Raw genomic sequence first — 55,097 nt, 5'->3', positions numbered from 1 at the left:
GACGAGCCTGTGCAGCCAGCTGCAGGGCGCGGGCGGCCAGTGCTTCGTGGCCAAGAACTGAGACGCCGCAGCTCCGCGGCGCGCCTCCAGCGAACCTGAAACCGGTCCGCAACACCCGCCGACGGCTTGAGCGCCGCCGGCCGGCTCCTCCCGGTTTTGCCTTGCCGGCCCCCCAGATCCCGCCCGACGCTCACCCCGTTGATTCGTCAAGCAGCCTGCGCGAGCCTCCTCACGATGTCGTCCCGTGCCCTCATCCTCGGCTGCGCCGGTCCCGCCCTGTCGGCGGAGGAAGCCGCCTTCTTCCGCGACGTGCGGCCCTGGGGCTTCATCCTGTTCAAGCGCAACATCGGCACGCCGGACGCCGTGCGGGCCCTGACGAGCGACCTCAGGGACGCGCTCGGGCGCGACGACGCGCCGATCCTAATCGACCAGGAAGGCGGCCGGGTCCAGCGCATGGGCCCGCCCCACTGGCCGGCCTATCCGGCGGGCGGCCGGCTCGGCCGCCTCAACGGCTCCGGGGCCGCGATGGCGCGGCTCGGCGCCCGCCTGATCGCACATGATCTCGCGAGCGTCGGCATCAACGTCGACTGCGCCCCGGTCCTCGACGTGCCGGTGGAGGGCTCGCACGGCATCATCGGCGACCGCGCCTACGGCACGCATCCCGACACGGTGGCGGAGATCGGCCGCGCCGTGGCCGAGGGGCTGATGGCGGGCGGCGTCCTGCCGGTGATGAAGCACATCCCCGGCCACGGCCGCGCCGCGGTCGACAGCCATCACGGGCTGCCGGCGGTCGATGCGGGCCGCGAGGTGCTGGCGGCGCAGGATTTCCGGCCCTTCCGGGCGCTGTCCGACCTGCCCATGGCGATGAGTGCCCACGTGGTCTTCACGCAGATCGACCCGGACCGCCCGGCGACCCAGTCGGCGACCGTGATCCGCGACGTGATCCGCGGCGCTATCGGCTTCGACGGCCTCCTGATGACCGACGACCTCTCGATGCACGCGCTCACCGGCCCGTTCCGGGCGCGGGCGGAGGCTTGCTTCGCGGCCGGGATCGATATCGGCCTGCACTGCAACGGCGACATGGGGGAGATGCGCGCCGTGGTCGAGGGCGCGCCCGAGCTCGCCGGCCGCGCGCTGGCGCGGGCGCAGTCCGCGCTCGCCCGCCTGAATCCCCAGCGCGAGGTCTTCGACGTGCGCGAGGCTCGCGCCGCCTTCGAGGCCGGCCTGTCGGCGGCCGCCTGAGACCGCGCGACGCTGCGGGTAAAGCCGCCGCACGCCTTGTGTTCGCGGGGTGCGATCCTTAGGTTCGCGCCAACCCGATCACGTGAGACGGCGCCGCGCATGCATCGACCGTGGCGCAGGAGGTTGCCATGGGCAGCATGAGTATCTGGCACTGGATCATCGTCGCCGGCATCGTGATGCTGCTGTTCGGCCGCGGCAAGATTTCGGACCTGATGGGCGACGTCGCCAAGGGCATCAAGGCCTTCAAGAAGGGCATGGCGGACGACGAGGCGCCGGCCCAGACCAATCAGGCCCCGCCGGTCACCGCCACCGAGCCGGTGCGCACGATCCCGCACGCGAGCGAGCCGAGCCCCGGCACCGCGATCCCCGCGAGCCACCTGCCGGCCGGCGACCGCAAGGCCGTCTGACCCCGCATGGCGGGAGCGCCTGCCAAGGCGCGCGCGTTGGTGTAAGGGCTTGTTGGTGTAAGGCTCTTTCGCGAGCCGCCCGGGCCGCCCGCTCGCCCGCGCGCTCGATGAGGCCGCAGGACCGTCGACGACATGCTGGACATGAGCTGGGGCGAGGTGATGCTGATCGGCGGCGTCGCCCTCATCGTCATCGGGCCGAAGGACCTGCCGAAGGCGCTGCGCACCGTCGGGCAGATCACGGGGAAGCTGCGCCGCATGGCCGGCGAGTTCCAGATGCAGTTCAACGAGGCGATCCGCGAGGCGGAGCTCGACGAGGTGCGCCGCGAGGTCGACGGCATCAAGCGCACCGTGAGCGGTACGGCGGGGTTCAACCCGGTCCAGACCATCCGGGACGAGCTGAAGGGCGCCGTCGAGGCCCGCAATCCGGGAAAGGCGGGCACGCAGTCGCTGGCGGAAGCCACCGCGCAGCTCAGAACCGAGCAGGACATGGCCGCGCAGGAATTGTCCGGGCAGGAGGCCGGCCGCGCGGCCGGCAGCTACGACGTGCCGCGGCCCGCCGCCGATCCGCTCCCAACCGATCAACCCGCCACGCCTTCGGCGCAGCCGGCACCGGGCCCGTAAGCCATGATCAACGAGGCGGATGAGGCCGAGATCGAGGCCTCGCGGGCACCGCTCATCGAGCACCTGATCGAGCTCAGGGCGCGGCTGATCAAGTCGCTCATCGCCTTCGTGGTGATGTTCTTCGGGTGCTTCTTCTTCTCGCGCAACATCTACAACGTGCTCGTGCATCCCTACGTCTCCGTCGTGGGTGCCGAGAACGCCAAGCTGATCGCGACGCACTTCCTCGAACAGGTCTTCACCAATATCAAGCTCTCGGTCTTCGGGGCGGCATTCCTCGCCTTCCCGGTGATCGCGACGCAGATCTACGCCTTCGTGGCGCCGGGCCTCTACCGCAACGAGCGCAAGGCCTTCCTGCCCTATCTCGTCGCCACGCCGATCTTCTTCCTCCTCGGCGCCCTGGTGGTGTTCTTCCTGGCGATGCCGCTCCTGATCCAGTTCTCGGTGTCGCTGCAGCAGATCGGGGTCGCGGGCGAGCCCACCATCGCGCTCCTGCCGAAGGTGGACGAGTACCTGTCGCTCATCATGACGCTGATCTTCGCCTTCGGCATCGCCTTCCAGATGCCGGTGATCCTGACGCTGCTCGGGCAGATCGGGGTGATCGACTCGGCCTTCCTCAAGGAGAAGCGCCGCTACGCCATCGTGCTCGTCTTCGTGGCGGCCGCCATCCTCACGCCCCCGGACGTGATCTCGCAGCTCTCGCTCGCGATCCCGATGCTCCTCCTCTACGAGGCCTCGGTCTTCTCGGTGCGGCGCGTGGAGAAGATCCGGGCCGCGCGCCGGGTCGCCGAGGGGCTGGAGCCTTAGGCCGCCCCCGTCCCGCCGGCGCCCTTGTCCGGCCGGGCCCGATGCTGCAAAGCGTGCGCACCTGATTGCAGAGCCGCACCATGCACGACATCCGCGCCATCCGCGAGAACCCGGCCGCCTTCGACCGCGACCTCGAGCGGCGCGGGCTCGCGCCCCTCTCGGCCGAGCTGCTCGCCCTCGACGACGCGCGCAAGAACGCGGTCTCGGCGGCGCAGGCCAACCAGGAGCGGCGCAACGGCCTCGCCAGGGAGATCGGCGCCGCCAAGAAGGCGAGGGACGAGGCGCGGGCGCAGGCGCTGATGGAGGAGGTCGCACGGCTGAAGGCCGAGGCGCCGGCCCTCGACGCGGCGCAGGCGGAAGCCGCCCAGGCTCTCGACGCCCGGCTCGCCGCGATCCCGAACCGCCCGAATCCGGACGTGCCGGAGGGCGCCGACGAGCACGGCAACGTCGAGTACCGGCGCTTCGAGCCGACCCATCCCTGGCTCGAGAAGGGACGCCAGCATTTCGAGCTCGGCGAGGCCGTGGGCCTGATGGATTTCGAGGCCGCCGCGCGGCTCTCGGGCGCCCGCTTCGTGGTGCTGAAAGGTCAGCTCGCGCGGCTCGAGCGGGCGCTCGGCCAGTTCATGCTCGACCTGCACACGACCGAGCACGGCTACACCGAGGTGGCGCCCCCGGTCCTCGTGCGCGACGAGGCCATGTTCGGCACCGCGCAGCTGCCGAAGTTCCGCGACGACCAGTTCGCGGCGGGCGACGGATACTGGCTCATCCCGACGGCGGAAGTGCCCCTCACCAACCTCGTGCGCGAGTCGATCCTCGCGGAGGACGAACTGCCGCTCCGCTTCACCGCGCTCACCCCCTGCTTCCGGGCGGAAGCGGGGGCCGCGGGGCGCGACACCCGCGGCATGCTGCGCCAGCACCAGTTCAACAAGGTCGAGCTCGTCTCGATCACGGCGCCGGAGCGGTCGGCCGAGGAGCACGAGCGCATGCTCGCCTGCGCGGAGGCCGTGCTGAAGGCGCTGGAGCTGCCCTTCCGCGTCATGACCCTGTGCACGGGCGACATGGGGTTCGCGAGCCGCAAGACCTACGACATCGAGGTCTGGATGCCCGGCCAGGAGACCTACCGGGAGATCTCGTCCTGCTCGGTCTGCGGCGAGTTCCAGGCGCGGCGCATGAACGCGCGCTACCGCCCGAAGGACGGCAAGGGCGTTCAGTTCGTGCACACCCTGAACGGCTCGGGCGTCGCGGTCGGCCGCGCGCTCATCGCCGTGATGGAGAATTACCAGAACCCGGACGGGAGCGTCACGATCCCGTCCGCGCTGCAGCCCTATATGGGCGGCCTGACCCGGATCGAGGGACCGAAGAGCTGATGCGGATTCTCGTCACCAACGACGACGGCATCCACGCGCCGGGGCTGGAGACGCTGGAGGGCATCGCCCGCCACCTCTCGGACGACGTCTGGGTGGTGGCGCCCGAGACCGACCAGTCCGGCGTCTCGCACTCGCTGTCGCTCAACGATCCCCTGCGCCTGCGCCAGGTCTCGGAGAAGCGCTTCGCCGTGAAGGGCACGCCGTCGGATTGCGTGATCATGGGCGTGCGCCACATCCTGAAGGATCACGGGCCGGACCTCGTCCTGTCCGGCGTCAACCGGGGCCAGAACGTCGCCGAGGACGTCACATACTCGGGCACCATCGCGGGGGCGATGGAGGGCACGATCCTCAACGTGAAGTCGATCGCCATGAGCCAGGCCTACGGCCCGGGCGGGCGCGGCGCGATCCGGTGGCACTGCGCCGCCCATCACGGGCCGCGGGTGATCGCCAAGATCCTGGAGACCGGCATCGAGCCGGGTATCCTGGTCAACGTGAACTTCCCCGATTGCGAGCCCGAGGAGGTCGCGGGCATCTCGGTGGCGGCGCAGGGGCAACGCAACCAGGCGTTGCTCGCCATCGACGCCCGCCAGGACGGGCGCGGCAACCCGTATTTCTGGCTCGCCTTCGCCAAGGCCCGCTTCGAGCCCGGCCACGGCTCGGACCTCAAGGCGATCGCCGAGAACCGCATCTCGGTGACGCCGCTGCGCCTCGACCTCACGGACGAGCCGACGCTGACGCGGTTCGCACAGGCCTTCGCCGAGTAGACGCTTCCGCGAGCGCCTCCCCGCGCGAAGGTCCTGGCCTCGCCGGAGGCTTCCGTGCAAGCGTGGCGCGTGCCGACGATCGACCCCATGCCCGACAGCGACGATTCTCCGGAGGCCGTCGAGAACGCCGCCTTCGTGCTGGCGCTGCGCGCGCGGGGCGTGCGCGACACCGGCATCCTGCGCGCCATGGAGCGGGTGCCGCGGGAGCGCTTCGCGCCCGCCGCCCACCGCGACCTCGCCCGGCGCGACCTCGCCCTGCCGCTGCCCTGCGGCGCCACCATGACGGCGCCGTCCGGGGTCGCCGCCATGCTGACCGCGCTCCGGGTGGCGCCGGGCCTGCGCATCCTCGAGGTCGGCACGGGCTCCGGCTACGTCACCGCGCTGCTCTCCGAGCTCGGCGGCGCCGTCACGAGCCTGGAGCGCTACGCGACCCTGGCCGAGGCCGCCCGCGACCGCCTGCCGGAGGGGGCGGCGCGGGTGATCCAGGGCGACGGGCTCGATGGCCCCCTGGAGGGCAGCTTCGACCGCATTCTCGTCAACGGCGCGGTGCCGGCCCTGCCGCCGCACTGGCTCGACGCGCTGGCGCCGGGCGGACGCCTCGTCACCGTGCTCGCGGGGGACGGGCGCCTCGTCGCGGTGGCGCGGGGGGAGGGGGGCGTCGCCGAGACGCCGGGGCCGCCGCTGAGGCTCGCCCCGCTCCTGCCCGGCCTCGCCCGGACGACGTGAGCCCGCGAGCGGGCAGGCCGGGTGCGCGATTCGGACCGTTGCGCGGACGCATCGCAAGGATTCGGGAAAGTTCCACCAAGACGGGAAACGTGGTGAACGGGAACACTTGCTTAACCTGAATCCGATTTGAATGACGCCATCAAGTTGCGTCAGGCAAACGGGTGCATCGATGCGGGTTCGCGGGGCTGGTCGGGGGATGCGGACGCTGTCGCGCTTCGCCCTCATCGGAGTGATCGGTGGCGGCGCGGCCGCCTGTTCTTCGGACGCCTCGCGCCTCGGCAGTCCGTTCACCAACCCGTTCGCCTCGAACCTGTCGAGCGAGCCGGCCGCCACGGGCAGCCTGCCGGCATCGGGCGAGATGGCGCCGGCCCCGGCGATCCGGACCGGCCGCATCCAGTCCGAGGCGCTGAGCGCGCCGTCCGGCCCGGCGATCTCGCCGCGTCCCGGCCCGACGGCCGCCCGCCCGATCCAGCCGCCCGCCCAGAGCACGCGCGTCGCCGCCACCGGCGCCGCCGGCTGGAGCGCGCAGGGTGGCACAGCGATCACGGTGGCGCAGGGCGACAGCCTGAACCAGATGTCGACCCGCTTCGGCGTCCCGGCCTCCGCGATCCTGTCGGCCAACGGCCTGACCAGCGCCGCGCAGGTGACGCCGGGCCGCCAGCTCGTGATTCCGGTCTACAACGCCTCCGGGATGAACCCGGGCGGCATGACGCAGCGGACGGTCCCGGCCGCGCCGCAGGAGCGGCTGCAATTCTCCAAGGGCCCGAAGCCGGCCGAGAAGCCCGTCGACAAGGCTGCCGAGAAGGCCGCCGAGGCGAAGCGCCAGGCGGAGGCCCGCAAGGAGGCCGAGGCCCGCAGGCTCGCCGAGAAGCAGGCCGACGAGAAGGCCGAGAAGGCCCGCAAGGAGGCGGAGCTGCAGAAGCGCCATGTCCGCCCCGGCCAGACGGCCAAGGTCGAGGCCAAGGTCGAGGCCAAGGTCGAGACCAGGCACGACAGGGCCGATGCCCTGAAGGCCAAGGCCGAGGCCGCCCGCAAGGCGGAGGCCGAGGCCAAGCTCGCTCAGGCCAAGCTCGCCCAGGCCGAGGCCGCCAAGACCGCCGCCAAGGAAACGGCCAAGAAGGACGCCGCGCGCAAGCTCGCCGAGGCGAAGGCCGCCAAGGAGGGCGCCGAGAAGGCGGCCAAGGCGGAGGCCAAGGCGGAGCCCAAGACGGACGCGAAGCCCGAGAAGGTCGCCTCCGCCAAGGTCGAGCCCGTCAGCACCGGATCGGTCGCGGCACCCGCTCCGGCCGCCCCGGCAGCGAGCGAGGCCTTCCGCTGGCCCGCCAAGGGCCGTGTGATCTCGGGCTACGGCTCCTCCGGCAACGAGGGCATCAACATCGCGGTGCCGGAGGGCACGGCCGTCAAGGCGGCCGAGGACGGCACGGTGGCCTACGCGGGCTCCGACGTGAAGGGCTACGGCAAGCTCGTGCTCGTGCGGCACACGAACGGCTACGTCTCCGCCTACGCCCATAACGGCGAGATCGACGTGAAGCCCGGCGAGAAGGTGAAGCGCGGCCAGACCATCGCCAAATCCGGCGCCTCGGGCAACGTCACCTCGCCGCAGCTCCACTTCGAGATCCGCAAGGGCGGCGCCCCGATCGATCCGATGTCGCAGCTCGCCAGCAACTGAACGGTCCCGGCTGCGGTCGGCGATGAGACGGCGGCCCGAAAGGGCCGTCGTCTCGCGTTCAGGCGAGCCTCTGCCCGAGCCGCCCGGCGAGATCCTGGATGAACTGGAAGGCGGTGCGGCCCGAGCGCGAGCCGCGGGTCGCCGCCCATTCCAGCGCCTCGGCCCGCACCCGCTCGGGCTCGGCCTCGAGGCCGTAGCGCTCGACATAGGCGCGGATCATCGCGAGATACTCGTCTTGGCTGCATTTGTGGAAGCCGAGCCAGAGGCCGAACCGGTCGGAGAGCGAGACCTTCTCCTCCACCGCCTCGCCGGGATTGATCGCGGTCGAGCGCTCGTTCTCCACCATGTCGCGGGCCAAGAGATGCCGGCGGTTGGAGGTCGCGTAGAACAGCACGTTCTCGGGCCGTCCCTCGATGCCGCCGTCGAGCGCCGTCTTCAGGGACTTGTAGGAGGTGTCGTCGGCGTCGAACGAGAGGTCGTCGCAGAACACGATCCAGCGATGCGGGTCGCCCCGCAGCGTCGCCATCAGGTCGGGCAGGGCCTCGATGTCCTCGCGGTGGATCTCGACGAGCTTCATGGGCCGCGCGCCGTCCGGCCGGCCGGCATTCACCTCCGCCTGCACCGCCTTGACGAGGGAGGACTTGCCCATCCCGCGCGCGCCCCACAGGAGCGCGTTGTTGGCCGGCAGGCCCTTGGCGAAGCGCTCGGTGTTCTCGGCGAGCGTGTCGCGGGCCCGGTCGATGCCGGTCAGGAGCCCCATCTCGACCCGATTGACCCGGGGCACCGGGATCAGGCGCCGCTCCGGCCCCCAGAGGAAGGCGTCGGCCGCCGTGAGGTCGACCGGCGGCCGCGCCGGCGGAGCCGCGCGCTCGAGCGCCGTGGCGATGCGCTCGAGGAGCGGCAGGAGGGTTTCCGGGGTGGCGGGAGCGCTCATGAATTGTTCCGCATCGACGGGACGGGGCGAGGGGCGCCTTTTAGGGGGCCGGCGCCCGGAAATCACGACCCGAACGCGCATTCGGCAGAAGAATCAGCCCGGCGACCCCATTCGCCTCACCCCGCCGGCGTTGCTTTCACTTAGGCCGTGGCTATAGTCCGCGCGCTTTTCGGCGAGGCCCGGCAAGTTCCTTCCCGGCGGCCGGGAAGCCCGTTTTAAGGAGTCACGCGCTTGATCACCCCCGCCTTCGCGCAAGGGGCCGGCACCGCTGCTGGCGGAGCGGACATCGCCTTGCAGGTGGTTCCGTTCGTCCTCATCTTCGTGATCATGTACTTCCTGATCCTTCGCCCCCAGCAGAAGCGGGTCAAGGATCACCAGAGCATGGTCAAGAACGTGCGCCGCGACGACACCATCGTGACGAACGGGGGTCTCGTCGGCCGCGTCGTCAAGGTGACGGACGAGGGCTCCGAGATCGAGGTCGAGATCGCTCCCAACGTCCGCGTCAAGGTCGTGCGCTCCATGATCTCCGAGGTCCGCGTCAAGGGCGGCCCCGTCAAGGCGGCTTGATAGATCGCCAGAAGATGCCGGCCTAAACGCCTGGCATCCTTACGAAAAAGCAGGACCGGCGGATGTTGCGCTTTTCCCGAACCAAGATCATCGCGACGCTCGCCGCTATCCTGATCGGCCTGAGCCTGGCCGTGCCGAGCTTCTTCCCGGCCGAGAGCCGCAAGGCCTTCATGGCCTCGCTGCCGGGCTGGTTCCCGGCCTGGGTCATCCCGCAGCGGGCGATCGTGCTGGGCCTCGACCTGCAGGGCGGCTCGCAGCTCCTCCTAGAGGTCGACCAGAACGAACTCCTGGCCTCGCAGGCCAAGGCCCTGCGCGACGACGTGCGCCGCATCCTGCAGCAGGAGGGGGTGCGCGCCGAGGGCGGCATCCAGCTGCTCCAGCGCGGCGTGCAGGTGCGCGTGGCGGATGCCGCCGCCCGCGCCAAGGTGATGCCGAAGCTGCAGGAACTGGCACATCCGATCTCCAGCCCCCTCGTCGGACAGACGGGTGGGCGCACCCTCGACATCTCGGCGCAGCCCGACGGGCTGATCCGCCTGGCGCTGACCGATGCCGGCATCAACGAGCGCACGCGCCGCGCCGTGACCCAGGGCATCGAGGTCATCCGCCGCCGCCTCGACTCGACGGGCACCACCGAGCCCTCGATCCAGCAGCAAGGGGCCGAGCGAATCCTGATCCAGGTGCCGGGCGAGCAGAACCCGGAACGGCTGGAGAAGCTGCTCGGCTCGACCGCCAAGCTCGAGTTCCGGATGCTGGCCGACAGCCCCTCGGGCGACGTCGACCTGCTGCCGTCGAAGGACGAGAAGGGCGCCAAGGTCCCGGTGGAGCGCCGCGTCATGGCCGATGGCGGCGACCTCACCGACGCCCAGCCCGCCTTCGATCAGCAGACCCACGAGCCGATGGTGAGCTTCAAGTTCAACCTGAAGGGCGCCCAGCGCTTCGGGCAGGCGACCGCCGAGAACGTGGGCCGGCGCATGGCGATCGTGCTCGACAACGAGGTCGTCTCGGCGCCCGTGATCCGCACCGCCATCACGGGCGGCTCGGGCCAGATTACCGGCAACTTCACGGTGCAGCAGGCCAACGACCTCGCGGTGCTGCTGCGGGCGGGTGCGCTGCCGGCGAAGTTCACGGTGGTCGAGCGCCGCGTCGTCGGCCCCGGCCTCGGGCGCGACTCGATCGAGGCCGGCAAGCTCGCGACGCTCGTCGCCGCGGGCCTCGTCGTGGCCTTCATGTTCATGACCTACGGCACCTTCGGATTCATCGCCAACATCGCGCTGATCGTCCATGTCGGACTGATCCTCGGCCTGATGTCGGTGCTGGAGGCGACGATGACGCTGCCGGGCATCGCCGGCATCGTGCTCACCATCGGCACGGCCGTGGATTCCAACGTGCTGATCTACGAGCGCATGCGCGAGGAATCCCGGGCCGGGCGCTCGCTGATCTCGGCGCTGCAGGCCGGATTCGACCGGGCGTTCGCCACCATCATCGATTCGAACTCGACCATGGCGATCGCGGCGCTGATCCTGTTCTTCCTCGGCTCCGGCCCCGTGAAGGGGTTCGCGGTGGTCTTCATCCTCGGCATCCTGACGACCGTGATCACGGCCGTGACTCTGACCCGGATGATGATCGCGGTATGGTACAACACCTTCCGGCCCAAGGCCCTGCCGTTCTGACGGCGCCGCGCCGGGCCGCCGGCCCGGCCACAGATTGATGCGGGGAGGGCCCTCGAGGCCGCGCTCCCGGAGAATTCGAGACCGACCATGCGTCTGCTCCGCCTCTGGCCCGACGAGTCGCACTTCGACTTCATGCGCTACCGGCGCTTCAGCTTCCCGCTCTCGGCGCTGATGTCGGTGGTCACGGTCGTGCTGTTCCTCACGATCGGGCTGAACTTCGGCATCGACTTCAAGGGCGGCACCCTCGTCGAGCTTCAGGCGAAATCGGGCACGGCCGACGTCGCGGCGGTGCGCCACACCGCGAACGGCTTCGGCTTCGGCGAATCCGAGGTGCAGGAGCTCGGCGGCCAGGGCAACATCCTGGTGCGCTTCCCCCTGCAGGCGGGCGAGCAGGGCCAGACCGCGGTGATGCAGAAGGCGCACGCGGCCTTCGACGCGGATTACGAGTTCCGCCGCACCGAGACTGTGGGTCCCCGCGTCTCGGGCGAGCTCGTGCAGTCGGGCACCCTCGGCGTCGTGCTCTCGGTCGTGGCGGTGCTGCTCTACCTGTGGTTCCGCTTCGAGCGCGAGCTGGCGCTCGGCGCGATCGTCGGAACGCTGCACGACATCGTGCTGACGGTCGGCATCTTCATCCTGTCGCGGATCGAGTTCAACATGACCTCGATCGCGGCGATCCTGACCATCGTGGGCTACTCGCTGAACGAGACCGTCGTGGTGTTCGACCGCACCCGCGAGCTGATGCGCCGCTACAAGACCATTCCGACGGTGGAACTCCTCAATCTCTCGATCAATTCCACCATGTCGCGCACCGTGATGACCTCGATCGCGACCGCTCTGTCGCTGCTGGCGCTGGTGCTGTTCGGAGGCGAGGCCATCAAGGGCTTCGCGGTGGTGATGCTCTGCGGCGTCGTGATCTGCACCTACTCGGCGATCTTCATCTCGACGCCGGTCCTGATCTATCTCGGCCTGATGCTGTCGGGCGCGAAGAGCGCGGCGCGCGACCGCGCCGGCCTCGCCCAGGCGGCGGAGTAGGAGACGGCGCCGGATGAACGAACCCCGCCGCCTGCACGACGGCTTCGTCCCCGGCCGACACCTCATCGATGCCTACGGCGACGGCGGCTTCCGCTTCGCCGAGATGTCGCATCGCGGCTCGATCCTGGTCCTGCCCTCCGGCATCCGCGCCTGGGACGTGGCGGAGGCCGGCGCCATCGATCGGAGCGCCCTGCGGCCGGTCCAGGCGGAGGCGGGGGCGGTCGAGCTCCTCCTCGTCGGAACCGGCCTCGATATCGTCCCGCTGCCGCCGGACTTGCGCGCCTGGCTCAGGCAGAACGGCATCGGCCTCGACGTGATGCAGACGGGGGCCGCGGCCCGCACCTACAACATCCTGATGGCGGAGAACCGCAAGGTCGCCGCCGCCCTGATCGCCGTCGCGTGACCGAGGCCGAGACCAGCCCCAGCACCGGCAACGGGCTCCCCTTCGCGTTCCAGCACTGCGAGGCCCTGGTGCGCGCGGGCGATCCGGACCGCTACTTCGCGACCCTGTTCGCCCCTGCCGCCGCGCGCCCGCACCTCTTCGGGCTCTACGCCTTCAGCCTCACGACGGCGCGGGTGCGCGAGGCCGCCGCGAACCCGATGGCCGGTGAGATCCGGCTGCAATGGTGGCGCGACGCGCTCCAGGGCGAGGCGCGCGGCGATGTCCGGGCCAACCCGGTCGCGGCGGCCCTGGAGGACGCCATCGTCGGGCACCGGCTCGGGCGCCAGCCCTTCGTCGACCTGATCGATGCCCGCGTCTTCGACCTCTACGACGATCCGATGCCGCGGGTGAACGACCTGGAGGGCTATTGCGGCGAGACGGCCTCGTCCCTATTCCGGCTGGCGAGCCTCATCCTGTGCGACGGCGCCGAGCCCGGGGGGGCCGCGGCCGCGGGGCACGCGGGCGTCGCCTACGGCATCACGGGCCTCCTGCGCGCGCTGCCGTGGCATGCCCGCTCGGGCCAGGTCTACCTGCCGGTCGAGACCCTGCGCGAGCACGGCGTGACCCGGGAGGACGTCGTCACGGGCCGGGGCGGCCCCGGCCTGCATGGCGCCGTCCGGGATCTGCGGGCGCTCGCCCGGCGCCACCTGACCGCCTACGAGGCGGCGCGGGCCACGATCTCGCCGGCCGCCCAGCCCGCCTTCCTGCCCATGGCGCTGGTCGAGCCCTATCTCGCCGCGATGGAGCGGCCGGGCTACGATCCCCTCAACACGCCGGTCGAGATCCCGCGCTGGCGGCGCCTCTGGCGCCTCTGGCGGGCGGCGCGGCGGATCCGGTAGGGCGTCCGGGCGTCAGGCCACCATCCGCACCCGCGCAGTCGCCGGGTCGGCGGTCAGCAGCGAATCGATCTCGTCCTTCGGCATCGGGGCACCGAACAGGTAGCCCTGCCCGAAATCGCAGCCCTGGCCGGCGAGCCAGTCGAGGCTCGCATCGGTCTCGATGCCCTCGGCCGTGGTGACGAGCCCCAGGCTGGCGCTCAGCTTGATGATGGCGTCGACGAGCTTGGCGCGCTCGTCGCTCATCGTGATCGTGTCGACGTAGCTGCGGTCGATCTTCAGCTTGTCGAACTTCAGTTCGCGCAGGTGGTAGAGGCTCGAATAGCCCGTCCCGAAATCGTCGAGCGCGATGCGGACGCCGAGATTCTGCAGCGAGGTCAGCGTCGTGCGCGCAGCCTCCAGGTCCTGCACCAGCGCCGTCTCCGTGATCTCGACCTCGAGGCGGTTCGGCGGCAGCCCGGTCTCGGTCAGGATCGCCAGGATGCGCTCGGACAGCCAGGGATCCTGGAATTGCTGGGGCGCGATGTTGATGGCGATCTGGAGGTTCGTCGGCCAGTCGCGCGCGTCGAGGCAGGCCTGGCGCAGCAGGCGGTAGCTGAGATCGGCGATCAGACCGGTCTCCTCGGCGATCGGGATGAACTGCGCCGGCGCCAGCAGGCCCCGGGTCGGGTGGCGCCAGCGGGCCAGGACCTCGACCCCGATCAGGTCCCGCCCGGGCAGAGACACGACCGGCTGGTAGAAGGGCTCGATCTCGCCGCTCGCGATCGCCGTCCGCAGCGCGCCCTCGAGCTGGGCCCGCGCCTTCAGCTCCACATCCATGGCGCTCCTGAACACCCGGAAGGTGCCGCGCCCGTCCTTCTTGCCCTGGTACATGGCGAGGTCGGCCGCGTGCAGCACGACCTCGGCATCCGCGTCCTCGCGCGCGACCACCGCGATGCCGATCGTGGCGCCGACCTTCAGCTCGTTGCCCTTCCACAGGATCGGGCTGGCGATGCTGGCCATCACGGCCTGGGCGAGCCGGGCCAGCGCGTCGCTGCCGCCCTCGAGGCTGACCAGCATCGCGAACTCGTCCCCGCCGAGGCGGGCTGCGACGCCGCGGGGCGGCAGCAGCGCCTCCAGGCGGTCGGCGACCGTGCAGAGCACCGCGTTGCCGGCCGCGTGACCGTAGAGGTCGTTGACGGGCTTGAAGCGGTCGAGATCGACGAGCAGCACGGCGGCGGAGGGGATCGGACCCGCCTCGCCGCGGCGCGCCTCGACCGCCTCGAGGAACAAGCGCCGGTTGGCGAGACCCGTCAGCGCGTCGTGGCGCGCGATCGCCTCGGCGCGCGCCGCGGTGGCGTCCCGCTCCCGCATGGCCCTGCGCAGCTGCAGGGACTTCCGCAGGCTGAAGGCGAACATCGCCAGCCCCATGAAGAAGCCCAGCATCAGCTGGTCCGACAGGTCGTGGGCGAGGACGAAGCTGTTGAAGGCGCCGAAGGCCTGGAACTGGACGCCGATGATCCAGCAGCAGGCTCCGATCATCAGGAGGCAGAGCGCGTCGTAGAGCTCGCCCTCTCCCCAGCTGCCGCGCCGCTTGTCCGCCATGAATCCCTGCCCTCGCCGCGCTCCCAGGGGAGGCGGCGGCACTTAAAAGGGCGTAAAGACCGGCACCCGCCTTGTACGCAATCGAACGAAGGCGGGCCTTAGCCCCGACAAGGCCGCCGGATGCTTAAGAGATCGTGCGCGCGGCGGCCCGGCCTCCCCCAGCCCGATCCGGCCCGGCCTGTTCGTCGTTGCATCGCGGCCGATTCGCAACGAGAGCGCGAAGCAGCGCCGGCACGCGTGCAACAGCCTTTGAACACAGAATAAAACCGCGTTGAGCCGGCCGTGGGCCTCTGCTAGCACAGCGGGCAGGGCCCGGCCGAGATCGGGCCGGTGAGGAGCGCGACGCCCGTGGAAACCTGGAATCAAGTCTACGACCCGTTCGGGAATGCGTGGCTGTCGACGCTCGCAGCCGCCCTTCCGGTCGTCGCGCTGCTCGGCATGATCGCGAGCGGCAAGGTCAAGGCCCATATCGCGGCCGTCCTGTCTCTCGTCATCGCGCTCCTCGTCGCGATCCTGGCCTTCGGCATGCCGACGGGCCTGGCGCTGCGCGCCTCCGCCTACGGCGTCGCGCTCGGGCTCTTCCCGATCGGCTGGATCATCCTGAACGTGATCTTCCTCTACCGGCTGACGGTGGAGAAGGGCTGGTTCGCGACCCTCCAGCAATCGGTGGCGGGCATCACCACGGACCGGCGCATCCAGCTCCTGCTGGTCGCCTTCGCCTTCGGGGCCTTCTTCGAGGGCGCGGGCGGCTTCGGTACCCCGGTCGCCGTCACGGGCGCGATCCTGATCGGCCTCGGCTTCTCGCCGCTCGCCGCGTCCGGCCTCTCGCTCATCGCCAACACCGCGCCGGTGGCCTACGGCGCGCTCGGCGCCCCGATCCAGGGCCTCGCCTCGGTCACGGGCTACGATCCCTACATTCTCGGCGCCATGATCGGCCGGCAGCTGCCCTTCTTCTCGGTGATCGTGCCGTTCTGGCTGATCTGGGTCTTCGCCGGCTTCCGCGGCATGCTGCAGATCTGGCCGCCGATCGCGGTGTGCGGCGTCTCGTTCGCGGTCGCGCAGTTCCTGATCTCGAACTTCGTGAACCCCTGGATCGTCGATATCGGCGCCTCGCTCATCTCGATGGGCGCGCTCGTGCTGTTCCTGAAGGTCTGGCGGCCGTCGGAGATCTGGACCTCGCCGGCGCTGCGCGGCCACGACCCCTCCGTCGGCTACGGCGATCCGCGCCCGGTGGCGCTCGGCGCGGGCGTGCCCGGCGAGATGCCGCGCGTCCACACCGGCGCCCGCACGGCGACCTCCAGCGAGATCGTCTGGGCCTGGGTGCCGTGGATCATCCTGTCGGTCGTCGTCGCGATCTGGGGCACCGGCTGGTTCAAGAACCTCGTGAACCCGCTCTTCACGATCAAGTACGAGGTGCCGGGCCTGCACAACGTCATCATGAAGATGCCGCCGGTCGTCGCCAAGGCGCATCCCGAAGCGGCGGTCTTCGCCTTCACCTACATGTCCTACACCGGCACGGGCGTACTGCTCGCCGCGATCATCTCCGGCCTGATCATGCGCTTCTCGCCCTGGCGCCTTCTCACGGCCTATCTCGAGACGATCTGGGTGCTGCGCTACTCGCTCATCACCATCGCGGCGATGCTGGCGCTCGGGGTGCTCACCCGCTACGGCGGCGTCGACGCGACGCTCGGCCTCGCCTTCGCGGGCACGGGCATCCTCTACCCGTTCTTCGGCACGCTGCTCGGCTGGCTCGGCGTGGCGCTGACGGGCTCGGACACCGCCTCGAACGTGCTCTTCGGCGGCCTGCAGAAGATCACCTCGGAGCAGCTCGGCCTGTCCGGCATCCTGATGGCCTCGGCGAACTCGTCGGGCGGCGTCATGGGCAAGATGATCGACGCGCAGTCGATCGTCGTCGCCTCCACCGCCACCGGCTATTTCGGCCAGGAGGGCAAGATCCTGCGCTTCGTGTTCTGGCACTCGATCGTGCTCGCCTGCCTCGTCGGCTGCCTCGTGATGCTGCAGGCCTACGTGCATCCCTTCAGCGCGATGGTGATCCACCCGCCCACACCGTAGCGCCGGACCGCCTCCCGAAGCCCGCCCCGGCTCGCCGGGGCGGGTTTTTTCGTGGCCGTCCCGGATTAGGATCGGGAGCGCGGACGTGCCTTTCCGCGCGCCGTGCCGGCCCCACCTCTCACGGGATGTACTTCCGACGGGCGCCCCGGCGCGACAGCCTCGCCGACCTTCCGGGCATCGAGACCCGCCGCCTGCGCATCGCCGCGCTCGCGCCCGAGGACGCGGCGGCCTTGCGCGCGGTGACGGACGACCCGGCCATCACCGGCGCCGTCGACTTCCTGCCCGATCCCTTCACCCTGGAGGATGCCCGCGGCCTGATCGGCAGCGGGCGGCACGGGAACGACCGCTTCCTCGGCGCCTGGTCGCGGGACGAGAGGCGCCTCGTGGCGGTCCTCGGCACGCATCTGCGCGGCGAGACCGCGATCGAGATCGGCTACTGGGTCGCGGGCGCCGCCCGCGGGCAGGGGGTCGGCGCCGAGGCGGTGACGGGAATCGTCGGGCTGCTGCTGAGGCGCTTTCCCGGCCGGCTGATCGTGGCCGAGTGCCGGCTCGGCAACGTCGCCTCCTGGGGCCTCCTGCGGAAGCTCGGCTTCCGCGAGACCGGCGAGGACGGGCACCGGCCGGGGCGCCGGGTTCTCGTCCTCGAGCGCGGGTGAGCCCGACGCCCGGCCTATTCCGCCGCGGCGCGCGGCGGATCGTCCGCATCCGCGATCCACGCCGCGAGATCCGCCCGCGCCCGGTCGGTCATCGCCCGCTTCTTCAGCGCCGCCTTCTCGGGGCCGCGCAGGCGCCGGCCGGTCTCGTTGCGGGGCGCGCGCTCGAGCGGGGGGAACAGCCCGAAATTGACGTTCATGGGCTGGAAGGAGCGAGGCGCGCCGGCCTCCTCGGCCGCGACGTGCCCGCCGGTGATGTGGGCGATCAGCGCGCCGAGCGCCGTGGTCTGCGGCAGGGCCGGCAGCGCCCGGCCCTCGGCCTCGGCCGCCGCGAAGCGGCCCGCCATCAGGCCGATCGCGGCGCTCTCGACGTAGCCCTCGCAGCCCGTGATCTGCCCGGCGAAGCGCAGCCGCGGCTCGGCCTTCAGCCGCAGGGTGGCGTCGAGGAGACGGGGCGAATCGAGGTAGGTGTTGCGGTGCAGGCCGCCGAGGCGGGCGAATTCCGCGTTCTCGAGACCGGGAATCGTGCGGAAGATGCGCACCTGCTCAGCATGGCGCAGCTTCGTCTGGAAGCCCACCATGTTGTAGAGGGTGCCGAGCGCGTTGTCCTGGCGTAGTTGCACGATGGCGCAGGCCTTCACGGTCGGGTTGTGCGGGTTCGTGAGGCCGACGGGCTTCATCGGCCCGTGCCGCAGGGTCTCGGGGCCGCGCTCGGCCATCACCTCGATCGGCAGGCAGCCGTCGAAATAGGGGGTGGACGCCTCCCACTCCTTGAAGCTCGTCTTCTCGCCGGAAACCAGGGCCGCCACGAAGGCGTCGTACTGGTCGCGGTCGAGCGGGCAGTTGATGTAGTCGGCCCCCGAGCCCCCGGGCCCCGCCTTGTCGTAGCGGGACTGGAACCACGCCTTGCCCATGTCGATCGAGTCGCGGTGGACGATCGGGGCGATGGCGTCGAAGAAGGCGAGGGATTCGGCCCCCGTCAGCCGCCCGATCGCCTCGGCCAGCGCCGGCGAGGTGAGGGGGCCGGTCGCCACGATCACCCGCTCCCACTCCGCCGGCGGCAGGCCGTCGATCTCCTCGCGGGCGATCACGACGTTCGGATGCGCTTCCAGCGCCTGCGTGACGGCCTGCGAGAAGCCGTCGCGGTCGACGGCGAGCGCCCCGCCGGCGGGCACCTGATGGGCGTCGCCCATCCGCATGATCAGGGAGCCGAGCGCGCGCATCTCCTGGTGGAGCAGGCCGACGGCGTTGCCGTTCGGATCGTCGGAGCGGAAGGAGTTCGAGCAGACGAGCTCGGCGAGCCCGTCCGTGCGGTGCGCGTCGGTGGCGCGCACCGGCCGCATCTCGTGAAGGACGACGCGGTGGCCGCCCTCTGCGATCTGCCAGGCGGCCTCGGAACCCGCGAGGCCGCCGCCGATGACGTGGATGGGTGCTGATCCGGACATGCCCCGGCATAAAGGATCGCCAGCGCGCGAATCAACGTATGGCGGGGACGATGCCGCCCGGCCCCGCCGCATCGGAGGCCGGAAATCGGAGGCCGGAAACGGACGCGCCCGCCGGGGAGGGCGGGCGCGGGTCGGTCGAGGCCGGGACGGCCCCGTCGTTGTCGGCCGATCAGGCGGCGCGGCGGCGGGCGATGCGGGGGATCTCGAAGCGGTTGATGCCGAGATCGTCGAGATCCCGCTTGGTCAGCCGCGAGAGTTCCTGCACCGTCTCGCGGTAGCGCAGGTAGTTTTTGATCTTGCTCACAATGAAGGTCATGGCGGGTACTCTGCTCTGTCGGGAGCGACCGGCCGCGAAGCCCGGCGCTCTCTTGTTTGTTGCAGTGCGATATAAGGTCATGATGGCGCTCGTGGCAGTCACGAGACCGGAAACCTGCCATGCAGTCTCAGCAAGGCGAGCCCAGGATTTCGACAAGGATCCGCGCTGCCTCAAGGAAGGGCAGGATTCGAGGCGAGAAGGCGCGCGCCGTTAGAGGTATGGAAACCTGCCTGTGCCGCGGCGCGACCGCGCTGGAGCGTGTTCCATGATCTTCGGATCACCAGAAAACGCCCTGACTCTTTATGAAGTCACATTTTTCGCGCCAAACCGGCGGCCACTCCGGCAGACGATGCCCTAATGGAGCTGGGGGCTCACCAGGAACCGCTCGCGGTCGCTCGACGCCACGGCGAGCTTCAGGGGACGGCCGTCCCGGCGGATCGTCAACGGCACGCGCACGCCGGCATCGCCGAGCGCCCAGACGCGACGGAAGAAATCGGCGAGACTGGCGGCGGGCTCGCCCGCGACCGCCTCGACGACGTCGCCCGCGCGCAGGCCCGCCGTCTCAGCAGGCCCGTCATCGGCGAGTCCCATCACCACGATCCCGTCGTCGCTCTCCGTGGCGTAGAGACCGAGCCAGGGGCGGGCCGGGCGGTTCGGGCGCCCCCGCGCCGTGAGATCGTCGAGGATCGGCGGTAGCAAGTCGATCGGCACCACCATGTTGATCGCGCGCGCGCCCGACGCGCCGCCCTGCTGCAATTGCAGGGAGCCAATTCCCAGGAGATCGCCCGCCGGCCCGATCAGGGCCGTGCCGCCCCAGTGCGGGTGCGAGGGCGCGGTGAAGAGGGCGTCGTCGAGGAGGTATTCCCAGTAGCCGGCGAATTCCTGGCGGGCGATCAGCTGTGCGGCGATGCTACGCCCGCGCCCGCCCGCGCCCGCCACGACCACCCGGTCGCCGATGCCGAGCGTGTCCGAGCGCCCGAGAGGCAGCGCCGGCAGCTTGAGCGGCTGCAGCGCCTGGACGAGGCCGAATCCCGTGGCCGCGTCGAAGCCCACGACGTGCCCGGGCACGGAGCGCCCGTCATGGGTCGTGAGCCAGACGGTGTCCGCCTCCATGATCAGGTAGCCCACCGTGAGCACGAGCCCATCCTCGCGGATGACGACGCCGTTGCCCGCCCGCTCGGTGCCGAGCGTGTCGGCCGTGAAGGCCTCGGGCGGGACGCGCGTCGAGAGGGCTACGACGGCGCTGAGAGCCCGGTCGAGGTCGTAGGCGTAGTCGCCGGGCTTGGGCTGCACGGAAGCGGGGATCTTCCAGTCGCCGGGCGAGGCCATGGGCTTGCAATCCTTCCGGTTCGGGCGGTCGCACGCATCCGGCGGTGCGGAGAGCCGCTTTGAGCCCCTTGGAGCCGCGCGGACCCGGCACGACGTCGAGATCCATGAGATAGGTCGCGCCGAGCCCCGGCGACACCCGGGGCGACCGCCTCGGGGAGGCGCCGGATCCGCGAGCGCGACGCGGACGAGCGGCCGAGCGCGCCGGTTGTCCGCACCTCGTTCGCGCGATCCCGGTCCATCGCACGAGAAAATGCTCTAGGGTGCCCGACGAACGTTCCCGACAGATCGAACGGCCTGACGCATGTCGCGCATCCCGAAAGCTCCCTGCCTTGCGTGACGATGCCGCCCTGATCGCCCTCCTGCGCAAGGTCGCGGGCCGGGACGAGCCGGCGCTGCGCGCCCTCTACGACCTGACCGCCCCGAAACTTTACGGCGTGATCCTCCGTATCCAGCGCGACCGATCCCGCGCGGAGGACATCCTTCAGGATGCGTATCTGCGGATCTGGCAGGCGGCGGGGTCCTACTCGCCGGAGGCGGGGCCGCCGCTTCCGTGGCTCTGCGCCATCGCGCGCCACCGCGCGATCGACGTGGTCCGCCGCCGGGGCGAGGTTCAGGGGCCGGTGCACGAGGACGGGGAGGATTGGTTGGAGCGCCTTGCCGATCCGAGCGACAGCGAGCAGGCGATCCTCAGCCGGGACGCGCTCCGGGCCTGCCTCGCGCGGCTCGACGCGGCGCATCGGGACTGCGTGGTGCTGGCCTATTGCCAGGGCTATTCCCGCGAAGACCTCGCGCAGCGCTTCGGCCGGCCCGTCAACACGATCAAGACCTGGCTGCACCGGGCGCTCGCCAGCCTCAAGGGCTGTTTGGAGACCGTCTCGTGAGCGCGGGCGCGATGGGACCGGACGAGCGCGACCTACGGGCAGCCGAGTACGTACTCGGGACGCTGTCCCCCTCCGAGCGGGCGGCCTTCGAGCTGGAGCGCACGGTCGACCCGGCCGCCGCCGCCGCGGTTCGCGCCTGGGAGGGCCGCCTCGCGCCGCTCGTCCTGGCGATCCCAAGCGAGCCGCCGAGCCCGCGTGTCTGGGAGGCGATCGTGCGGGCCCTGCCGGGCGGGGCCGCCAACGACAACCGGATCCGCGACCTCGGCCGCCAGGTCCGGCGCTGGCGGCTGGCGACGGCCGGGGCCGGCCTCGTGGCGGCGGCCCTCGCCGCGTTCATCGTGGTCGGGCCCCGGCTGGCGCCGCCCGCCGGCCCTCCGGCAGGTGCGCGCTACGTCGCCGTGGTCACGAGCGGGGGCGCGCTGCCCGCACTCATCGTCAATGTCGACACCGCGGCCGGCACGGCCTCGGTGCGGCCGGTCAAGGCCGAGACGCCGGCGGGGCGCAGCCTCCAGCTCTGGTACGTGGGTGCGGGCGAGGCGCCGAAGCCGCTCGGCCTGATCGGCGCGGATGCGAGCCGGGTCGAGCTCCCGGCGGCGGCGCGGACGGGCGAGGGCGTATTCGCCGTCTCGGTCGAGCCGCCGGGCGGCTCGCCGACGGGCCAACCCACGGGCCAGGTGATCTACACGGGCCAGCTGATCCGCGACTGAGGCACGAACGCGAGGGCCCCGGCTCGGCGAGCCGGGGCCCTCTCGACGTCCGGGCATGATCCGGAATCCCGGAACCGGGTCTTCCGGCCCCCCGCGCGACCGCGATGACGGAGAGCGCCGCACGCAACGTTCCCGTGACGGGAATCCTCCCGCCGGCCCCGAGGGCGCGGCGGGTCTTCGCCGCGGCGCCCTGCGGCAATCAGGGCTGCAGCACGCCGTTGATCACGTGGATGACACCGTTCGACTGCATCACGTTGGCGATGGTCACCGTCGCGGTGTTGCCCTTGGCGTCGGTGACGTAGACCTTATTGCCGCGGCTCTGGACCGTGAGAGGCTCGCCCTGGACGGTCTTGATCTGCGCCTGTCCGCCGCCCTGCCTGGCCATCGCCATCAGGTCCTTGGCGGTGAGCGTGCCGGGGACCACGTGGTAGGTCAGGATGCTCGTCAGCGTGCCCTTGTTCTGGGGCTGAACCAGCGTCTCGACGGTGCCCGGCGGCAGCTTGGCGAAGGCGGCGTTGGTCGGCGCGAACACCGTGAAGGGGCCCGGCCCGTTCAGCGTGTCGACGAGGCCCGCGGCTTTGACGGCCGCCACCAGGGTGGTGTGATCCTTCGAGTTGACCGCGTTCTGCACGATGGTCTTCGAGGCGTACATCGGCGCGCCGCCGACCATCGGGTTCTTGGCGAGCGCCGCGACCGGCAGCGCGGCACCGACCGCCATCGCCAGGGCGACGGCCGCGAGGCGGGACGCACGGGGACGCGCGGCGGAAAGCTTGAGCATGGCGTAACCTCTCTCTGAGCCCCGTCCTGCGGGGTCACGCCGGCCGGTACGGGCCGGCATCCGAAAAGGTTTCGCGCAATCCATCCTCCGGCCCACGCCTCGCCGGCCAACTCGCCCTCCGCCCAACTCGTTCTCGGGGAGGCCATTCTCGGAGAGGCCATTCTCGGGAAGGTCCCGGAACGCGAAAGCCGCCCGGCCCTGGGGGCCGGACGGCTTCGTCGAGGCGTCGGTCCCGACCTGGAGCTTTCCAGGCCGGGCTCGTTTCGCGATCAGTACTTGCGGATGAGCGGCGCCGGGGGCGGGGGCGGAGCAGCGGCCACCGTGTAGAGCGGCGCGATGATCCGGAACCAGCCTTCCGTCTGATAGGCCGTGCGGTTGGTCGGCAGGCCGGTGAACGGCGAGACCTGACGGACCGAGCTCACGACGTCGCGGGCAACCCAGGCCTGGACCGTGAAGGGCCCGAAATCGTAGCCGATGAGGCCGCCGAGGGCGAACCGGCCGCCGCCGCTCGGGCCGACCGAGCCGCAATTGCCGCCGAGGCCGAGGCAATTCGGGCCGAACGGAAGCGGGGCGCGGTTCGACAGGTTGGTGGTGCCGTAGCCGATGGCGCCGATCTCGAACTTGCCGAACTTCTTCGTCGCGGTCAGGTCGAGGTTGAGGCCGTCGGACGGGAACTGGTTGCCGTAGAAGCCCGGGATGCCGTTGCGGCCGCTGAACCGGGCCGGAACGTCGTAGAAGTTGTAGGTCAGGTTCGCGGTCAGGTTCCAGCCGTCGCCGGTGTAGCTGATGGCCCAGCCTTGGCGGTAGGTGTTCGAGGCCAGGATGCCGAGGCCGCCGCCGCGACCGGCGTCGAGCTCGTTGAGGTAGACACCGGCGAGGTAGCTGACGCCGACGTTGTTGCCGAGATCCCAGGCGAAGATGCCGCCGACGAAGGTGCCGACGTTGATGCTGGTGTCACGGCCGTTCGCGGCGCGGCTGAAGGTGAACACGGTCGGCGGGGCGACGACCAGCTCGACGCGGGCGTCGAGGATCTTCCAAGGGGTCGACCACACGAGGACCGGGATGTTGACGGCGGTGTCGACCGAGGTCGCGTTCGGGCCGTCGGGGCTGCGGTACGTGAAGGTGTTGATCGCGTAGACGCCCTCGGGAAGCGGAGCGCCGACCGCGAGGCCGACCTGCTCACCCGGAACCGTCGTCGTCTGCGCGTACGAGGCCGTCGCCGTCATGCCGACCGAGAGCGCCACCGCGCCGGCGGCGAGCCATTTCATCGTCATTTTATCTTTCCTTCCCAAGGATTTCAGGCGTCCGCCCCGTAGCCTTGCGCACGTCATTGCCGGCATGCCGTTAAAGTCGGCTCCCGTTTCAATGGTGCCAAGCGCCCCCTTACGGCCCCACCTCAAGTCTCAACGTCGGGAACTATTCTACAGACCGCCGCCGAAAGACAGTGGAATGCCTTGCCTCCCGGCAGAGAGAGCCGAACCGTTGCGCAAAAGCCGCATTTTTTGCGCGATGCAACACCGGCTTGCCTGGCCGGGCAGGCCGAGCGAGGCCGCATCCGGGATCCCAACTCCGGAAAAATAGCACAGAATGCTCAAGCTCTTGCCGGCCGCGCGGGTGGGAGCTTTGCGCAATTCCGGGCTGGCGAATGGGCAAGGGCGGAGTTGGCGCCCGGAAGCGCCGACGGGCCGGCCGTGCGTGTCACGGCCCGGCCCGTCGGCTCCGAATCGGCGAATCGAGCCGCGCGGCCCTCACTCGGCTGCGGCGCGCCGGCCCGTCGGCGGTTCGGCGGCCGGGCGGCGGGCGAGCACGTCGCGGAGGAATCGCCCGGTATGGCTCTGCCTCGATCTCGCGATCTGCTCAGGGCTTCCCTCGGCCACCACGGTGCCGCCGCCGTCGCCGCCCTCGGGGCCCATGTCGATCACCCAGTCGGCGGTCTTGATGACTTCGAGGTTGTGCTCGATCACCACCACGGTGTTGCCCTGGTCGACGAGTTCGTGGAGCACCTCCATCAGCTTGGCGACGTCGTGGAAGTGCAGGCCCGTGGTCGGCTCGTCGAGGATATAGAGGGTGCGCCCCGTCGCGCGCTTGGCGAGCTCCTTCGAGAGCTTCACGCGCTGGGCTTCGCCGCCCGAGAGCGTCGTCGCCTGCTGGCCGACCCGCACGTAGTGCAACCCGACGCGGGCCAGCGTCTCCATCTTCTCGCGGATCGACGGCACCGCCTTGAACAGGTCGGCCGCCTCCTCGACCGTCATGTCGAGCACGTCGGCGATGGACTTGCCACGATACTTCACCTCCAGGGTCTCGCGGTCGTAGCGGCGGCCCTTGCAGACGTCGCAGGTGACGTAGACGTCGGGCAGGAAGTGCATCTCGATCTTGATGACGCCGTCGCCCGAGCAGGCCTCGCAGCGCCCGCCCTTCACGTTGAAGGAGAAGCGCCCCGGCTGGTAGCCGCGGGCCTTCGCCTCGGGCAGCCCCGCGAACCAGTCGCGGATCGGCGTGAAGGCGCCGATATAGGTGGCGGGGTTCGAGCGCGGCGTGCGCCCGATCGGCGACTGGTCGATGTCGATGACCTTGTCGAGATGCTCGAGCCCCTCCAGCCGCTCGTAGGGCGCCGGATGCTCCAGCGCCCCGTTCAGCTTCTTCGCCACCGCCTTGTAGAGCGTGTCGATCACGAGGGTCGACTTGCCGCCGCCCGAGACGCCCGTGATGCACGTGAAGGTCCCCAGCGGGATCTCGACTGACACGTCCTTCAGGTTGTTGCCGCGTGCGCCGACGAGCCTGAGCTTGCCCTTGCGGGCCTTGCGGCGGGCGACGGGGGTCCGCACCGTCAGCGCGCCCGTCAGGTACTTGGCGGTCAGCGAATCAGGATGAGCCAGCACCTCCTCGGGCGTGCCCTGCGCGATGATCTCGCCGCCGTGGATGCCCGCGCCCGGGCCGACATCGACGACGTAGTCGGCCTGCAGGATCGCGTCCTCGTCGTGCTCGACGACGATCACCGAGTTGCCGAGGTCGCGCAGGCGCTTCAGCGTGCCGAGCAGGCGCTCGTTGTCGCGCTGGTGCAGGCCGATCGAGGGCTCGTCCAGCACGTAGAGCACGCCAGTCAGCCCCGATCCGATCTGCGAGGCGAGGCGGATGCGCTGGCTCTCGCCGCCCGACAGCGAGCCCGAACCGCGGCTGAGCGTCAGGTACTCGAGCCCGACGTCGATGAGGAAGGTGAGGCGGTCGCGGATCTCCTTGAGGATCCGGACCGCGATCTCGTTCTGCTTCCGCGTCAGGCTCTCGGGCAGCGCCGAGAACCAGCCATGCGCCTCGCGCACCGAGAGCGCCGTCACCGCGCCGATATCCTGCATCGCGATCTTGACGGCGAGCGCCTCGGGCTTGAGGCGCTTGCCGGCGCAGGCCTCGCAGGGCGTCTCGCCCATGAAGCGGGCGATGTCGTCGCGCGAGGCGTCGCTCTCGGTCTCCTTGTAGCGGCGCTCCAGGTTCGGGATCACGCCCTCGAAGGGCTTGTTCACCGCGTAGGCGCGCAGGCCGTCGTTGTAGTCGAAGCGGATCGACTGCCGGCCCGAGCCGTACAGGACGGCGCTCTGCGCCTCCTCGGGCAGGTCGGCCCAGGCCACGGTGGTCTTGAATCCGTAGTGCCGGGCGAGCGCGTCGAGGGTCTGCCCGTAATAGGGCGAGGTCGATTTCGCCCAGGGCGCGACCGCGCCCCGCTTGAGGCTGAGGCTCGGGTCCGAGATCACGAGCTCGGGATCGATCCGCATCTCGTGGCCGATGCCGCCGCAGGTCGGGCAGGCGCCGAAGGGATTGTTGAACGAGAACAGGCGCGGCTCGATCTCCGCGATGGTGAAGCCCGACACCGGACAGGCGAAGCGCGACGAGAAGGTGATGGCCTGCGGGCTCTCGCGCGGGCCGTCGCCCTCGGGCGCGTCGGCGAACTCGACCACGGCGACGCCGTCGGCGAGCTCCAGCGCCGTCTCGAACGACTCGGCGAGCCGCGAGCCGATATCGGCCCGCACCACGATCCGGTCGACCACGACGTCGATGTCGTGCTTGAGCTTCTTGTCGAGCTTCGGCACGTCGTCGATCGGGTATTGCTCGCCGTCGATGCGCAGCCGCTGGAAGCCCTTCTTCTGGAACTCGGCGATCTCCTTGCGGTACTCGCCCTTGCGTCCCCGGACGACCGGCGCCAGCAGGTAGAGCCGGGTCTTCTCGGGCAGCGCCAGGACCCGGTCGACCATCTGGCTCACGGTCTGGCTCTCGATCGGGAGCCCCGTGGCCGGCGAGTAGGGGATGCCGACCCGCGCCCAGAGCAGGCGCATGTAGTCGTAGATCTCCGTCACCGTGCCGACGGTGGAGCGCGGGTTCTTCGAGGTGGTCTTCTGCTCGATGGAGATGGCCGGCGAGAGCCCGTCGATCTGGTCGACATCGGGCTTCGACATCATCTCCAGGAACTGGCGGGCATAGGCCGAGAGCGACTCGACGTAGCGGCGCTGGCCCTCGGCGTAGATCGTGTCGAAGGCGAGCGAGGACTTGCCGGAGCCCGACAGGCCCGTGAAGACCACGAGCCTGTCGCGCGGGATCGTCAGGTCGATGTTCTTGAGGTTGTGCTCGCGCGCGCCCCGCACCGCGATCACCCGGGCGTCGCGAGCCCCGTCGAACAAGGCCTCGAGCCTGTCATCCGCCTCGGCCCCGCGCCGCGCATCCGGCCTCGATGAAGGCTTGGTCGTCGGCTTGGTTGTCCGCCTGGTCGCCGCCTCGGCGTTCGTCCTGGCATCGCGCGCGGGCTCGCGCTTGGCATCCTTGGCGTCGGCTTCGGCTCGGGCTCTGGCCATGGGGCGGCAGGTCTCTTTGCAGTCTTCGAATCGGCGCGAACGCGGGACGGGCCCCCGGCCAGGACGCGGGCCCTAGCTAGAACAAACACGGTACACGGGCAATATTGCGACGAGGCCGGGTCAACGGGAGGTGCGAAGGCGCGGTTCCCGCCGAGGATGTAGGTATCGGCCGTCCGCTTCCCAACCCGGCGCCGGCCCCGGCGTCGGGGCGGCCCGTGCCGGAGCGGCGGAGGACGGGCGGGAACCGCCGGCAGACGGTGCGAAGACCCGGAGCGGTGACGCGATAAGCTTCAGAAGACTGAAAAACATGCACTTGTTTTCGTCATATGCTTCAAAATTAAGCATTACCTCGGCCGGAAACCAAGAATTTACGGACTCGCGCCGATTCAACTCTCCGTAGCGTAACCGAAGTTCGGTGCAGACATGATGGTGGGTGGTTTCGTCGGGTCCCTGCGCGGGCGCATCCTGGCCGTGGCGCTCGCGCCCTGCCTCGCCTTCGCGGCGGTCGCGGGGCTCGCGATCTCGGACCGCATGGCCCAGCGCGCCGACATGGCCGAGGTCCAGGACCTCGTCGGCCTCGCCTCCAGGGTCAGCGCCTTCGTGCACGAGGCGCAGCGGGAGCGGGGCGCCTCGAGCCTGTTCCTCGGCTCGAAGGGCACGCAGTTCAAGGCCGAGCTCGGCGCGCAGCGCGCCCGCACCGACGCGGCGCGGGCGGTCCTCGCCGGGGCCCTCTCCGAGGCTGGCACGATGGGGTTCGGGCCCATCCTCGCGCGCCGGGCGGGCCAGCTCCGCGACGGCCTCGGGCAGGTCGAGGCGCACCGGGCCTCGGTCGACGCCCTGCAGCCGGCCCCGTCCCAGAGCATGGCCTTCTACACCGGCCTGGTCGGCCAGGGCCTCGGCATCGTGCGGGAGATGCAGAACGTCGCGGCCCATGTCGGCATCGCCAACCGGGTCGGGACCTACGCCGCCTTCCTGTCCCTGAAGGAATTCGCCGGCCAGGAGCGCGCCGCGGTCTCCGCCGCCTTCGCGGCGGGCAGCTTCGACCTCGCGGGCCTGCAGCGGCTTGCCACGCTCGCGGCGAACCAGGCGACCTTCGAGGGAGTGTTCCGCCTGCAGGCCGACCCGGCCCAGCTCGACGCCTTCGCGGCGAGCGAGGGCGGCGAGGCGGCGCGCGAGGTGGCGCGCCTGCGCGGGCTCGCCCTCGGCACGATGCCGGGCGAGGCGCTGGCCTTCCGCGACAGTCCCCTCTGGTTCAAGCTCGCCACCCAGCGCATCGACGGCCTCAAGGCCGTCGAGGACCGGCTCACCGGCGACCTGAGAGCCGCCGCCGGCGCCGTGCGCGAGGCCGCGGACCGCAGCCTCGCCCTCTGGGCGGCGGCGGGGCTCATGACCTTCCTGCTCTCCGGGGCGCTCGCCTTCGGCCTCGGCAGCGCCGTCGCGCGGCCGCTGATCCGGATGTCGCGGGCGCTGGCGGCGATCGGCCGGGGCGAGACCGAGGTCGCGATCCCGCAGGGCGGTCCCCACGAGGTCCGGGCCATCGCGGCCGCGGCGGCTGACTTCCGCGACAGCGTGAGCGAGCGCCGCCGCATCCGGGCCGAGCAGGAGCGGATGGCGGAGGAGAGCGCCGCCGCCCGGCGCGAAGCGGCGCGGAGCCTCGCGGACGGCTTCGAGGCGCGGGTCGGCGGCATCGTCGGGGCGGTCTCGGCGGCGGCGGCCGAGCTCGAGGGCGCGGCCCGCGGCATGGCCCGCGCGGCCGGCGACACGGCGAGCCTCAGTCGGCAGGTCACCGCGGCCTCGGCGGAGGCGGCCCTCTCGGCCGACACCGTGGCGGCCGCCACGGAGGAGCTGTTGGCCTCGGTGCGCGAGATCGGCCAGCAGGTCACCGTCTCGGCCGACCTCGCCTCCGCCGCCGAGCGGGACGCGGCGGCCATGGCCGGCGAGGTCCACCGCCTCGCCGCCGCGGCCGGCAGCATCGGCCAGATCGTCGGGCTGATCTCGGATATTGCCGGGCAGACGAACCTGCTCGCGCTCAACGCCACCATCGAGGCGGCGCGCGCGGGCGAGGCGGGCCGCGGCTTCGCGGTGGTCGCCGCCGAGGTGAAGACCCTCGCCGGCCAGACCGCGCGCGCCACCGAGGAGATCGCCGCCAAGGTCCACGAGATCACCGCGTCCACGGACGCCTCCGTGGCGGCGATCGGGGGCATCACCGGGATGATCCAGCGGCTCGCCCGCATCGGCGGCGACATCGCGGCGGCGGTGGAGGAGCAGGGCGCGGCGACCGGCGAGATCGCCCGGACCACCGCCCAGACCTCCGAGGGGACCCGCGCGGTCTCGGGACACATCGCGGGCGTCAGCGAGGCGGCCGGCACCGCGAGCGCCGGCTCGGCCCAGGTGCTGTCCGCCGCGAGCGACCTCTCGGCCCAGGCCGGCGACCTGCGCGACGCGGTCGGCCGCTTCCTGGCGACCGTCCGGGCGGCCTGAGGCCGGCGCGCCGGCTCGGCTGCGGCGCAGCCGGCGCGCTCCGGAAGCATTGCCCGCCGGCGCGGCCTGCCGGCCTGGTTGCGGGAGGGCCCGGCGCGGGATGGCCCGGCGCGTCGACCGGGATACCTAATCCATCGCCTGGAAGCCCGCGAGCGGGGCCTCGACCCGGCAGACGACGCCGGCGGGCTCGTAGGCGAGGGCCACCTCGCCGCCGACGGCCCCGGCCAGCCCGCGCTCGATCAGGCGCGAGCCGAAGCCCTTTCGCGCGGGCGGCGAGACGGGGGGGCCGCCCCGCTCGCGCCAGGCGAGGCGGACCGTGGGCTCGGCCGCCTCCGCGACCTCCCAATCCACCATCACCCGGCCCTCGGGCACCGACAGCGCGCCGTACTTCGCGGCGTTGGTGGCGAGCTCGTGCATCATCAGGCTGAGCGAGAGCGCCGCCTTGGGACCGACCTCGATCGCCGGCCCGCGGATCGCGAAGCGGCCCGGCTGGCGGTCGTCGTGGAGCGAGAGGGCACCGGCGATCACCGCGTCGATCCCCGCGCTCTCGCGCTCGCCCGTGAGCAGGATGTCGTGGGCCTTGCCGAGCGCGATCAGGCGGGCGGCCAGCGCCTCCTTGGCCGCCTCGAAATCGGTGGCGTTGCGCAGGGTCTGGGCCGCGATGGCCTGGACCATCGCCAGCGTGTTCTTGAGGCGGTGGCTCAGCTCGCGGTTGAGGAGGCGCTGCTGGTCCTCGGCCTGGAGCCGTCCGAGGGCGTCCCAGGCCCGCTCGGCCGCGTCGCGGGCGAAGGCGATCTCCGCCGGCGCCCAGGCCCGCGGTGCGGCGGCAAAGGCGTACAGCACGCCGACGAGCTTGCCGCGCTGGATCAGCGGGACCTTGATGAGGGCGCGCGCGCCGAGATCCGCGTAGCCGGCCGCGTCCGCGGACAGGCGCGGATCGGCGGCGACGTCGGCGACCGCGAGAGTCTCGCCCCGGCGCAGGCACCGCGCGGTGCCGGGGAAGTCCGACAAGGGGCGCGGGCCGCCGGGCTCGGGCGCCGGCCACTGGCCGACCAGGCTTACTTCGCCCGAGGCGGGGTCGAGGACGTCGTAGCCGGCCCGGTCCGCGCCGAGGGTCCGCCCGAGGATCTCGGCGGCGTGGGCCAGGATGACGTCGCGGGAATTGTCGTCGCGCAGGGCGTCCCCAAGCTCGATCAGGGCGCGCTGGCGGTCCTCGGCCGAGCGCTCCCGCGTGATGTCCTCGATCATCGCGGTGGTCTGGATCGCGTCGCCGAGCACCTGCGAGACGAGGTTGACCCGGGCCCAGATCAGGCGCCCGTCCGCCCGGCGGTAGCGCTTCTCCAGGGTCTCCTGCATGATCTCGCCGCCGGCGAGGCGCCTGTGCAGGGCGTCGCGGGCGGCCGCATCCTCCTCGGGCGTCCACCGCGCCACCGAGTGCCCGACGATGTCCTCGGGCGGCGCACCCCAGATCTCGCAGAGCTTGGCATTCACCCGGAGCGCCTTGAGGCTGCGGGGATCGAGCTCCACGATGCCGACATTCGCCCCCTCGAACACCGCTCGGAAGCGCGCCTCGCTGCGGTTGCGCTCGGTCACGTCGAGCATCGCGCCGATCATGCGCAGGGGCGTGCCGTCGCGGTCGCGCACCATGTAGCCGCGGTCGAAGACCTCCGCGTAGGTCCCGTCCGCGCGCGCGAAGCGGTATTCGTGGCTCCACTCGCTCTCCGCGCCGTCGATCACCGCCCGGATGCCGGCATGGGCCTGCGCCCGGTCGTCGGGGTGGATATGGGCGACCCACCAGGCACCGGTGGGCTCGACCTGGTGCGGGGCCCAGCCGTAGGCGCTCCGGAGCGCCTCGTTCCACCGCACCGTGTCGCTCGTGAGGTCCCAGTCCCAGATCGCGTCGTTCGTCGCCCGGGTGACGAGCCGGTAGCGGTCCCGGCTCGCCTGCAGGTCGAGATCCGCGATCTTGCGCTGCGTGATGTCGCGGACGGTGCCGACGATGCGCGTCCCGCGCCCGCCCGCCACCACGAGGCGCCCGCGCGCGCCGAGCCAGAGCTCGCCGCCGTCCGGCCTGCGGATGCGGTACTCGCTGTCGAACAGGCCCGAACCCGCCGGATCGAGGGATGCCTGCAGGGCCGCGTCGACCCGCTCCCGGTCCCCCGGGTGCAGGGCCGGCAGGAAGGTGCCCGCGTAGCTGACGGGCTCCGTGCGGCCGATCCCGAACAGGTCGCGGGTGCGCGTGTCCCAGTCGAGCCGGCCCTCGACGAGGTCGTAGTCGAAGATGCCGATGCCCGTCGCCTCGATGGCGAGCCGCATCAGCAGGGCGCTCTCGTCGAGCCGGATCGCGCTGGCGTCGCTGACGTCCTGGGCCTGCTGGCGCCGGCCGATATCGGCGTCGCGCCGGGACAGGGCGCGGCGCATCTCGAGGAGCGCCATCACCTGCCGGGCGAGCGCCTGCAGGGCCGCCGCCTGGCCCGGGCTCAGCCCCTTGGGCCGGGGCGCGACGTCGAGGACGCAGAGGGTGCCGAGGCCGATGCCCTCGGGGGTGTCGAGGCGCACGCCCGCGTAGAAGCGCAGGGCCTCGGGGCCGGTGACGAGGGGATTGCCGCGGGTGCGGGGATCGGCCGCGAGATCGGGGATGACGAGCAGTCCGGGCTCCGCGAGGGCGTGGGCGCAGACCGACCGGTCGAGATCGGTCTCGCAGGCCTCGAACCCGACCCGCGCCTTGAACCATTGCCGCTCGGCCGCGACGAGGCTCACCAGCGCCACCGGCGCCGCGCAGAGCTCGCTCGCCACGAGCACGACATCGTCGAAGCCGGGCTCCGCCGGCGTGTCGAGGATCCCGTAGCGCGCGAGCGCGGCGAGCCGCTCGCGCTCGGCCTCGGTCTGCGATGGGGACTGGGCTCTGCTCATCGTCGCGATGGCGGCCTCGTCCGGATGGCCTGGCCTGTGGCGCGGCGCCGCCCCGCGCGTGCGGGCGGCCGGGACCGGCGCCTCGCCGGACGGTCCCGGTCGGGTGGGGAAGGGAACCGGTCCCGGGGGGGCGATCCCGCTCTCAAGCACATGTCCATCAGGTGCAATTTATGGCCGGCGGCCGCGATTGTCGCCCTCCGTGCGGGATGGCCTCAGCGGCCGACCCGCTCGATCGTCGTCGGGTTGAGGGTGCGGGTCTCGCGCAGGTCGTCGGGCGGCCGCATATGGAGCAGGCGCCCGGCCGGGCCGTAGACCGCGCCGAGCACGGTCTCGAAATGGCGCTTGACGTTGCCGTGGCACTCGCAGGCGGCGTTCTCCACCTCGGCCCGGTTGACCACGGTGATGCGGCCGCGCCCCACCTCGATCAGACCCTGCTGCTGCAGCATGCGCAGGATGCGGGTGAGGTAGGTGCGCTGTACCCCCAGCATCGCGGCGAGCAACTCGTGCGTGACGGGCAGCGTGTCGCTGCCGATCCGGTCCTGCAGGGTCAGGAGCCAGCGCAGGCAGCGCTGCTCGATCGGGTGCAGCGCGTTGCAGGCCACCGATTGCAGCACCTGCGCGAGCAGGCAGTCGGAGTAGCGGGTGAACAGGTTGCGCAGGCTCGGCGAGCGAATCTTGGCGTCCTGCAGGCGGACCGCGTCGAGGCGCATCACGGGGCCGCCGATCTGCACGACGGCGTGGGTCGAGGCCGGCAGACAGCCGTTGCTGACCACACCGCCGGCGGCCCCCTCGCGGCCGATCGTGGCGGTCTCGGCGCTGCGCCCGTCCTGCATCGCGATCACCAGGGTGGCGACGGTCTGATCGCAGGGGAACGAGATGGCCGAGACCTCGCTCCCCGCCTCGAACAGCGTCTCGCCCTTCTGGTAGGTGTGCCGCTCGAGATGGGGCGCCAGCAGCGCCCGATCCTCGTCGCGCAGCGCCTTGAGGAGGAAGTTTCCTTCGAAGAGGGAATCCGACGGCGAGGACATTCGATACGCTGTAATGACGAACGATACGGCCCGCTCCTACAGCAGAGCTTCGGTCTTAGTCTGTCTACTAGTAGACAAACCCCTGAACAAATTTGCGCTTCCGCCATGAAACGCGCGGATCGGCGCGGCGCCGGCGCCTATTTCTCGGCGCAGAGCCCCTGCACCGACAGGCGCCGGTGCTCGCGCGGGTCGCAATCGGTAGCGAGGAACGAGGCCCACTCGGCCGAGGTGCCGTAGAAGGCGTTGCGGTCGACGTCGCCGCGCACCCCCGGGACCCGGCCCGTCGAGGTGAATTGCCAGAGCATCCACTTGCGGTTGGAGAAGCGCTGCTCGGGCTCGGCCGCGGTGGAGCGCACCCAGTGCGGGTAATCGGGTAATTCGCCCTCCAGCACGTCCCGGTGGAAGGTGATGTCGGTGTAGATGATCGGGCGCTTGCCGGTGTAGCGCTCCATCTCGTCGAGCATGTACCGGATCATGCCGAGCGCCTGCGCCTTCGGCAGGCGCTTCGGGCAGGTCTGCGAATGGCCGTTCCACTCGACGTCGAGAACCGGGGGCAGGGCGCTCGGATCGTTCGGGACGTTGCGCTTGAACCATGCCATCTGGTCCTCGGGCGCGCGGCACCAGAACACGAAGTGGTAGGCGCCGCGCGGCAGGCCGGCGCGGGCGGCCCCGTCCCAGTTCTCCCGGAAGCGCTCGTCGACGTGGTCGCCGCCCTCCGTCGCCTTGATGAAGGCGAACTGGGTTCCAGCCCCCTTGACCGAGGCCCAGTCGACCGGCCCCTGCCACTTGGAGATGTCGATCCCCTGGATCGGGTGAGTCTTGGCGCGCGCCACGCCCGGATGGGGCTTGGTGTCGCCCTTGGTGGGGTAGAAGTCGTTGTTGGAGGCGCAGGCCGCGAGGCTCGACAGGAGCGCGGCCGCGGCCGCGCGCCTCACCCAGCCCGAGCGGGCGGCCGAGGAGGCCGCCATGGAGCCGGCACGCGTCAGGGAAAGCCCATTCCACAGCGACATCGATGCCAGGCCCACCGTCTTACGCGCCAATCACTTGGGTAAGCGATGCCCCGCGCGCGGTTAACAGACCTTTGCCGTCAATGCGGCGGAATTCCGGAAGCCGTTGCAGGCGAGCGACATGAGGCGTGGGCGAATCCTTGCCGACCCGGTCGCGGCAGGGTGTAAGTTGCGCTGCTTCCTCGATTTTCGAAGGTTCATGTCGTGCGCAAGATCGTGTTTACCATCGGCTACGAAGGGCTCGATCCGGAGCGTCTCGTCGCGGCGCTCAAGGATGCCGGTGTCGGCCGGCTGGCCGACGTGCGGGCGGTGGCGAACTCGCGCAAGCGCGGCTTCTCGAAGGGCGCCCTGAAGGCGGGTCTGGAGGAGGCGGGCCTCGCCTACGCGCATGCCCGCAGCCTCGGCACGCCGAAGGCCGGGCGCGAGGCGGCCCGGGCGCACGACGCGGCGCTGATGCGCCGGATCTACTGCGAGGAGGTGCTCGACACCGCCGACGGGGGGCTCGCCCTCGACGCGCTCGCGGCGATGGCGGCGGACGCGCCGACCTGCCTGCTCTGCTTCGAGCGCGATCCGGAGCGCTGCCACCGGCGCGTCCTGGCCGAACGGCTCGAGGCGCGCGGCTTCGCCACGGTGGACCTGTTCGGCTGATACGGTCTGCGCTTGATCAGGCGGAAATCGTATGAGGCGGCCTCAGCGGCCGAAGGCGAGGGGCGGCCGCTGAGGCGAGGTCGCGCAGGCGCTCGAGGGCCGCCCGGCGGGCCGGGATCCCGGCGGCGGCCCGGGCGAGGCCGGCCCGGATCCGGGCCGCGAGGCTCGGGCGACGGCGCGGCGGCCGGCGGGCGGGCGCGGCGGCCGGCGCCGCGACCGGCCCGTAGATCGCTTCGAGGAAGGACAGCTCGAAGGCTGGCGCGCCGGTCTCGTCGGTCACCGCCACCGCGGCGTTCAGCAGGCGCGGCTCGCCGCCGTGCTGGGCGACGAGGGCGCGGATGATCGTGCAGGCGAGCGCGCGTGCCTCGTCGAGATCGGCGACGCATTGGCCGGTGCGCTCGGGCAGGTAGGCGTCGTCCAGGCGGATGTTGAAGAAGACGCGGGCCATGGCGGGCTCTCCCTGTTCATCCGAGCGCGGGCCGTAAGGGGCCGGCCACGCTCGCGAAGGCGGCACGGAGGATGGCGGGGCCGTGCTCCCGGGCAGCGCCGCGCTCAAGCGGCGGCGGATTCCTCGGCGCGCCCGGCGGCGGCGGGGCAGGCCTGCGCGAGGACGGCGGCCGCGGAAACCGAGGGATCCGGCGCGGCGCTCCTGGGGCTGAACGCGTCGGCGAGGAGGTTCAGGCGCTGGGCCATGTCTCGCACCTCGTTGAGGGCGATGGATTTCTGGCCCTCCTTCACGGCCCGGGTGATGTCGCTGATCTGGGCCGTGGCAATGCGCTTCAGCTCGACGGCGAGCTGGTCCTTGGTCATCATGAGCGGGTCCCGCGCTGGTCTCGAGGCGGGAGCTTGGACCGGCGCCCGTTACCAGCGGGTTTCAGCCCGCCGCCGCGGCGGACGCGCGACGGCGAGGGGAGGACGGGAGCGGATCGCGACGCGCGGACCCCGAGCCCCTCCGGCAAGGCTTTCAGCCAAGTCTCCCGGCAAGGGGCGTAGAACGGGTCCCGCGCTACCAGCGGTCGGCCGGGGGCCAGCCGTATCCTGCAGGCCCGTTGCCGTAGCCGTAGCCGGTCGGGACGGCCTCGTAGCGGCGCACGACCCGGCGGGTCTCGTAGACAGGGGCGTCGTCCTCGTAGGCGCGCACCGGCCGGTAGGTCCGGACCGGCGCGTAGCCGTAGGCGAGCGCATATCCGTAGGCCGGGGCGGCATGCGCCTCGGACATGGCCGCTCCGATCAGGGCGCCGGCCGCGAGGCCGCCGATCAGCCCGGCCGCCACCGCGCCGCCGCCGCGCGCCTCGGCGGCGCTCGAGGCGAGGGCACCGAGGCCGATCAGCGCGGCGCCCGAGAGAATTGCGAGCCTCTTCATGACCCATCCCCTGTCGATCCGGGGGCGGCCTCCCCGCGGGAGGCCCGGTCCCCGATGCGTGCGGCCAGACTTCCGCGGCCATGGGCGAGACTGCGCCGCCGCCGCTGCACCGGGGCTGAATTGAGCGGGCAGCAACCGTTCAGCCGCGCACCGCGAACCGATCCGCCCCGGCCTCGTTGACCTGGGGAATCCACGGGAGAACACGGCATGAAGGGCTCGCCGCGAAGCCTCTGGCTGTCGGCCGCCAACCGGGCGGCGGGATGGTGGATGGGCACCGCCACCGCGATGATGCGCCGCCAGCAGCGCGCCGCCCTGGCCGAGATGACGCGGGCGGCGACCGGCGGCGGCAAGGCCGGCGGCAAGCCGAAGCGGGCGGTGCGGCCGCGCCGACGCAGGGCGGGCAAGTAGCCCGGCCTCGTCCGGGCGGCGCCGTTCAGGCGTCGTCGAGGATCGAGGGCTGCGTGCCGGCCAGGAGCTTCTCGAGCTGGATGTCCGTGAGGGCCTCGGGATGGGGGTAGCCCGCCTCGCGCAGCACCTGGTGCAGCTGCGCGACGGGCAGGCCGCGGGTGCATCGCGGCGGTGCCTCGCCGAGCCCCTCCCGCACGAGGCGCAGTACCGACTCGGCCAAGCCCCCCTCGATCAAGCCCCGGGCGTCGCCGGGCGCAGCCGGGCCGCCCCCGCCCTCGACGAGCGAGCGGATACGCGCCAGCGCCTCGCGGGGCTCCATCGCCGTGCCGCCATCAGGAACGCGAGGAGATCGCCTCCGGGGCGTGGCGGACGGCCTCGCGCCGGACTTTGTGCTCGCACAGCTCGGCGAGCGGGTGCTGCCGGTCGAGGTGCCCCCCGGAGCGGCCGGTCTGGCGCTCGCCGTCGCCCAGGTAGGTGTCGAGCGGCTTCAGGATGTCGGTCATCAGGATGCGGGCGCCGAGAGCGTCCGTGACTTCGTCGAGCAGCATGGGGCTCAGGCTCCTGCGGAGAGTGCTCGGCCGCCCGTGCGTGTGAGCCCGGTGCGAGGGTCTCCTGCAGGTACTACCGCGGGACGCGGCGGGGGTTCCGGACGGGTCGGGAGAGTTCCGGACGCGTGTCCGCCCCGCGCGGCGGGGCCCGCCCGCCGCGCCGCCGCCTCAGCCGAACAGGAGCATCGCCCCCGGCACGCCGACCGCGCCCGCGATCAGGCTGCCCGACAGCCAATATTCCAGCCGCCGGGAGGCCATGGACCGCAGCCGCTTGGCCGCCTGCGCGGCCCGGATGTGGCGGCCGTTGACGCAGGAGCAGAGGAGCCGGTGCGCCTGCCCCTCGCGCAGCCCGAAGAAGGTGCGGGCGTCCCCGTAGGTGTCGCCGCCGAGGCCGCTCGCGCGCAGCAGCGGGTCCGCGAAGGCGAGCGCCAGCGGCGAGCCGTCCACCCGCAGAGCCATGCGGCGCGGCCGCGGCAGCAGGTCGACCTCGGGAAGCGTCGCGAAGGTGCGGCCGGGCTCCTGCTCCAGCAGATCGGCCCAGCGTTCCAGCCGGGCGCGCCGGGTGGTGAGAAGGGCCGCCTGCGGATGGACATCCGCAAGGTCCTGGAGCTGCTCGACAGACTTGTGTTCCATGATGAACCTCCCGCTGAGCCGAACCGAGCGCATGGGACGATGCCTCGTGCCGGCAGCCTCGATCGGAAGGCGGGGGTCTGCCTTCACTTAATTTAAGCCCGGCCGCAGAAGGCCGAGGCGGGCGGCCGGGCAACCGGCGGCCGGCTCGGCGCGACGGATCGGACGCGCAGCTCGGGCGTTATCCGATCTCGTGCCACGCTTGTTCGTGCCACGCTCGCGTCTCAGCCCGGGAGTGACCGCGATGTTCGACCTCGCCAGCCTGATGGATGAGTTGAAGCACAACGACGCGGCGATGGCCGCGATGACGGTGCTGGAAGCCGCCCTGGGCCGGCGCACCCCGGAGGAGCGGGGCGCCTTCTGGCACGCGGTCGGCCTCTACTACGTCTCTCGCAAGGCACCCGGCGACGAGGTCCCGGGCGCCGCCGGGATGCCGCCGGCCGTGCCCGAGACGGCCTGACCCGAGACCGCCTGACCCGAGGTCGCCCGAGGCGGGAGCGTCCCGGGAGGCCATGTCGTACCGCATCCGCCATCCGGGCTAGGGCCCAAGCCCCGCACGGATCGACGCTGAAGGAGGCCGCGATGCCGGAGCATGTCTACAAGGTGATCGAACTCGTCGGCTCGTCGACGCACTCGATCGAGGATGCCGTCCAGACCGCGGTCACCCGCGCCAACCAGACCCTGCGCAACCTGCGCTGGTTCGAGGTGGTGGAGACGCGGGGCCAGGTCGCCGAGGGCAAGGTCCAGCACTATCAGGTCACCCTGAAGGTGGGCTTCACGATGGACGAGGCCTGATCGCACGCCTCCCGGTCGGCCCGACGCGGGAGCCTCGCGGGACGCCGAGCGTTCTGTCCGCTCACCCGAAGGAGGCGACCCCCGATGGCATCCGACACAAGCGGGCTTTCCGACAAGGCCCTCTCGATCTTCGCGTTCGCGGCCTATCACCGCCTGCTCAGCGGGGAGCGGATCTCCTCGGTGATCCGCCGCGACGGGCAGGGGCACGAGGCCGACCCCGCGGGCGTGGCGGAGCTGGAGCAGCGGGGCCTCGCCACCGCGAGCGAGACCGAGATCCGCTTCGGCGGCGCGGCGGAAGACTTCGTCGACAGGGTCGCGGCGGCGATCCGCGGCGCCTCGGCCTGACGGCATCCGCGGGCGTCAGCGCCCGGCGCCGTCCGCGGCGATCGCGCAGTCATGGTCGAGCAGCGTCTCGGCCTCGCTGTAGGGCGCCCGGTGGGCAAGCACGAAGAAGCCCGGATCGGCGCTGCCCGGCGGCGTGCTGACGACGGCGAGGCTCGTCCGGCGCAGGCCCGCGGGGCCCGGCAGGCGCGCGAGGCTCTCGAACGGGTTGAAGCGGGACGCCGCCTCGGCGCCGATCCGCAGGCCGAAATAGCGCTTGCCCGCGAGGCTGAAGGGGAGGGGCGCCCAGGCCGGTCCGAACGAGGCCGCGTGCATGCGCAGGGCCTCCCGCACGGCGGGCTGCACGCAGTCGAGGTGGATGTGCAGCTGGTCCTGCGTCCGCCCGCCCTGCGAATTGACCGCCATCGCCACGTCGGCGAGCGCGAGCCCGCCCTTCAGGGCGTCGGTGACGTAGTGCCGGGCCGCGAGCGCGGCCTGCCAGTAGGCGGCGCCCGGCGCCGCGCGCAGGGCCTCGACCTCGAGCCCGGCGATCCGGTCGGTGGGCACCACGACGACCTCGGTGCGGGCGGGGGGCGCCCGCAGCACCACGAAGCCGGGCTCTCCGTCGGAGCCGAGCCGGACGTCGAGGCACGGGAAGGGCCGTCCGACGACCCGCTTGGCCGTGACGCAGGAACTGGTCACGACCCAGAGCATGTCGCGCGAGATCGCGGCCGCGGCGGCCGTGGCGAGGGTCGCGAGGAGAAGCGAGAGGAGGAGGGCGCGCATGATCTCCGATATCCGACCGGCCCGGCTCTCGCCCGGCCGCCCGCCGAGGAGCACGCGGCGGGCCGGAACGCGACCGCAGGCCGACCCACCGGCATCGCCAGGATGCCCGAAGCGACCGTCCCGTCCAACCGCGCGGATCCCCCGCGCCCAGCCCGGCCTGCGTCCGCTACTCCCTATGCGTCGTCGAAACGGCGCTGCGACCGGGCTAAACTTCCGTCAACGCGAATATCAGGGGCCGTGCGGGATCCAGAGCGGGGCAGCGCGCCATGGCGATTGTCGTCCTTGACCCGAACACAGGTGAACTCGTCACGATCCGGCCGCCGAAGCTCCGCCGGACAATCGCCTGAGGGCGCTCAGGCGCACTTGGCGGATGCGGAGGTCCGGCACGGCCGGTATCCCGATCTCCGAATTCCGGTGGCGAGTGGCCGAGAACGCATTATTGCCGCAGCAGGAAGAGCTTGCCCATCAGGGCCGCGAGCTCGCCCTGCCGCGATACGCCCATCTTCTCGAACACGCGCTTCAGCACCGTGCGCGCTGTCGCGCCCGCAATGCCGAGAGTCTCGGCCGCTTCGGTCGGCGCTACGCCCGCGCCGACGAGCGCCGCCAGACGCGCTTCGCCGAGCGTCAGGCTGAACGCGTCGCGCACGATGGCCGGATCGAACGGGCGCTTCCCGTCGGGGTCCTCCAGGAGCACGATGGCCGTGGCGGTTCGCAGAGCGGGCATGCCGTCCGGCCGAGGCAGGGGCAGGACCTGCACGATGAGGCCGCGCTCGCCGTTCGGGACGATCAGCGGCTTGCGGAATTCCGCTGCCGCAAACCTGCCACTCTCGACGGACGCGCACAGCGCCTGAAAGTGCTGCTGGACGGCCATGTCGGTCGCGCGAAGGCAGCCAGCCGACATCACGAGGCCTGAGCCGAGCAGCCGCTCCGCGGTCCGGTTCGCGAGCAGCACCTGCCGGCCTGCTCCCAGTACGAGAATCCCGCACGCGATCCGATCGAGCGCCGCCGACAGCCCCACCCGCTCAGCCTCGGCCTCCATCAACCGGATGGAGAGGCTGAGAGAGCGCTCCACGTGCCGGCTGAGCGCCAGGAGCTTCTCCTGGAGCGCGTCGCAGAAGGCGGGCTTCTCGCTGGCCCGCAGCACGGTCAGGATGACATTGACGGCCGGAGACGGCGACACGGGAACCGTCATGCCCCAGCAGATGCCGTGCGGCAGGAGGAAGTGCTGGTAGATCGGCAATGTGGCGACCTCCTCATCGGTGAAGAGCAGGTGGTCGGCCTGCACGTCGCGGTAGCCGCCGGCAATGGCCCGGAAGACGCGCTCGGCGCGCACATCGAGACGTTGCCAGTGCCGCTCGTATTCCTGAGCCATGGCCATGAGGTTGGGCGAGACGATCGCGCCGTAGCGGCCGTCATCATGCCGATAGAGAAGCAAGGCGCCCCGTGCATCGAGCAGTTCCGCGATCGCTTGAAGGGTCCTCGGCCATAGATTCGGGGACGAGGCGGTCGTGTAGATCGTCTCGACCATCGCATTCCAAGCGGCGAAGCTCATCTTTCGATCATGCCCGAGACTGTTTAGCTCATGATAACTGCCAATGCGCCGCGAAGATGTGGCGCAGCGGCAGCACTCACGTACATTCGCGGGGATGATCGAGTATCGGTACTTCACTGGGCCGAGCTGACATCGGTTTTTGCTCTCTCCGATCCGACGCTCGCGGCGACAACTGGCTCGCTCACGGAATCGCTCGGCCCACATCCAATTCCGTCCGCCGGAAACCGCCCTCGAGATTGGCATCCGCGAAGCGATTATTGAAAAGCCGCCTTCGATGAGGCGCCGATCGCCGATGGCCTGCATGTCCAAGGCCTGCACGTCCAAGGCCTGAACGCCCGAGGCCTGCGCAGCACGGCCGTCGCGATCCCGTCCGAGGGCAGCTGCACGCCCCCGGAGATCGCGACCGTCACAATCCGCGCGCTCGCACCGGTGAAGGAGATCCGGGAGGTCTGCGTGGACCGGGCGGGGGGCCTCGCGCAGAGCGCGATCGTCAAGCTCGATGCCCACCGCAGGAATGCCAAGTGAGCGTGACTTGCGAAAAATTCTGCAGAAACCCGGTCGGCTCGCCGCCAAACTCGGGAAAATCAGAGGGAAAGCACCAACACAATCAGGTTGGTGCGGCCAAGAGGACTCGAACCTCCACCCCTCGCGGGACTAGCACCTCAAGCTAGCGCGTCTACCAATTCCGCCATGGCCGCATCGGAACCCGTCGGGTCCGGCGCTCTCCCGGTCGCCGCCTGCGCCGCAGGCCGTTTCCGTGGTGAGCGGCGCAGCGGATAACAGATCGAATCCGCCCCGACAAGCGCCGCGTTGCGCGGTCAGCCCGGTTCGTCGCTCATCTCCAGGACCGGCACCGCCCCGTCGCCGATGGTGACGCCGGGGCTGCGCAGCACCTCGGCCTTGCGGATCAGCTCCGTCACCTCCACGGAGATGCGGTTGCCGGTCACGACGATCTGGCCGCGGGCGATCGGGTGGTCGTTGGCGAGAATCTCGACCATATCGGTCTCGGTCGCCTCGAGCTCGATCACGGCGCCGCGGCCCATGCGCAGCAGCATGTGCAGCGGCATGTGGCTGCGCCCGAGCACCACGGTGAGATCGACCTTGAGGTCTTCGAGAACCGCCACGCCCTGCACGCCCCGCAACCGGCCGGCAACGGGCCAGCCCCGCCGCAGACCTTCCGCGCATCATGGTGAAATCTTGGTAAACGATCCCGCCTCCCGCCTCGCCACCCGGCCGGGCCGCTTCCTGCCGCGGGCCGGCTCGGGCGCCGTCGCGTGGTCGGTCGTCGACCATCCCGCGCCCTACGAGGCGACGGTCGCCGCCATGGAGGCCCGCGCCGCCGCGATCGCCCGGGGGGAGGCGGCCGAGTGCGTCTGGCTCGTCGAGCACCCGCCGCTCTACACGGCCGGGACGTCGGCGCGCGAGGCCGACCTCGTCGAGCCCGGGCGCTTCCCCGTGCACCGCACGGGGCGGGGCGGCCAGTTCACCTATCACGGGCCCGGCCAGCGGGTCGCCTACGTGATGCTCGACCTCAACCGGCGCCGGCCGGACCTGCGCGCCTACGTGTCCGCCCTCGAAGCCTGGATCATCGCCACGCTCGACGCTTTCAACGTGCGGGGCGAGCGGCGGGAGGACCGCGTCGGGGTCTGGGTGCGGCGCCCCGAGCGGGGCGCGGGCGTCGAGGACAAGATCGCGGCGATCGGGATCCGCGTCCGGCGCTGGGTCAGCTTCCACGGCATCAGCCTCAACGTGGAGCCGGACCTCTCCCACTTCTCCGGCATCGTGCCCTGCGGCATCCGGGGCCACGGGGTCACGAGCCTCGTCGATCTCGGCCACCTCGTCAGCATGGCGGAGGTCGACATGCAGTTGCGCGCGGCCTTCGTGCGGGTCTTCGGCGAGACGGTGCCGGCCGAGCCGCCGGGGCTCTGATCCCGGGGCCGGGTCACAGCACCGGCACGCCGTGCTGCTTGGCGTGCTCGGCGGGCTCCACGTGGATGACGACGACGGCGCCCGCGATCGCCGCCTCGATCGCCTGTTCCAGCCGGTCGCAAATGGCGTGCGAGGTCTGCACGCTCATCTCGCCCGGCACCACGAGATGGAAGTCGATGAAGGTCGCCTGACCGGCGTGGCGGGTGCGCACGTCGTGGGCCTCGAGCGCGCCCGCGCCGTGGGCCGAGATCAGCTCGCGGATCTGCCCCACCATCTCGGCCGGCGCGGCCCGGTCCATCAGCCCGTCGATCGACTCGCGCACCATGCCCCAGCCTGACCACAGGATGTTGAGGGCGACGAGGCCCGCCACGATCGGGTCGAGCACGAGCACGCCCGTCGCGGCGACCAGCGCGACGCCGACCAGCACGCCCACCGAGGTGAAGACGTCGGCCAGCACGTGGCGGGCATCCGCCACTAGCGCGGGCGAGCGCCAGGCCCGGCCGCGGCGCATCAGCGCCGCCGCCCAGGCCGCGTTGACCACGGTGGCGAGCGCGTTGACGGCGAGCCCGAGCACCGGCGCGTCGACCAGCCTCGGCGCCAGGATGCCGGAGGCGGCCTCGCGCAGGATCAGGAGGGCCGCCACGATGATGAGAGCGCCCTCGATGACGGCCGAGAAGTACTCGGCCTTGTGATGGCCGTAAGGGTGATCGGCATCGGGCGGCGAGGCGGCCACCCGCAGGGCCACGAAGGCGCAGGCCGCCGCCACCACGTTGATGATGCTCTCGAGCGCGTCCGAGTAGAGCGCGAGGCTGCCCGTGAGCCACCACGCCCCGAACTTGAGGGCGGTGACGACGCTGCCGATGGCGGCGCCGGCGAGCGCGGCTTTCTGGGTGCGGTCCATGGGGTGTACGCGGGGTTTCCGGCGGCGGCCGGACGAGCCCCTACAGGCCGCCCCCCGCGCAAGGCCACGGCAAAGGTCTTAGCCGGGGCTATAGGGAGCGGTCAGGCGCCGGTCGCGTCCGTGGCATCGGGCGGCCGGCCGATCGGCACGGTGGGCGGGTCCGCGGTCGCGGCACTCGCCGCGGCGGCGGGCGCCGGCTCGGAGGTCCCGCCCCGCGCCGCCTCGCGGGCACGGCTGCGCTCGGCCTGGGCCCGGGCCTGGACCGCCTTGCGCCGGTAGCGGCGGGCCATCCAGCCGAACCTGGCGGCCTCGGCCAGCGCGTCGAGCCGGGCCGCCTCGCGGTCCCAGTAGCTCACGAGCTGCGAGTCCAGGGTGACCCTGGCGCGGCGTCTCGTCCGGCGATCGTCCACGGCTCCCTCCCGTCCCGTCGAGACCCGCATGGTGGCGGCCTGGCCGCCGCGGTCAAGTCCGCGCCGGGCGCGACCGCCTGCCGGCCGGCGGCCCGGCCTTGCGCGTCGCGGGCACCATTGATCGCGCGCGCCGGAGCGTGCATGGGGCGCCCATGCGTGTGGACCTGTTCGATTTCGACCTGCCGGAGGCGCGCATCGCGCTCAGGCCCGCGAGCCCGCGCGATGCCGGCCGCCTCCTCGTGGTGCGCCCCGGCGCGCCCGCTCAGGCCGCGCTGGAGGATCGCGCCGTCCGCGACCTGCCGGGGCTGCTGCGCCCGGGCGACGCCCTCGTGTTCAACGACACCCGCGTGATCCCGGCCCGCCTGCAGGCAATCCGCACCCGCCCCGGGGCCACGGGCCTGCGCGCGGAGGTGATGCTGCACCTGCGCGAGGCGCCGGATCGCTGGCGCGCCTTCGCGCGGCCGGCCAAGCGCCTGAGCCCCGGCGACATCCTGCGCTTCGGCGACCACCGGGAGGGCGCGCCCTGCGAGCTCGGCGGCCTGGCCGCGACACTCGTCGAGAAGGGCGAGGGCGGCGAGATCCTGCTCCGCTTCGACCTCTCGGGGCCGATCCTCGACGAGCGGATCGCGGCGCTCGGCACCCTGCCGCTGCCGCCCTACATCGCGGGAAAGCGCCCGGCCGATGCCCGGGATGCCACCGACTACCAGACGGTCTACGCGGCCGAGCCCGGCGCCGTCGCGGCGCCGACCGCGGGGCTGCATTTCTCGGACGCGCTCCTCGCCGCGATCGACGCGGCCGGCCTCTCGCGCCGCACCGTGACGCTGCACGTCGGCGCCGGCACCTTCCTGCCGGTCAAGGCCGACGACACCGCCGACCACCGCATGCACGCGGAGGTCGGCCACCTCGACGCGGGCACGGCCGAGGCCCTCAACCGGGCCCGCGCGAGCGGCGGCCGGATCGTGGCGGTCGGCACCACGGCGCTCCGGCTCCTCGAGAGCGCAGCCGATCCGGACGGCCGGCTCCGCGCCTTCTCGGGCCCGACCGAGATCTTCATCACGCCGGGCTACCGCTTCCGCGCGGTCGACGCGCTGATGACGAACTTCCACCTGCCGCGCTCGACCCTGTTCATGCTGGTCTCGGCCTTCTCGGGGCTCGACACGATGCGGGCGGCCTACGCGCACGCCATCGCGGCGGGCTACCGCTTCTACTCCTACGGCGATTCGAGCCTGCTCTTCCCGGCCGAGGGGTCCTGATGCCCGACGCGATCCCGACCGCCGACTTCGCCTTCCGCGTCCACGCCCGCGACGGCGCCGCCCGCACCGGCGCCATCACGATGCCGCGCGGCGTCGTCCGCACGCCGGCCTTCATGCCGGTCGGCACCGCCGCCACCGTCAAGGCGATGTACCCGGACCAGGTCCGCGACCTCGGCGCCGACATCGTGCTCGGCAACACCTACCACCTGATGCTGCGCCCCGGCCCCGAGCGGATGGCCCGCCTCGGCGGCCTGCACCGGTTCATGCGCTGGGACGGGCCGATCCTCACCGATTCCGCCGGATTCCAGGTGATGTCGCTGTCTGCCCTGCGGAAGATCGACGAGGACGGCGTCACTTTCCGGTCGCATGTCGACGGCTCGACCCACCGCATGAGCCCCGAGCGCTCGATCGAGATCCAGGGGCTCCTCGGCTCCGACATCCAGATGCAGCTCGACGAGTGCGTGCGCCTGCCGGCCGAGCGCGCCGTCGTCGACAAGGCGATGCGCCTGTCCCTGCGCTGGGCGGAGCGCTGCCGCGTCGCCTTCGGCGAGCAGCCGGGCCGGGCGCTGTTCGGCATCGTCCAGGGCGGCGACAGCCCTGAGCTTCGCGTTGAGAGCGCCCGCGCCCTCGTCGATCTCGGCCTCAAGGGCTATGCGATCGGCGGGCTCGCCGTCGGCGAGCCGCAGGCGGTCATGCTCGCGATGATCGAGACGGTCGAGCCGCACCTGCCGGCCGACAGGCCGCGCTACCTCATGGGGGTCGGCACGCCCGACGACCTGATCCAGGCGGTGATGCGCGGCGTCGACATGTTCGACTGCGTGATGCCGACCCGTGCCGGCCGCCACGGCCTCGCCTACACGCGCCACGGCCGGATCAACCTGCGCAATGCCCGCCACGCCGAGGACACGCGCCCCCTCGACGAGGCCTCGTCCTGCCCCGCCGCCCGCGACTATTCCCGCGCCTACCTGCATCATCTCGTCCGCTCGGACGAGATCCTCGGCATGATGCTGCTGACCTGGAACAACCTGTCCTACTACCAGGACCTGATGGCCGGGATGCGCGGGGCGATCGCCGCTGGGCGGCTCGCCGACTTCGCGGGCGAGACCCGGGAGGCCTGGGCGCGGGCCGAGGCCGAGCGGGGCGCCGGATAGCACCCGTCGTCCGAGATCCGGACGATCGCCGTCGACGCGGGTCTCGGCCTCGCCCGGGTGCCGCGCGGTGTCAGGGGTGGGCGAGCACCCGGTAGAACCCCTTCGGATCGTCGGCGCCGGTCTCGCGCGCCGCGCGCAGGCCCGCGACGACACGGCCGGCCACCGGCAGCCGGTAATGCAGGGCGTCCCAGTAGTTCGCGTCCTGGGTGGTGACCGGGGAGGGGATGCGGAAATCCACCACCGTCGCCGCGCGGCGGCGCCCGATCGCCGCGACCTCCGCCTTGCAGGCCGCCTCGCGCGCGCCCTGCGGCGTGCCCGGCCGCCCCTGCGCCGCCGCGTGGACCGGCATGAAGGCCACGAGCTTGACGGCGTTCGCGGGCACGCTTGCGAGCAGCCCGTCGAGCCAGGCGAGCGCCGGCATCCCGGCGTCCTCCTCGGCGGATGCCCCGTCCGCCGCCTCCTCAGCCGAAGCGTTGCCGCCGTGGATATGGGCGGCGGCGCGGGCGGCGTCGTAGCTCGCCTCGGGCGGGGTAAAGACCGCGTAGCCGTCGCCGCGGATGCGGGCCGGCGCGCGCCCCAGGCGGTGGAGCGCGACGCGGCCCGCCGTGGCGAGGCTCTGCCAGTTCACCTGCCGGATCGTGCCAAGCGGCGTGCCGGGCTCGTAGAGCCAGGGCGGGAAGGGCCGGAAGGTGAGGCGGCGGCGATCGGCGTCGGCCGCGCACCACGTCGCGTCGAGGGCGAAGATCACGACCGTGACGGCGTCCCGGCCGAGGAACAGGCGGGCGAGCGCCCGCTGCTCGAAGGGCGTCGCGGCGTTCATGGCGAGGTTGGCGAAGCGCGCCCCGAAGGCCGCGTCGAGATCGCGCGGATCGAGGAGCCGGGCGGTCGAGGTGCCGAAGACCGCGGCGTCGTAGGCGCCCCCGCGCACGATCTGCGGGTACATGAAGCGCTGGTTGAGATCCATGATCGGTCCCGGCGCCCGGCCCGGCCCGGCGCGCAGGCCGTACGGGTCCATCGCCGCGATGAACCCCGCCGCCGCGCAGCCGAGCCCAACGGCGGCGGCCGCGAAGGCGAGGGCGAAGCGGCGCCAATGCGCGGCCGGGTAGGGCGGGTGCGTCGTCATCGCGCGCGCCCTCTCACGCGACCGTGGCAGCCGCAGGGCGGACCGGCGCGCCGCCTCGCCCGCACCGCACCCGCGCGGTTGACCCCATGGGACCGCTCGCCTATTGCGGGCCACGCCTTCCTCCATGCCCGGCCCGACGGCCCGACGCGCGGCGGATGCGAGCGCGTAGCTCAGCTGGTAGAGCAACGGACTTTTAATCTGTAGGTCCTGGGTTCGAGTCCCAGCGCGCTCACCAATCATTTCAGTCACTTAAGTGGAATTTTCGGGCATTGGCCGCACTTGAGTTGGGACGCGGGTAACGCCACGGGTAACGTCAGACCAAGCCTCTACCCATCAGTCGCTCCTTTCACGGGGATGCTCTCGCGCATAACGCGCGCAGGATGATTCCCCAGCCGGATTGTTGCGGCCTTGGAAGGACGCGGAGCGCGGCAGAGCCGGGCGCCCTGCCACCTCGGGCAGCGCCCGACAGAAGTTGGCCTGGCGTCGCTCAGGACGCCGATGAGCGCCAGCGTGACCAGCCTCACAGATCAGCCCGCACGCTTCGCGCGCCCAGTGGCCACTGATCTGGAGATCACACCATGCTGGCCTCAATCACCCGCTCCGTTCACCTCTGGCGCGAACGGCGCAGAGCGTATCAGGAGCTCGCGGCCCTCGACGACCGTTTGCTCGAGGATATCGGCCTGTGGCGCTACGAGCTCGCCGAGCACTGCGCCCGCCTCTGGAGGTGAGGCGCGGCCGCGGCTCAGCGGGTCAGGCCGCCGCGTGGTCCGGGGACTTTCCGGTCGATGGAGCCTGAAGCGCCACGGCGAGGCGGGCGGCGAGCGCCGCGTTGTTCTTCACGAGAGCGATGTTGGTGACCAAGCTGCGGCCGCCCGTCAACGCAAGGATGCGGGAGAGAAGGAAGGGCGTCACCGCCTTGCCGGTGACCCCGGCCTCATCGGCCTGGGCCAAGACGGCCTCGATCAGCCCGGCGATCTCCGCGGCGGGGATCTCGTCGGCCTGCGGCACCGGGTTCGCCACGAGGATCCCGCCGCCCAAGCCCAGCGCCTCCTTGGTCCGCACCAACTCGGCGATCGCGTCCGGCGTGTCGAGACGCAGCGGCGAGGGCAGCCCGCTGTCGCGGCTCCAGAAGGCGGGCAAGCGATCGGTGCCGTAGCTCACGACGGGGACGCCGCGCGTCTCCAGGTACTCGAGGGTGCGGGGCAGATCGAGGATCGCCTTGGCACCGGCGCAGACGACCGCCACGGGCGTGCGGGCGAGTTCATCGAGGTCTGCCGAGATGTCGAGCGTCGCCTCCACGCCGCGGTGGACGCCCCCGATGCCGCCCGTGGCAAACACCCGGATGCCGGCCAGGTGCGCGCAGATCATGGTCGCGGCGACCGTGGTGGACCCGTGCCGCTTGGCCGCGACGGCGTAGGGCAGATCGGCCCGGCTCAGCTTCAGGATGTCCGTCGCGGTGCCGAGCCAGTCCAGAACCTCGTCGGGCAGGCCGACGCGGATGCGCCCGCCGATGACCGCGACGGTGGCCGGCACCGCCCCGTTCGCGCACACCACGGCCTCCACGTCACGCGCGGTGGCGACGTTCTGAGGATAGGGCATGCCGTGGGTGATGATCGTGGATTCGAGCGCCACGACGGGGGCGCCGGCGTCGAGGGCCGCGCGCACATCCGGGGCGAGGTCGATGAGCGGGTGAGGCATGGCGGTCGCTCCGCAGAGACAGCCCTTCCGCATCGTAGGTTTCATCCGCAAGGGCGAGAAGTACGGATGTGGTGCATTGCACGTCTCACGTGGCACTGCTGGATCTGCGGCTCCAAAGTTCCGCTGTGCATCACGAACGGAAGTTGGCCCGTCGCCAGAAAGCAGCCCTTCTGCTTTGCGCCCATTCCAGCCGTTCAGCCCACCCCGGCGGCATCTCCACAGCGGACATTCGCGGGTTGGGCGCTATGGAACATAGAGCCTGTCTATATGAATAGACAGAAAATATATTGGCGAGGGACGGAACCGCCCGGCATAACATCTCCTGAACTAACATCGGATCTTGCAAAGACAGGTCAGATGCGTACGGAAGCAGAGATTAGATCTATAAACCACAATTACACGAGATAGATTTCTAGTATATGCACTATAAATTTGATTGGTGAAGAATTTATAAAAAGTTATTAGTGGAAGCGCAAGAAATAAGTAGATTGAAATTTTTAAATTTGAGGTAAAAATCTACGAACGCACAATGCCCTTGCGACGCGATATAAAGAAAGAGACGTGATGCAGTTTGCCACTGGTCGCCCTGCTGATGCCCTCGCCGAAGGCATCCCGTCAGTTCCGGCGACCAGCGCCACTACATCGAATATCGCCGCGCGCCTCGAACGGCTGCCAATGACAGCCTATCAGCGCAAAATCTTCGCCATCATCGCCTCGGCTTGGCTCGTCGATCAGGTCGACGTTGCGCTCCTCACCTTCCTGCTCGGCTCGATCGTGGTCGCGTTCGGCCTCACCCCGACGCAAGCCGGCCAGCTCGCGGCCATGACCTTTGCGGGCCAGCTGGTCGGCAACATCCTGGCCGGCACAGCGTCTGACCGCTTCGGACGCAAGATGGTCTTCCAAGGCACAATGCTCGTCTGGGGTTTCGCCAGCCTCGCGGCGGCGGCTGCTTGGAGCCTCACCGCCCTGATGGTCTGTCGCTTCCTGATCGGCGTCGGCGTCGGTGGCGAGGCGCCGGTCGCGCAGGCGATGGTGTCGGAGATCGTGCCTGCCAACGTTCGCGGCAAGTACATCGCCTTCATGGAAGGCTTCTGGGCGATCGGCTACGTGCTGTCGGGCGCGATCAGCTTCTTCATCTTGCCCTATCTTGGCTGGCGCTGGGCCTTCGTGGTCGTCGGCCTGCTTTCCGGCGTGGTGCTGCTGGTACGCCGCTCTATGCCCGAGTCGCCGCGCTGGCTTGCCGATCACGGCCGCCACGCGGAGGCTGATGCTGTCATGACGATGATGGAGACCGAGGTGATGAGGTGCACCGGAAAACCTTTGCCGCCGGTGCCACACCTCGCTGCCGCAGCGATACCCACGCCGCACCAGAACCCGATCGCGACCCTGTTCTCGCCCGAGTACCGGCTCCGGACCGTGATGGCCTTCGGAATGTGGTTCTTCGCGCTGATCGGCTTCTTCGGGCTCAACTCGTGGATCGCGGTGCTCCTCAAGGAGAAAGGCTTTTCTATCGTTGGCTCGGTCGGCTTCGTCACCCTGATCACGATCGGCGGTATCCCCGGCTTCTTCACCGCAGCGCTGCTTCTGGAGAAGATCGGCCGCAAGGCGACCACGGCGGCTTTCCTGATCTGCTCCGCCGCGGCGGCCTACCTCTACGGCAACGCCACCGACCAGACCTGGCTCTTCGTCTCCGGCTTCGTGATGCAGTTCTTCATGTTCGGCATGTGGAGCTGCCTCTACGCCTACACGCCGGAACTCTACCCGACCCGGGCCCGCTCGACCGGAGCAGGCTTTGCCTCGGCCTTCGGGCGGATCGGGGCGATCCTCGGGCCGATGATCGTGCCGGTTCTGGTGCAGAATTACGGACCGGCCGTCGCTTTCCAGGTCGGCGCGGGCGGCTTCCTGATCGCCGCCATGCTCGTCGTGACCCTCGGCGTCGAGACCCGCGGCAAGGTCCTGGAAAACGTCTCGCACTGAAGCGCCTGACCTAACGCTCCAGCTCGGCACAAGGTGGGGATCGAACAAGCCTTACCGATCCACGTCAGACCAAAGATGGAATGCACTTCATTGAGTACTTCGCGTCGGTGCGACGTTGATGATGTGCGAGCAGAATGTTGACTTGGAAGAACCTGTGTTCCAGTAGGGCTTGCCCCTGTGGATCATTCCGCTGCCGTTTTATACACGTCGATCTCGGAGCTCGAAACGGGCTCGGCCTGAGTTCCGGGAACCTGTTGGAACGGCCGCTTGCAATGGTGGCCGCGCAGCAGGTGCGGACCTGGGGCCCTACGCTTAGCTGAGAGCGCTAGCCTAGCTCCGCACTCCCTGCCGGCCGGCAGCGCTACCCTGAGCTGTTATCATCCAATTAAAATCGAAATTTTTAGGGAATATAAATGTCTGATAGTGTTCGTTAATGCATGGCAGTATCCGTACAAAAAGGGGCCATCCAATCACACAGTAGTGTCAAGTGTTTTGTTTCCATTTGATCTAGATTGTTTGGTTGCTAGTTCTCCGGATCCAGGTGACTCTCCTGGCAACGCTTCGCCGTAACCGAAGCAAGGCGAGGGGTCGGGATGAGCAAGCCGCCTCTCTCCTGTTCGAGCCGGCGCCGCTGCGAACGGCTGAACGTGTTGGTGCGCTGCCCTGTATCGTCCGAGGTAACGGAGGTCACTACCTCGGCCACGACCCGCCAAAGCACGCCCGCGACCAGGGTGACAGCCCTATCCGGTTCCTATGAGCCCACCTCCGTGCTCCTCAATCCTCAAAGCCAATCCGAGCCGAGTTCAAGCCAGAGGCCTAGCCTGGGGGGGGCTCGGCGTGCTCGCCTTCTCGGTCTCGCTGCCGGTCACCCGCTTGGCCGTGGCTGGGGGACTGGCGGGAAGTTTCGTCGGAATCGGTCGGGCAGCCGTCGCTGGCGTTCTAGCATTGCTCACGCTCGCGATCATGCGACAGCCGTTGCCCTCTTTCCGACTGATGCCACGGCTCGCGGTGGTCGCGGCCGGGGTCGTGCTGGGCTTTCCTCTACTCACTTCACTGGCCCTTACTCACGTGCCTGCATCACACGGCATTGTCGTTGCAGGCCTGCTCCCGGCAGCCACCGCAGTCATGGCGGTGTTCCGCGCGGGGGAGCACCCCTCGCTGCGGTTCTGGATCGCTGTTCTGGCTGGCGTCGCGTGCGTGCTCACCTTTGCCTTCGTGCAAGGAGGGGGCAGCTTCCAGTGGGCGGATGCGCTTCTGCTCGCTGCCGTTGTGATCTGCGGGCTGGGTTACGCCGAGGGGGGGGCGCTAGCTCGGGAGTTGGGGGGCGTGCAGGTCATGTGCCTTGCCCTTATTATGGCACTGCCCATCTCGGTGCCGATCACATTGGTCGGAGTGGACGTCGTGCTGCTCACGCACGCGACGCCTGCTGCTTGGGCTGGATTCGCGTATTTGTGTGTGGTCAGTAATGCCGGCTTCTTTGCCTGGTATCGCGGCCTGTCTTTGGGCGGCGTTGCGCGGATCAGCCAACTTCAGCTCGCGCAGCCTGTTCTTTCGCTGGTCTGGGGCTGGTTGCTGCTGGGAGAGGCGGTTACTGGCCCCACACTCGTGGCCGCGTTCGGCGTTCTGACCTGCGTGGTCATGGCGCAATGGGCACGTTAGGGACACCACGCGAGGCCGCGGAATTCGCATAATCAGCGCGTTTCCGTTCGCGTAAGGGGAGTTATGGCACCACTCAGGGCGCGTAAGCGCCCAGCCTCCAAGCCTCTCCTGAAAGGAGGCTGCTGCCGGCTTTCCCGGCGGACGTACGGGGACGCTCCTATCATGATGGCAACGTGAGTCCGGCCTATAATGGCAAATGCCGTGGTGTACCGGGAAGCTACCCTCGAAGCAGGCTGTACTGTTGGCGATCATCCTAGCTGGCGCTTCTACGCCAGCTATTGCCAAATCCATGGAATTTACAAGGTACGCGACGACATTTGGGTCTTTAACGTGGGCACAATATTCCTGCAAAAATCTGAAAGTAGATAATGTAGAGACCTTTACAAAACTCAAGGATGCTGGGATGAAGTCCGAAGATTTTTTTAAAAAGAATTCCAGTCTCTAGTCACCGTTGTCATGATTGAGTTAGAAAAGGAGAAGAATAAACCTAAGTTATGCGAGCTGATCCTTGACCAGTATGGGCCGAGAGGGCGCATCATGCCTGGGCTGACCGAGAGATTGCACTGATCGCTCCCCAGCTGGAACGCGGCAGGCGAATCCGCATAATCGGCTCGCTTCCCTTCGCGTAAGTGCCCTTATGGCGCCGGGGCACCGACCGCGACATGCCAAGAGGGAGAGCGCGCGCGGCTGGTGCCTGCCACCCCGGATCATCGCGTGCCAGGGCGCGCGGCCAGCCTGCGCTCCGGTGAGTGGCGCCGATATCCGTAGAAACCACGCGGGTTCCATAAGCCCATCTTCGCGCGCGCGAGGCCTCGGGAAATTCGCGTAAGCGGA

General features: G+C 70.7%; 54 protein-coding genes and 2 tRNA genes (1 of these 56 running past the window's edge). 31 read left to right on the top strand and 25 right to left on the bottom strand.

Annotated features, from left to right (window positions below; all coding sequences use genetic code 11):
* The 9 genes from WDW90_RS18730 to WDW90_RS18690 all read left to right on the top strand — a co-directional run.
* Positions 1-61 carry the 3' portion of an SPOR domain-containing protein gene (locus tag WDW90_RS18730; RefSeq protein ID WP_336488948.1) on the top strand. Its footprint begins 1,313 nt before the window's first position, so only the last 61 of its 1,374 coding nucleotides appear in the window; its start codon lies off the left edge, out of view; the stop codon is at positions 59-61.
* Between the two features lie 173 nt (positions 62-234).
* Positions 235-1,242: a beta-N-acetylhexosaminidase gene (nagZ, locus tag WDW90_RS18725; RefSeq protein WP_336488947.1), complete on the top strand. Its 1,008-nt coding sequence runs from the start codon at positions 235-237 to the stop codon at positions 1,240-1,242.
* Between the two features lie 128 nt (positions 1,243-1,370).
* The gene (locus tag WDW90_RS18720; RefSeq protein ID WP_336488946.1) at positions 1,371-1,649 is read left to right on the top strand and encodes a twin-arginine translocase TatA/TatE family subunit; all 279 of its coding nucleotides are present in this window, start codon (positions 1,371-1,373) and stop codon (positions 1,647-1,649) included.
* Between the two features lie 132 nt (positions 1,650-1,781).
* Entirely contained in the window at positions 1,782-2,270 is a 489-nt protein-coding gene (tatB, locus tag WDW90_RS18715) for a Sec-independent protein translocase protein TatB (protein WP_336488944.1), read from the top strand.
* A 3-nt stretch (positions 2,271-2,273) separates the two neighbouring features.
* The gene (gene tatC / locus WDW90_RS18710; protein ID WP_336488943.1) at positions 2,274-3,074 is read left to right on the top strand and encodes a twin-arginine translocase subunit TatC; all 801 of its coding nucleotides are present in this window, start codon (positions 2,274-2,276) and stop codon (positions 3,072-3,074) included.
* An 80-nt stretch (positions 3,075-3,154) separates the two neighbouring features.
* Positions 3,155-4,441 carry a serine--tRNA ligase gene (gene serS / locus WDW90_RS18705; RefSeq protein WP_336488942.1) on the top strand — a complete coding sequence of 429 codons (1,287 nt, stop codon included), beginning with the start codon at positions 3,155-3,157 and terminating at the stop codon, positions 4,439-4,441.
* Entirely contained in the window at positions 4,441-5,205 is a 765-nt protein-coding gene (surE, locus tag WDW90_RS18700; protein ID WP_336488941.1) for a 5'/3'-nucleotidase SurE, read from the top strand. The genes serS and surE overlap by 1 nt, the downstream gene beginning before the upstream one ends.
* Before the next feature lie 87 nt (positions 5,206-5,292).
* The gene (locus WDW90_RS18695) at positions 5,293-5,931 is read left to right on the top strand and encodes a protein-L-isoaspartate O-methyltransferase family protein (protein WP_336488953.1); all 639 of its coding nucleotides are present in this window, start codon (positions 5,293-5,295) and stop codon (positions 5,929-5,931) included.
* Between the two features lie 169 nt (positions 5,932-6,100).
* A complete protein-coding gene (locus tag WDW90_RS18690) occupies positions 6,101-7,600 on the top strand; it encodes a peptidoglycan DD-metalloendopeptidase family protein (RefSeq protein ID WP_336488939.1) in 1,500 nt (499 codons plus the stop codon).
* A gap of 58 nt (positions 7,601-7,658) precedes the next feature.
* On the opposite strand, the gene WDW90_RS18685 is transcribed toward WDW90_RS18690, so the two are convergent.
* Entirely contained in the window at positions 7,659-8,534 is an 876-nt protein-coding gene (locus WDW90_RS18685; protein WP_336488938.1) for an ATP-binding protein, read from the bottom strand.
* A gap of 231 nt (positions 8,535-8,765) precedes the next feature.
* Here WDW90_RS18685 and yajC point away from each other — a divergent pair, with 231 nt between their 5' ends.
* The 5 genes from yajC (at position 8,766) to WDW90_RS18660 (ending at position 13,084) form a co-directional block, all read left to right on the top strand.
* Complete coding sequence (gene yajC, locus WDW90_RS18680) at positions 8,766-9,101, top strand: preprotein translocase subunit YajC (RefSeq protein ID WP_336488937.1); 336 nt, start codon at positions 8,766-8,768, stop codon at positions 9,099-9,101.
* A gap of 62 nt (positions 9,102-9,163) precedes the next feature.
* Entirely contained in the window at positions 9,164-10,771 is a 1,608-nt protein-coding gene (gene secD, locus WDW90_RS18675) for a protein translocase subunit SecD (protein WP_336488936.1), read from the top strand.
* A gap of 87 nt (positions 10,772-10,858) precedes the next feature.
* Complete coding sequence (secF, locus tag WDW90_RS18670) at positions 10,859-11,803, top strand: protein translocase subunit SecF (RefSeq protein WP_336488935.1); 945 nt, start codon at positions 10,859-10,861, stop codon at positions 11,801-11,803.
* Between the two features lie 13 nt (positions 11,804-11,816).
* A complete protein-coding gene (locus tag WDW90_RS18665; RefSeq protein WP_336488934.1) occupies positions 11,817-12,206 on the top strand; it encodes an Mth938-like domain-containing protein in 390 nt (129 codons plus the stop codon).
* Positions 12,203-13,084: a phytoene/squalene synthase family protein gene (locus WDW90_RS18660; protein ID WP_336488933.1), complete on the top strand. Its 882-nt coding sequence runs from the start codon at positions 12,203-12,205 to the stop codon at positions 13,082-13,084. Before WDW90_RS18665 ends, WDW90_RS18660 begins: the two co-directional genes overlap by 4 nt.
* A 12-nt stretch (positions 13,085-13,096) precedes the next feature.
* Here the strand turns inward: WDW90_RS18660 and WDW90_RS18655 are convergent, their stop codons facing one another.
* Positions 13,097-14,665: a putative bifunctional diguanylate cyclase/phosphodiesterase gene (locus WDW90_RS18655; RefSeq protein WP_336488932.1), complete on the bottom strand. Its 1,569-nt coding sequence runs from the start codon at positions 14,663-14,665 to the stop codon at positions 13,097-13,099.
* A gap of 348 nt (positions 14,666-15,013) precedes the next feature.
* Here WDW90_RS18655 and WDW90_RS18650 point away from each other — a divergent pair, with 348 nt between their 5' ends.
* Complete coding sequence (locus WDW90_RS18650) at positions 15,014-16,738, top strand: L-lactate permease (protein WP_336488931.1); 1,725 nt, start codon at positions 15,014-15,016, stop codon at positions 16,736-16,738.
* Between the two features lie 125 nt (positions 16,739-16,863).
* A complete protein-coding gene (locus WDW90_RS18645; RefSeq protein ID WP_336488930.1) occupies positions 16,864-17,394 on the top strand; it encodes a GNAT family N-acetyltransferase in 531 nt (176 codons plus the stop codon).
* Positions 17,395-17,408: 14 nt separating this feature from the next.
* Here WDW90_RS18645 and trmFO read toward each other — a convergent pair whose 3' ends face one another.
* The 3 genes from trmFO to WDW90_RS18630 all read right to left on the bottom strand — a co-directional run bounded on the left by trmFO (position 17,409) and on the right by WDW90_RS18630 (position 20,481).
* Positions 17,409-18,836 (bottom strand): methylenetetrahydrofolate--tRNA-(uracil(54)-C(5))-methyltransferase (FADH(2)-oxidizing) TrmFO, encoded by a 1,428-nt coding sequence (trmFO, locus tag WDW90_RS18640; RefSeq protein ID WP_336488929.1) that lies wholly within the window; start codon positions 18,834-18,836, stop codon positions 17,409-17,411.
* 169 nt (positions 18,837-19,005) lie between these two features.
* Complete coding sequence (locus WDW90_RS18635) at positions 19,006-19,152, bottom strand: DUF1127 domain-containing protein (RefSeq protein ID WP_336488928.1); 147 nt, start codon at positions 19,150-19,152, stop codon at positions 19,006-19,008.
* 354 nt (positions 19,153-19,506) lie between these two features.
* Positions 19,507-20,481 (bottom strand): S1C family serine protease, encoded by a 975-nt coding sequence (locus WDW90_RS18630; RefSeq protein ID WP_336488927.1) that lies wholly within the window; start codon positions 20,479-20,481, stop codon positions 19,507-19,509.
* A gap of 329 nt (positions 20,482-20,810) precedes the next feature.
* On the opposite strand from WDW90_RS18630, the gene WDW90_RS18625 reads away from it, so the two are divergent.
* Positions 20,811-21,362 (top strand): RNA polymerase sigma factor, encoded by a 552-nt coding sequence (locus WDW90_RS18625; protein ID WP_336488926.1) that lies wholly within the window; start codon positions 20,811-20,813, stop codon positions 21,360-21,362.
* An 11-nt stretch (positions 21,363-21,373) separates the two neighbouring features.
* Positions 21,374-22,069 (top strand): anti-sigma factor, encoded by a 696-nt coding sequence (locus WDW90_RS18620; protein ID WP_431311070.1) that lies wholly within the window; start codon positions 21,374-21,376, stop codon positions 22,067-22,069.
* Between the two features lie 199 nt (positions 22,070-22,268).
* On the opposite strand, the gene WDW90_RS18615 is transcribed toward WDW90_RS18620, so the two are convergent.
* From WDW90_RS18615 to uvrA, 3 genes are all read right to left on the bottom strand, one after another.
* Complete coding sequence (locus WDW90_RS18615; protein WP_336488924.1) at positions 22,269-22,847, bottom strand: fasciclin domain-containing protein; 579 nt, start codon at positions 22,845-22,847, stop codon at positions 22,269-22,271.
* 269 nt (positions 22,848-23,116) lie between these two features.
* A complete protein-coding gene (locus WDW90_RS18610; protein ID WP_336488923.1) occupies positions 23,117-24,121 on the bottom strand; it encodes a transporter family protein in 1,005 nt (334 codons plus the stop codon).
* A 474-nt stretch (positions 24,122-24,595) separates the two neighbouring features.
* Complete coding sequence (uvrA, locus tag WDW90_RS18605) at positions 24,596-27,682, bottom strand: excinuclease ABC subunit UvrA (protein ID WP_336488922.1); 3,087 nt, start codon at positions 27,680-27,682, stop codon at positions 24,596-24,598.
* A gap of 423 nt (positions 27,683-28,105) precedes the next feature.
* Between uvrA and WDW90_RS18600 the strand changes: the two genes are divergently transcribed.
* On the top strand, positions 28,106-30,163 hold the full coding sequence (locus tag WDW90_RS18600) for a methyl-accepting chemotaxis protein (protein WP_336488921.1): 2,058 nt from the start codon (positions 28,106-28,108) through the stop codon (positions 30,161-30,163).
* Positions 30,164-30,289: 126 nt separating this feature from the next.
* Here the strand turns inward: WDW90_RS18600 and WDW90_RS18595 are convergent, their stop codons facing one another.
* From WDW90_RS18595 to WDW90_RS18585, 3 genes are all read right to left on the bottom strand, one after another.
* Complete coding sequence (locus WDW90_RS18595) at positions 30,290-33,076, bottom strand: PAS domain-containing sensor histidine kinase (protein WP_336488920.1); 2,787 nt, start codon at positions 33,074-33,076, stop codon at positions 30,290-30,292.
* Between the two features lie 212 nt (positions 33,077-33,288).
* Positions 33,289-34,104 carry a Crp/Fnr family transcriptional regulator gene (locus tag WDW90_RS18590; protein ID WP_336488919.1) on the bottom strand — a complete coding sequence of 272 codons (816 nt, stop codon included), beginning with the start codon at positions 34,102-34,104 and terminating at the stop codon, positions 33,289-33,291.
* Between the two features lie 137 nt (positions 34,105-34,241).
* Complete coding sequence (locus WDW90_RS18585; RefSeq protein WP_336488952.1) at positions 34,242-35,072, bottom strand: glycoside hydrolase family 25 protein; 831 nt, start codon at positions 35,070-35,072, stop codon at positions 34,242-34,244.
* A gap of 243 nt (positions 35,073-35,315) precedes the next feature.
* Here WDW90_RS18585 and WDW90_RS18580 point away from each other — a divergent pair, with 243 nt between their 5' ends.
* On the top strand, positions 35,316-35,759 hold the full coding sequence (locus tag WDW90_RS18580) for a DUF488 domain-containing protein (RefSeq protein ID WP_336488918.1): 444 nt from the start codon (positions 35,316-35,318) through the stop codon (positions 35,757-35,759).
* Between the two features lie 16 nt (positions 35,760-35,775).
* Here WDW90_RS18580 and WDW90_RS18575 read toward each other — a convergent pair whose 3' ends face one another.
* The 3 genes from WDW90_RS18575 to WDW90_RS18565 form a co-directional block, all read right to left on the bottom strand.
* A complete protein-coding gene (locus WDW90_RS18575) occupies positions 35,776-36,207 on the bottom strand; it encodes a DUF6894 family protein (protein WP_336488917.1) in 432 nt (143 codons plus the stop codon).
* Positions 36,208-36,311: 104 nt separating this feature from the next.
* A complete protein-coding gene (locus tag WDW90_RS18570) occupies positions 36,312-36,572 on the bottom strand; it encodes a hypothetical protein (protein ID WP_336488916.1) in 261 nt (86 codons plus the stop codon).
* A 193-nt stretch (positions 36,573-36,765) separates the two neighbouring features.
* Positions 36,766-37,122 carry a hypothetical protein gene (locus tag WDW90_RS18565; protein ID WP_336488915.1) on the bottom strand — a complete coding sequence of 119 codons (357 nt, stop codon included), beginning with the start codon at positions 37,120-37,122 and terminating at the stop codon, positions 36,766-36,768.
* Between the two features lie 207 nt (positions 37,123-37,329).
* On the opposite strand from WDW90_RS18565, the gene WDW90_RS18560 reads away from it, so the two are divergent.
* Entirely contained in the window at positions 37,330-37,530 is a 201-nt protein-coding gene (locus WDW90_RS18560) for a hypothetical protein (protein ID WP_336488914.1), read from the top strand.
* A gap of 25 nt (positions 37,531-37,555) precedes the next feature.
* Here the strand turns inward: WDW90_RS18560 and WDW90_RS18555 are convergent, their stop codons facing one another.
* The 3 genes from WDW90_RS18555 to WDW90_RS18545 form a co-directional block, all read right to left on the bottom strand.
* Positions 37,556-37,849 (bottom strand): hypothetical protein, encoded by a 294-nt coding sequence (locus tag WDW90_RS18555; protein ID WP_336488913.1) that lies wholly within the window; start codon positions 37,847-37,849, stop codon positions 37,556-37,558.
* A 13-nt stretch (positions 37,850-37,862) separates the two neighbouring features.
* Positions 37,863-38,078: a hypothetical protein gene (locus tag WDW90_RS18550; protein WP_336488912.1), complete on the bottom strand. Its 216-nt coding sequence runs from the start codon at positions 38,076-38,078 to the stop codon at positions 37,863-37,865.
* Between the two features lie 168 nt (positions 38,079-38,246).
* Complete coding sequence (locus WDW90_RS18545; protein ID WP_336488911.1) at positions 38,247-38,711, bottom strand: hypothetical protein; 465 nt, start codon at positions 38,709-38,711, stop codon at positions 38,247-38,249.
* A 241-nt stretch (positions 38,712-38,952) separates the two neighbouring features.
* Between WDW90_RS18545 and WDW90_RS18540 the strand changes: the two genes are divergently transcribed.
* From WDW90_RS18540 to WDW90_RS18530, 3 genes are all read left to right on the top strand, one after another.
* Positions 38,953-39,168: a hypothetical protein gene (locus WDW90_RS18540; protein WP_336488909.1), complete on the top strand. Its 216-nt coding sequence runs from the start codon at positions 38,953-38,955 to the stop codon at positions 39,166-39,168.
* A 122-nt stretch (positions 39,169-39,290) separates the two neighbouring features.
* On the top strand, positions 39,291-39,503 hold the full coding sequence (locus WDW90_RS18535) for a dodecin (RefSeq protein WP_336488908.1): 213 nt from the start codon (positions 39,291-39,293) through the stop codon (positions 39,501-39,503).
* Positions 39,504-39,587: 84 nt separating this feature from the next.
* Entirely contained in the window at positions 39,588-39,848 is a 261-nt protein-coding gene (locus WDW90_RS18530; RefSeq protein ID WP_336488907.1) for a hypothetical protein, read from the top strand.
* A 15-nt stretch (positions 39,849-39,863) separates the two neighbouring features.
* On the opposite strand, the gene WDW90_RS18525 is transcribed toward WDW90_RS18530, so the two are convergent.
* From WDW90_RS18525 to WDW90_RS18510, 4 genes are all read right to left on the bottom strand, one after another.
* Entirely contained in the window at positions 39,864-40,610 is a 747-nt protein-coding gene (locus WDW90_RS18525) for a CDP-diacylglycerol diphosphatase (protein WP_336488906.1), read from the bottom strand.
* A 436-nt stretch (positions 40,611-41,046) separates the two neighbouring features.
* Entirely contained in the window at positions 41,047-42,471 is a 1,425-nt protein-coding gene (locus tag WDW90_RS18520; RefSeq protein ID WP_336488905.1) for a helix-turn-helix transcriptional regulator, read from the bottom strand.
* A 304-nt stretch (positions 42,472-42,775) separates the two neighbouring features.
* Positions 42,776-42,860: transfer RNA gene (locus tag WDW90_RS18515), tRNA-Leu, on the bottom strand.
* A 120-nt stretch (positions 42,861-42,980) separates the two neighbouring features.
* Positions 42,981-43,286: a FliM/FliN family flagellar motor switch protein gene (locus tag WDW90_RS18510; protein ID WP_336488904.1), complete on the bottom strand. Its 306-nt coding sequence runs from the start codon at positions 43,284-43,286 to the stop codon at positions 42,981-42,983.
* Between the two features lie 73 nt (positions 43,287-43,359).
* Here WDW90_RS18510 and lipB point away from each other — a divergent pair, with 73 nt between their 5' ends.
* The gene (gene lipB, locus WDW90_RS18505) at positions 43,360-44,091 is read left to right on the top strand and encodes a lipoyl(octanoyl) transferase LipB (protein WP_336488903.1); all 732 of its coding nucleotides are present in this window, start codon (positions 43,360-43,362) and stop codon (positions 44,089-44,091) included.
* 13 nt (positions 44,092-44,104) lie between these two features.
* Here the strand turns inward: lipB and WDW90_RS18500 are convergent, their stop codons facing one another.
* Together WDW90_RS18500 and WDW90_RS18495 are read right to left on the bottom strand one after the other, a co-directional pair.
* Complete coding sequence (locus WDW90_RS18500; protein ID WP_336488902.1) at positions 44,105-44,992, bottom strand: cation diffusion facilitator family transporter; 888 nt, start codon at positions 44,990-44,992, stop codon at positions 44,105-44,107.
* A gap of 101 nt (positions 44,993-45,093) precedes the next feature.
* Positions 45,094-45,402 carry a hypothetical protein gene (locus WDW90_RS18495; RefSeq protein ID WP_431311069.1) on the bottom strand — a complete coding sequence of 103 codons (309 nt, stop codon included), beginning with the start codon at positions 45,400-45,402 and terminating at the stop codon, positions 45,094-45,096.
* A gap of 152 nt (positions 45,403-45,554) precedes the next feature.
* Between WDW90_RS18495 and queA the strand changes: the two genes are divergently transcribed.
* Both queA and tgt read left to right on the top strand, forming a co-directional pair.
* A complete protein-coding gene (gene queA / locus WDW90_RS18490; RefSeq protein ID WP_336488900.1) occupies positions 45,555-46,655 on the top strand; it encodes a tRNA preQ1(34) S-adenosylmethionine ribosyltransferase-isomerase QueA in 1,101 nt (366 codons plus the stop codon).
* Positions 46,655-47,806 carry a tRNA guanosine(34) transglycosylase Tgt gene (gene tgt / locus WDW90_RS18485; RefSeq protein WP_336488899.1) on the top strand — a complete coding sequence of 384 codons (1,152 nt, stop codon included), beginning with the start codon at positions 46,655-46,657 and terminating at the stop codon, positions 47,804-47,806. The genes queA and tgt overlap by 1 nt, the downstream gene beginning before the upstream one ends.
* Positions 47,807-47,876: 70 nt before the next feature.
* Here tgt and WDW90_RS18480 read toward each other — a convergent pair whose 3' ends face one another.
* Positions 47,877-48,929 carry a hypothetical protein gene (locus WDW90_RS18480; RefSeq protein WP_336488898.1) on the bottom strand — a complete coding sequence of 351 codons (1,053 nt, stop codon included), beginning with the start codon at positions 48,927-48,929 and terminating at the stop codon, positions 47,877-47,879.
* Positions 48,930-49,088: 159 nt separating this feature from the next.
* On the opposite strand from WDW90_RS18480, the gene WDW90_RS18475 reads away from it, so the two are divergent.
* Positions 49,089-49,164: transfer RNA gene (locus tag WDW90_RS18475), tRNA-Lys, on the top strand.
* 343 nt (positions 49,165-49,507) lie between these two features.
* Positions 49,508-49,657, top strand: a complete 150-nt coding sequence (locus WDW90_RS18470) for a DUF1127 domain-containing protein (protein WP_336488897.1) — start codon at positions 49,508-49,510, stop codon at positions 49,655-49,657.
* A 22-nt stretch (positions 49,658-49,679) separates the two neighbouring features.
* On the opposite strand, the gene WDW90_RS18465 is transcribed toward WDW90_RS18470, so the two are convergent.
* Positions 49,680-50,627 (bottom strand): pseudouridine-5'-phosphate glycosidase, encoded by a 948-nt coding sequence (locus WDW90_RS18465; RefSeq protein ID WP_336488896.1) that lies wholly within the window; start codon positions 50,625-50,627, stop codon positions 49,680-49,682.
* Between the two features lie 675 nt (positions 50,628-51,302).
* Between WDW90_RS18465 and WDW90_RS18460 the strand changes: the two genes are divergently transcribed.
* Both WDW90_RS18460 and WDW90_RS18455 read left to right on the top strand, forming a co-directional pair.
* Positions 51,303-52,604 carry an MFS transporter gene (locus tag WDW90_RS18460; RefSeq protein WP_336488895.1) on the top strand — a complete coding sequence of 434 codons (1,302 nt, stop codon included), beginning with the start codon at positions 51,303-51,305 and terminating at the stop codon, positions 52,602-52,604.
* Between the two features lie 753 nt (positions 52,605-53,357).
* Positions 53,358-54,263, top strand: coding sequence for a DMT family transporter (locus WDW90_RS18455; RefSeq protein ID WP_336488894.1), 906 nt, complete (start codon positions 53,358-53,360; stop codon positions 54,261-54,263).
* The last annotated feature ends 834 nt before the right edge of the window (positions 54,264-55,097 follow it).

Origin of the sequence: Methylobacterium nigriterrae (assembly GCF_037106235.1) — a bacterium.
Taxonomy (GTDB): Bacteria; Pseudomonadota; Alphaproteobacteria; order Rhizobiales; family Beijerinckiaceae; genus Methylobacterium; species Methylobacterium nigriterrae.
The sequence above is the reverse complement of the archived record's forward strand: the minus strand, read 5'-3'. Positions and strand labels throughout refer to the sequence as shown.

Coding starts and splice junctions, on each gene's coding strand:
- WDW90_RS18525 (WP_336488906.1), bottom strand. CDS start 40,610: ATGCGCGCCCTCCTCCTCTCGCTTCTCCTCGCGACCCTCGCCACGGCC.
- WDW90_RS18500 (WP_336488902.1), bottom strand. CDS start 44,992: ATGGACCGCACCCAGAAAGCCGCGCTCGCCGGCGCCGCCATCGGCAGC.
- WDW90_RS18585 (WP_336488952.1), bottom strand. CDS start 35,072: ATGGCGGCCTCCTCGGCCGCCCGCTCGGGCTGGGTGAGGCGCGCGGCC.
- WDW90_RS18615 (WP_336488924.1), bottom strand. CDS start 22,847: ATGCTCAAGCTTTCCGCCGCGCGTCCCCGTGCGTCCCGCCTCGCGGCC.
- WDW90_RS18620 (WP_431311070.1), top strand. CDS start 21,374: ATGGGACCGGACGAGCGCGACCTACGGGCAGCCGAGTACGTACTCGGG.
- WDW90_RS18460 (WP_336488895.1), top strand. CDS start 51,303: ATGACAGCCTATCAGCGCAAAATCTTCGCCATCATCGCCTCGGCTTGG.
- WDW90_RS18545 (WP_336488911.1), bottom strand. CDS start 38,711: ATGGAACACAAGTCTGTCGAGCAGCTCCAGGACCTTGCGGATGTCCAT.
- WDW90_RS18630 (WP_336488927.1), bottom strand. CDS start 20,481: ATGGCCTCGCCCGGCGACTGGAAGATCCCCGCTTCCGTGCAGCCCAAG.
- WDW90_RS18530 (WP_336488907.1), top strand. CDS start 39,588: ATGGCATCCGACACAAGCGGGCTTTCCGACAAGGCCCTCTCGATCTTC.
- WDW90_RS18690 (WP_336488939.1), top strand. CDS start 6,101: ATGCGGGTTCGCGGGGCTGGTCGGGGGATGCGGACGCTGTCGCGCTTC.
- uvrA (WP_336488922.1), bottom strand. CDS start 27,682: ATGGCCAGAGCCCGAGCCGAAGCCGACGCCAAGGATGCCAAGCGCGAG.
- WDW90_RS18635 (WP_336488928.1), bottom strand. CDS start 19,152: ATGACCTTCATTGTGAGCAAGATCAAAAACTACCTGCGCTACCGCGAG.
- WDW90_RS18575 (WP_336488917.1), bottom strand. CDS start 36,207: ATGGCCCGCGTCTTCTTCAACATCCGCCTGGACGACGCCTACCTGCCC.
- WDW90_RS18570 (WP_336488916.1), bottom strand. CDS start 36,572: ATGATGACCAAGGACCAGCTCGCCGTCGAGCTGAAGCGCATTGCCACG.
- WDW90_RS18555 (WP_336488913.1), bottom strand. CDS start 37,849: ATGGAGCCCCGCGAGGCGCTGGCGCGTATCCGCTCGCTCGTCGAGGGC.
- WDW90_RS18540 (WP_336488909.1), top strand. CDS start 38,953: ATGTTCGACCTCGCCAGCCTGATGGATGAGTTGAAGCACAACGACGCG.
- WDW90_RS18560 (WP_336488914.1), top strand. CDS start 37,330: ATGAAGGGCTCGCCGCGAAGCCTCTGGCTGTCGGCCGCCAACCGGGCG.
- WDW90_RS18535 (WP_336488908.1), top strand. CDS start 39,291: ATGCCGGAGCATGTCTACAAGGTGATCGAACTCGTCGGCTCGTCGACG.
- WDW90_RS18685 (WP_336488938.1), bottom strand. CDS start 8,534: ATGAGCGCTCCCGCCACCCCGGAAACCCTCCTGCCGCTCCTCGAGCGC.
- tgt (WP_336488899.1), top strand. CDS start 46,655: ATGCCCGACGCGATCCCGACCGCCGACTTCGCCTTCCGCGTCCACGCC.
- WDW90_RS18550 (WP_336488912.1), bottom strand. CDS start 38,078: ATGCTGCTCGACGAAGTCACGGACGCTCTCGGCGCCCGCATCCTGATG.
- surE (WP_336488941.1), top strand. CDS start 4,441: ATGCGGATTCTCGTCACCAACGACGACGGCATCCACGCGCCGGGGCTG.
- WDW90_RS18595 (WP_336488920.1), bottom strand. CDS start 33,076: ATGAGCAGAGCCCAGTCCCCATCGCAGACCGAGGCCGAGCGCGAGCGG.
- tatB (WP_336488944.1), top strand. CDS start 1,782: ATGCTGGACATGAGCTGGGGCGAGGTGATGCTGATCGGCGGCGTCGCC.
- queA (WP_336488900.1), top strand. CDS start 45,555: ATGCGTGTGGACCTGTTCGATTTCGACCTGCCGGAGGCGCGCATCGCG.
- WDW90_RS18695 (WP_336488953.1), top strand. CDS start 5,293: ATGCCCGACAGCGACGATTCTCCGGAGGCCGTCGAGAACGCCGCCTTC.
- nagZ (WP_336488947.1), top strand. CDS start 235: ATGTCGTCCCGTGCCCTCATCCTCGGCTGCGCCGGTCCCGCCCTGTCG.
- WDW90_RS18600 (WP_336488921.1), top strand. CDS start 28,106: ATGATGGTGGGTGGTTTCGTCGGGTCCCTGCGCGGGCGCATCCTGGCC.
- WDW90_RS18610 (WP_336488923.1), bottom strand. CDS start 24,121: ATGACGATGAAATGGCTCGCCGCCGGCGCGGTGGCGCTCTCGGTCGGC.
- WDW90_RS18470 (WP_336488897.1), top strand. CDS start 49,508: ATGCTGGCCTCAATCACCCGCTCCGTTCACCTCTGGCGCGAACGGCGC.
- trmFO (WP_336488929.1), bottom strand. CDS start 18,836: ATGTCCGGATCAGCACCCATCCACGTCATCGGCGGCGGCCTCGCGGGT.
- WDW90_RS18655 (WP_336488932.1), bottom strand. CDS start 14,665: ATGGCGGACAAGCGGCGCGGCAGCTGGGGAGAGGGCGAGCTCTACGAC.
- serS (WP_336488942.1), top strand. CDS start 3,155: ATGCACGACATCCGCGCCATCCGCGAGAACCCGGCCGCCTTCGACCGC.
- WDW90_RS18665 (WP_336488934.1), top strand. CDS start 11,817: ATGAACGAACCCCGCCGCCTGCACGACGGCTTCGTCCCCGGCCGACAC.
- WDW90_RS18590 (WP_336488919.1), bottom strand. CDS start 34,104: ATGTCCTCGCCGTCGGATTCCCTCTTCGAAGGAAACTTCCTCCTCAAG.
- WDW90_RS18565 (WP_336488915.1), bottom strand. CDS start 37,122: ATGAAGAGGCTCGCAATTCTCTCGGGCGCCGCGCTGATCGGCCTCGGT.
- secF (WP_336488935.1), top strand. CDS start 10,859: ATGCGTCTGCTCCGCCTCTGGCCCGACGAGTCGCACTTCGACTTCATG.
- WDW90_RS18465 (WP_336488896.1), bottom strand. CDS start 50,627: ATGCCTCACCCGCTCATCGACCTCGCCCCGGATGTGCGCGCGGCCCTC.
- WDW90_RS18455 (WP_336488894.1), top strand. CDS start 53,358: ATGAGCCCACCTCCGTGCTCCTCAATCCTCAAAGCCAATCCGAGCCGA.
- secD (WP_336488936.1), top strand. CDS start 9,164: ATGTTGCGCTTTTCCCGAACCAAGATCATCGCGACGCTCGCCGCTATC.
- WDW90_RS18720 (WP_336488946.1), top strand. CDS start 1,371: ATGGGCAGCATGAGTATCTGGCACTGGATCATCGTCGCCGGCATCGTG.
- tatC (WP_336488943.1), top strand. CDS start 2,274: ATGATCAACGAGGCGGATGAGGCCGAGATCGAGGCCTCGCGGGCACCG.
- WDW90_RS18645 (WP_336488930.1), top strand. CDS start 16,864: ATGTACTTCCGACGGGCGCCCCGGCGCGACAGCCTCGCCGACCTTCCG.
- WDW90_RS18480 (WP_336488898.1), bottom strand. CDS start 48,929: ATGACGACGCACCCGCCCTACCCGGCCGCGCATTGGCGCCGCTTCGCC.